We start from the raw sequence: 45,130 nt of genomic DNA, 5'->3' as shown, positions 1-45,130 counted from the left end.
CCGGCCACCCGCCACCCCAAACGCAACGCCCGCGCCGCAAACACCCGACCGCATCGAGTCGCGCCTGGCCCTCGACCAACCATGCCCGCCTCCCCCAGATCTCCCAACTCTCCAGTTGTCGATTCCGGGCGAATCTCTCGCCGGATTCGGATTGCTGGTCCGCCCCACGGAAGGACACCCTGTGCGCCCAACCCGGTTCACCCCCTGGCCGCAACAACGGCTGACGAGTCCGGCAGCGTGGCCCGGGTCCGGACGCCCACGGAGGCCGGGCGGGAAGCCTCGCCCAAGCGTGGGCCCTACGGCCTGCTGTTGACCCTTCGCAACGGAGGCGTGGTCGAGCTGGGAATCACCGCCGAGTCGGCTCCGGGCGACCAGTACGACCAGCCCGAGAACGTGGTCGAGGGCGAACCCGTGACACCACTTCCCACGCCCGAAATCGACGGTGCCAAAGTGCGGACCGGCGACGTCGAGGCATTCATCGCGGCCGTGATCGCGACGTCCTCCGAGGTGGCCCACATCGACCGCTACTCGGAAGCCGAGTTCCCGGGGCCATCCCGTACGGGTTGCAGATCCGCACCCACTCGGGGGCGAAACTCCGCGTGAACTTCGTGACGGCCCACAGCTCCGGCCGACAAGCAGGCGCGGACTACGCAGTTGCGGACGCCATCTGATCCCACCCGGAACAGCGCACCCACCAACCCGACGTTCGAGGCCGAACGACTCCGACAACTGGAGCACGGGATCGGGCGGCGGCGCCGGTACACCGCTACCGCCGCCGTAGACGCACCATGCACGGCCCTCGACCGGTGCGTCGATCCGGGGCCGGAGTCGACCGGCGCCTCGCCCGACGGCCGGCTCCGCATCGTCGGCCGTCGGGCGTCGGGCGTCGGGCGCCGAGTCGAGGGGACGCCCGGGTACCTCGCCTCGGCGACCTCCCCATCGCCCGACCCAAGGCCGAACGCCACATCGCCGAGAAGGCCGTTCACCGACCCCCGGACACCGCCCGAGACTTCTCGATCGCCCGTGATCAGCACCGGCCCGCGAACCGTCCCGTACAGAATAAGTCCGATGCATATCGTCTACAACAAAACTATCTGCTAGCGTCTCTCTCACCGCCGGACGAACACCCGGCGCAGAGCCGGGCCGGGCCGTCCGGCCGCCGGACCATACGAGGAGAGACAGCGCCATGGCACTGCCGGCCACCGCAAAGACGCCGCCGCGCGAACCGCGCACCTATCCGCGCGGCCTCGCCCTCACCCTCCTGTGCGCCGGCATGCTGATGGTGATCCTGGACGGCACGATCGTGACCGTCGCGCTTCCCTCGATCGGCGCGGACCTCGGGTTCTCGTCGGCCGATCTCGCCTGGGTCATGAACATCTACATGATCGCCTTCGGCGGCCTGCTGCTCCTCGCCGGACGGCTCGGCGACCTCTTCGGGCGCAAGCGCATGTTTCTTGCCGGGCTCGCCGTCTTCACCGTCGCGTCGCTGCTGTGCGGTGTGGCCACGAGTCCCGAGATGTTGCTCGCGGCGCGGTTCCTGCAGGGCGCCGGCGGCGCGATGGCGTCCGCCGTCAGCCTCGGGATGATCGTCACGCTCTACCCCGAACCCGCCGAACAGGGCAAGGCCATCGGCGCGTTCAGCTTCATCGGTGCCGCCGGCGCGTCCCTGGGGCTGGTGCTCGGCGGCGTGCTCACCGAGGCGGCGAACTGGCACTGGATCTTCCTGGTCAACCTGCCGATCGGCGTCGTCACGCTGCTCGTGGCGGCGCGCGTGCTGGATGCCGACTCCCCCGCCGCCGGCGCGCGCGGCCGGGCCGACATCGTCGGGGCCGTCCTGGTCACCGGCGGGCTGATGTTGCTGGTGTACGCCGTGGTGAAGGCCGAGTCGTACGGATGGGGCTCGGCCCGGACCTGGGGGCTGCTCGCCGGTTCGTTCGGGCTGCTGGCGCTGTTCACGCTCCGCCAGGCCCGGGTCGCGGCGCCGCTGCTACCGCTGCGCACCTTCCGCTCGCGCAACGTGAGCGGCGCGAACGTCCTCCAGGTGCTCACGATCGCGGCCCTGTTCGGCTTCCAGGTGCTGGTCGTCCTCTACATGCAGCACGTGCTCGGCTTCGGGGCGGCCGAGACCGGCTGGGCGATGTTCCCGACCGCGCTCACCATCGGCGTCGTCTCCCTCGGCCTCTCCGCCCGCGTCATCGGCCGCTTCGGCGCCCGGAACGTGCTGGTCGCCGGGCTGCTCATGCTCACCGCCGGCATGGCCTACCTGGCCCGTGTCCCGGTCGACGGGTCGTACCTGGTCGACCTGCTCCCGGTGTTCGTCCTGATCGGCGGCGGCGGCCTGGTCCTGCCCGCGCTCGCCACGCTGGCGATGTCCGATGCCCGGCCCGAGGACGCGGGCGTCGTCTCCGGCCTGTTCAACACCACCCAGCAGATCGGCGGGGCCCTCGGCGTCGCGCTGCTGAACACGCTGTCCACCTCCCGCGCCGACACCCTCGCGGGGGAGGGAAAGTCCGCCGCCGAGGCCCTGACCGGCGGCTTCCACCTGGCGTTCACGGTGGGGACGGTCCTGCTCGCGGCCTCGGCGGTCATCGCCGTGCTGGTGATCCGCACCCCGCCCACGACCGTCGTCGCCGGCAACGCCGCGACCCCGGAGACCGCGACCGCAACCGCAACCGCAACCGCAACCGCAACCGACGAGGCCACCACAACCCCGGCCGACCGCACCGGGTGACGACCAAGACCACCCACCCCGAACGACACGGACGCCGTCCCCCGCCGAGATGCCTCGGCGGGGGACGGCGGTGCCCCACGACGCGTCGAGCCCGGCCGCCTACTTCGGGCCGCCTACTTCCCGCCTACTTGGGCAGGTTCCTCGCCATCACGATCCGCTGAACCTGATTCGTGCCTTCATAGATCTGCGTGATCTTCGCGTCGCGCATCATGCGCTCCAGCGGGTAGTCACGTGTGTAGCCGTAGCCGCCGAGCAGCTGCACCGCGTCGACGGTGATCTCCATCGCCGCGTCCGACGCGAAGCACTTGGCGGCGGCGCCGTGGAAGGTCAGGTCCGCGTCGCCGCGCTCCGACTTGGCCGCCGCCGCGTAGGTCAGCTGCCGGGCCGCCTCCAGCTTCATCGCCATGTCCGCGAGCATGAACTGGATGCCCTGGAAGTCGGCGATCGGCTTGCCGAACTGCTTCCGCTCCTGCACGTACCCCTTGGCGTAGTCCAGCGCGCCCTGTGCGATGCCCAACGCCTGCGCCGCGATCGTCACGCGCGTGTGGTCGAGCGTCTTCATCGCGGTGGCGAAGCCCGTGCCCTCCTCGCCGATGATCCGGTCGGCCGGGATGCGGACGTTGTCGAGGTAGACCTCGCGCGTCGGCGAGCCCTTGATCCCGAGCTTCTTCTCCGGGGCGCCGAACGACACGCCCTCGTCCGACTTCTCCACCACGAACGCGGAGATGCCCTTGGAGCGCTTCTCCGGGTCGGTCACGGCCATCACCGTGTAGAACTCGGACACGCCCGCGTTGGTGATCCAGCGCTTGACACCGTTGAGCACCCACGAGTCGCCGTCGCGCACCGCGCGGGTCTTCATGGCCACCGCGTCCGAACCGGCCTCCGGCTCGGACAGGCAGTAGGAGAACATTCCGTCGCCGCGCGCCACCGCGCCGAGGTAGCGCCGCTTCAGGTCCTCGGACCCGGACAACATCACCGGCATGCTGCCCAGCTTGTTCACCGCCGGGATCAGCGACGAGGACGCGCACACCCGTGCGACCTCCTCGATCACGATCACGGTGGCGAGCGCGTCGGCCCCCGCGCCGCCGTACTCCTCGGGGACGTGGACCGCATGGAGATCGTTCGCGGTGAGCGCGTCGAGCGCTTCCTGGGGAAAGCGCGACTGCTCGTCGACCTCTGCGGCGAACGGGGCGATCTTCGCCTCGGCGAGTGCGCGGACCGACTCGCGGAGCATGTCGTGCTCCTCGGAGACGCGGAACAGGTCGAAGTCTTTACGTCCGGCCACGGGTGCCTACCTCTCGGGACTGAAGGGCTGCGGGAGGGTACCTGTTTTATTACCGCTCAGTAAACAACATGGACGTCCACAATTATTCAGCCGCACCCCGCCGAACCTCGCATCGGGACGGCCACGGTTCGGCGACGGTGCCCCGGGCCCGGCCGATACGATCCAGATTCGATCCGGATCCCACCCATTCCTCCGACGAAGAAGTCAGGTGACGTACGTGGCACCCCGCATCACGGTCATCGGTACCGGCTACCTGGGCGCCACGCACGCCGCGTGCATGGCCGAACTCGGCTTCGAGGTCCTGGGGATGGACGTGGACCCGGACAAGGTGGCCACCCTCGCGAACGGCCGGATCCCGTTCTGGGAGCCGGAGCTGGAGGAGCTGACGGCCCCGCACGTCGCCTCCGGCCGGTTGCGCTTCACCACCGACGTCGCCGAGCTGGCCGCGTTCGGCGACGTGCACTTCGTCTGCGTGAACACACCGCAGCGCAAGGGCGAGTTCGCCGCCGACGTGTCCTACGTCGACGCCGCCGTGGACGCGCTCGCCCCGCTCCTGGAGCGGCCATGCCTGGTGGTCGGCAAGTCCACCGTCCCGGTCGGCACCGCCGACCGGCTGGCGAGCCGGCTCGCCGAGCTGGCCCCCGTGGGCGCCGCGGCCGAGCTGGCCTGGAACCCCGAGTTCCTGCGCGAGGGCTTCGCGGTCCAGGACACCCTGCACCCCGACCGGCTCGTGATCGGCGTGCGCTCGCAGGCGGCCGAGGACCGGCTGCGCGAGGTGTACGCGACCCTGCTCGCCGAGGGCGTACCGCTCGTGGTGACCGACTTCGCCACCTCGGAGCTGGTCAAGACCGCCGCCAACTCGTTCCTGGCCACCAAGATCTCCTTCATCAACGCGATGGCCGAGGTCTGCGAGGCGGCCGGCGCCGACGTCGAGCAGTTGTCCGAGGCGCTCGCCTTCGACCCCCGGATCAACGGGCGTTTCCTCAAGGCCGGGCTCGGCTTCGGCGGGGGTTGCCTGCCCAAGGACATCCGCGCCTTCATGGCCCGGGCGGGCGAGCTGGGCGCCGACCAGGCGCTCACCTTCCTGCGCGAGGTGGACGCGATCAACATGCGCCGCCGCTTCCGGATGGTCGACCTCGCCCGCGAGCAGTGCGACGGCAGCTTCCTGGGCCGCCGGGTCGCGGTGTTCGGCGCGGCCTTCAAACCGAACTCCGACGACATCCGCGACTCGCCGGCGCTCAACGTCGCCGCCCAGGTGCAGCTCCAGGGCGGCGAGGTGACCGTGTACGACCCCAAGGCGATGGACAACGCCCGCAAGATGTATCCGGGCCTGACCTTCGCGGAGACCGCCTTCGACGCGGCCCGCGGCGCGCACGTGGTGCTGCATCTGACCGAGTGGGCGGAGTTCCGCGAGATGGATCCGGCCGAACTGGGCGAGATCGTCGCACAACGGCGCGTACTCGACGGACGCAATGCCCTCGACCCGGTGCGCTGGCGCGGCGCAGGATGGACGTACCGGGCTCTCGGTCGCCCCTGAGTAGCCGGCCCGCCCCGGGGGCACACTCACCGGGCCGACGGCGCCGCGCCGTCCGTCTGTCGGGGGGCACCGCGAGCAGCGAGACAAGACTGCGAGGTCATCAGCATGCCTTACGGCGACGAGGCAACGATCCGACGGACCCTCGACACGCACACCTGGGCGGTGGTGGGGCTCAGCACCAACTCCCACCGCGCCGCATACGGAGTAGCCGCGTTCCTCCGTCAGTGGGGAAAGCGCGTCGTGCCCGTGCACCCCAAGGCGGAGACCGTGCACGGCGAGCCGGGCTACGCCACGCTCGCCGAGATCCCGTTCCCGGTCGACGTGGTCGACGTGTTCGTGAACTCGGACCAGGCCGGCGAGATCGCCGACCAGGCCGTCAAGATCGGGGCGAAGGCCGTCTGGTTCCAGTTGGACGTGATCGACGAGCGGGCCTACCAGCGGGTCCGCGACGCGGGACTGGACATGGTGATGGACCGCTGCTCGGCGGTGGAGCTCCAGCGCATCACCATGACGAGCACGGGCCCGAGCCCGACCTGAGCCGCACGACACCGGGGCCCGAGCACCCGCTCGGGCCCCGGTGGGCGGCCACGACCCGGCCGGGACCGACTTCGGCCGGCTACGACCCGATCCGCTCGCGCAGCTTGCGACCCTTCTCGGTCGCCTGCGCCTTGAGCTCCGCCTGGAACTCGCCCATCCGGGCCAGCAGCGCCGGATCGTGCGCGGCCAGGATCCGCACCGCCAGCAGCCCCGCGTTGCGGGCTCCGCCGATCGAGACGGTCGCCACCGGCACGCCGGCGGGCATCTGCACGATGGACAGCAGCGAGTCCATGCCGTCCAGGTACTTCAGTGGCACCGGTACGCCGATCACCGGCAGCGGGGTGACCGAGGCGAGCATCCCGGGCAGGTGTGCGGCGCCGCCGGCGCCGGCGATGACCACCTTCAGGCCGCGCCCGGCGGCCTCGGTGCCGTACGCGATCATCTCCTGCGGCATCCGGTGCGCGGAGACCACGTCGGCCTCGTAGCCGATCCCGAACTCGTCCATGACCTGCGCGGCGAGTTCCATCACCGGCCAGTCCGAGTCGGACCCCATGACGATGCCGACGACGGGCTGCGTGCTCATTCGGTGATGTCCCCTCGGAGGTAGTCGGCGGCGTGCCGGGCGCGCTCGCGCACGTCGGCCAGGTCGTCGCCGCACACGGTGACGTGTCCGACCTTGCGGCCGGGCTTCACGTCCTTGCCGTACATGTGCACCTTGACCCCGGGATCGCGGGCCATCACATGCAGGTACGGGCGGTACATGTCGGGGTAGTCGCCGCCGAGCACGTTGACCATCACCGTCCACGGCGCCCGGGCACGCGGGTCGCCCAGGGGCAGGTCGAGCACCGCGCGCAGGTGGTTCTCGAACTGCGAGGTGACCGCGCCGTCGATGCTCCAGTGCCCGCTGTTGTGCGGACGCATGGCCAGCTCGTTGACCAGGATCCGGCCGTCGGCGGTCTCGAACAGCTCGACCGCCAGGTGCCCGGTCACGTCCAGCTCGCCCGCGATGGACAGGGCGATCCGCTGGGCCTCGACCGCCCGCTCCTCGCTCAGGTCGGGCGCGGGCGCGATCACCTCGCGGCAGACCCCGTCCACCTGGATCGACTCGACCACGGGGTAGGCCACCGCCTGGCCGTGCGGCGAGCGCACCACGCAGGCCGCCAGCTCGCGGGTGAAGTCCACCTTCTCCTCGGCCAGCACCGGCACCCCGGCCGCGAACGGCACGGCCGCCTCGTCCTCGTCCCGGACGATCCACACGCCCTTGCCGTCGTAGCCGCCGCGCGTGGTCTTGAGCACCACCGGCCAGCCGCCCACCTCGGCCGCGAACGCCGCGACCTCGGCCGGGTCGGCCACGATCCGGTTGCGCGGGCACGGCACGCCGATCTCGGCCAGCGCGGCCCGCATCACACCCTTGTCCTGGGCGTGCACGAGCGCGCGCGAACTGGGCCGCACGACGACGCCGTCGGCCTCCAGGGCCCGCAGGAGCGCGGTGGGCACCTGCTCGTGGTCGAAGGTGACCACGGCGCAGTCCTGCGCGAAGCGGCGCAGGTCGGCGAGATCGTCCTCGTTGCCGAGCACGACGTCGCCGACCACCTGGGCCGCGGATTCGGACGGGGATGCGGCGAGTACGCGAAAGCGGGCGCCGAGCGGGATTGCGGCCTGGTGCGTCATGCGGGCGAGCTGGCCGCCGCCGACCATGCCGACGACTGGGAACGTCACGGGGGAAGGGTACCGACCCGCCGCCGACCCTCGCGGCGCCGGGCGGCGCGGAGCCGGTCGCGGCGACACAAAGCCGGGTCGCGGGCGCTCCCCCGGTGTTTCGCCGGCGCTTCGGACCGCTCCCGGGGGACCTGTGCCACACGGGACACGGGATGTTCCGGTAAAGAGTGTGCAACGGGAGGGAGACCGTGCGCCGATGTCGAACCGTCACGACGGCTACCCTCGTCGGGTGAGTCGTCAAGTCGGTAGCACCCGTGGTGCCAGAGGAGCGTCCGTGCCTGCGCCCGTCGACGCCCCGTCCGAGGGGACCGTCGGGCCGCCGGCGAGCCGGTTTGCCCGGGTGCGCTCCGAGGTCACCCGATTCCTCGTGGCGGGCGGCCTGGCCTACGCTGTGGACGTCCTCGTGTTCAACCTGTGCCTGTCCCTGGGGATGGGCGGGGTCGGCGCGAAGATCACGTCCTCGATCCCGGCGACGATCGTCGCGTACGTCGGTAACCGATACTGGACCTATCGGCATCGGGACCGCACCGGTGTCGGACGCGAGTACACGCTCTTCTTCGTGTTCAGCGCGATCGCGGCGGGCATCCAGGCGTCGAGCGTGTTCGTGTCGCACACCCTGATGGGCTACGAGAGCAAGCTCGCCGACAACATCTCGGCGAACATCGTCGGTATGGCTCTCGGCACGCTGTTTCGCTTCTGGGCATTCCGCACGTGGGTGTTCAAGCACAAACGGCCGGACCCCGTACCGGTCGCCGAAGGTGGCATGTCGTGAAGGCGCTCCGGAATTGGTACGACCGGGTCGGACACCTGCTGCACGAAACGCTGAAGTTCGGCGCCGTGGGCGGGTTCGGCGTGGTCGTGAACGTGATCGTGTTCAACCTGTGTCGTGACCACCTGGGCCTGGCCTCGGTGCGCTCGTCGGTGATCTCGACGGCGGTCGCGATCGTGGTGAACTATCTCGGCAACCGCTACTGGGCCTTCCGGCACCGCACTTCCGACGACAGTCGGCGCGAGTTCGTGCTGTTCATGGTGTTCAGCGGGGTCGGCATGGCGATCGAGGCCGGCACCGTGGCGATCTCGCACTACTGGCTCGGCCACACCTCGCTGCTCGCGGACAACATCGCGAAGTACGCGGTCGGCCTGCCGCTCGGCACCCTGTTCCGGTTCTGGTCGTATCGCACGTGGGTGTTCACCGGCACCCGCGAGATCGACCGCAAGCCGGTCCGGGTGGTCGCGCCGCCGGGCGACGAGGACGCGGACGATCGGCCGGCGGGACCCGCCGGCACCCGACTGGACACCGAGGCCGCGCGGCTGGTCGAGGACGAGAGCGAGACCTCCCGGGCCTGAACCGGCCCGCACCTCCCCCGCGCCTTCCCCTCGCCTTTCCCTCGCGCACGCCGCACCCCCGCACCGCGCCCGACCACGACGCGACGAACCGTCAGCCGTGCGGTTCCTCCGGGTGGGCCGCCAGGAACACCGCGAACACCGGCGGTCGCTGCTGGAGCAGTTCCAACCGCCCCCCGTCGGCCTCGGCCAGGTCCCGGGCCACCGCGAGCCCCAGGCCGGTCGAGTTGTGGCCGCTGACCGCCCGCTCGAACACCCGCGCACCCAGCTCGTCGGGCACTCCCGTGCCCTCGTCCTCCACCTCGACCACCACCGAGGTTCCGGTGATCCGGGTCCGGATGTTCACCCCGCCCGCGCCGTGCATCAGCGTGTTCTCCACCAGCGTGGCCAACACCTGGGACAACGCGCCCGGCGTGGCCACCGCGGTCAGCCCGCGCTCGCCCTCGACCCGGATGCTGCGGCGGGCCTCGCGGAAGTTGGGCCGCCACTCGTCGATCTGCTGCTGGATCACGTCGTCCACCCGGACGGTGACCGCGGAGATGTTGCGCGGATCGCGCCCGCCGCTGCCGCGCCGACTGCTGGTCAGCAGCCGCTGCACCACGTCGGTCAGCCGCTCGACCTGGGAGAGCGCGATCGCCGCCTCCTCCTTGACGATCTCCGGGTCCTCGGTGGCGATGATCTCCTCGAGGCGCATGGACAGCGCGGTCAGCGGGGTGCGCAGCTGGTGCGAGGCGTCGGCGGCCAGCCGGCGCTCGGCCGTGAGCATCCGGGCGATCCGCTCGGCGCTCTGGTCCAGCACCTCGGCGACCCGGTCCAGCTCGGGCACGCCGTAGCGGCGGTGCCGGGGTCTGGGGTCGCCCGAGCCCAGGCGCTCGGCGGTCTCGGCCAGGTCGGTCAGCGGGCGGGCCAGTCGGCGGGCCTGCCAGACCGCGAGGGCGGCGGCGGCCGCGACCGCGAGCAGCGCCACGCCCAGGATCAGCAGCAGCGATTCGCGGATCTTGGTGGTCACCCGCTCGCGCGGCTCGCCGACGGTGACCGAGTCGCCCATCTCGCCGGGCATGGTCTTCTCGAAGATCCGGCCGCTCGGCTTGTCGCCGATCACCAGCGGAGGCTCGTTCGGCAACCGCACGATCGCGTAGCGATGCGGCTCGACCTGGCGGCGCAGCAGCGCGGCGTCGGTGTGTTCGCCGGAGGCCATCCGCAGTTCGACGACCTCCAGGATGCGGGCGGCCTCGGCCTTGAGGCTGTCGCCCGCGGTGTTCTCGATCGCGTGTGTCTCGACGAACGCCAGCGGCACGCCGAGTACGGCCACGACGACCAGGACCACGCCGAGCGTGGTGTTGATGAGCCTGCGACGCAAGGTGGATCCCGTCAGCTTTTCGAGGTCGGCTCGCGCGAGGTCGGCCCGGCTCCGGCTCAGCTCTTCTCGAAGCGGAAGCCCACGCCGCGCACGGTGGTGATGTAGCGGGGGTTGCCCGCGTCGTCGCCGAGCTTCTTGCGCAACCAGGAGATGTGCATGTCGAGCGTCTTGGTGGAGCTCCACCAGGTGGTGTCCCAGACCTCGCGCATCAGCTGGTCGCGGGTGACCACTCGACCCGCGTCGCGCACGAGCACGCGCAGCAGGTCGAACTCCTTGGCGGTGAGTTGCAGCTCCTCCTCGCCGATCCAGGCGCGGTGCGAGTCGACGTCGATCCGCACGCCGTGCACACCCTGGCCGACGTCGGCCGCGCCGCGCCGCAGCAGCGCGCGCACGCGCGCGAGCAGTTCGGCGAGCCGGAAGGGCTTGGTGACGTAGTCGTCGGCACCGGCGTCGAGGCCGACCACTGTGTCCACTTCGTCGGCGCGCGCGGTCAGGACGAGCACCGGGAAGCCGTGCCCCTCGGCACGCAGCCGTCGGCACACCTCCAGGCCGTCCATGCCGGGCAGACCGAGGTCGAGGACGAGCAGGTCCACCCCGCTCTGCGCGGCGCATTCGAGAGCGCTTGGGCCGTCCTCGCGCACCTCGACCTCGTAGCCCTCTCGGCGCAACGCACGCGCGAGTGGTTCGGAGATGGATGCGTCGTCCTCGGCGAGCAGTACGCGGGTCATGACCTTGATGTTACTGACGCGGGGGCGCCACGTTGACGAGCTCCGTACGACCGGACCGGGAGAGCCCGTGATCGGCGGGCGTTTTTCGCCGCCCGGAGGACGGCGGACCGGTGCGCGGAGGGCGGTGGTCACCTCACCATTCGTCGTCCTTGTGGCGACGCCAGGAGAACACCATCGTGGACGCGGCCATCAGCAGGATCAGCCCGCCGGCGACGATCCAGATGATCGTTCCGCCGGAGATCTCGCCGTCGTCGACGCCCCGGCTCTGGACCACCCTCGTGTCGGGACTGCGCGCCGCGCTCGCGGTCGGGTCCTGCGTACCCCCCGGCGGGGTCTGGGCCGACGCCTGGCCCGACGCCGGGGGTGATCCGGCCGTCGGGTCGCCCGGAGTGCCGAAGGAGCCGCCCGGGGCCGCTCCGCCGAGGTCGACCCGCAGTGTCATGGCGGGCGGCGCGGGCGCGGTCGGGAAGCACGTGGTGACCTGGTCGCCGAAGATCGCGGTGGTGGTGACCATCTTGCCGGGGGCGATCCGGATGTCGCCCTTGGCGTCGAGCGGCACGGTGATCTCGCCCTCGTACGGCGGCACCACGATCAGCGCGGGCGTACCGGGGATGTCCACGCGCATCTTCGGGCCCTGGAGCGTGAGTTCGCCGCTCGCGCCGCCGGAGAGGATGAGCTGGATCGACGGGGTCAGCGGGGTGCCGGGGAACGGCAGCGGGCTGGTGGCGGGGCTGCCGCCGAGGGTGACCTTGATCCGCGCCTTCTCGCCCGGGCGGATCGGATCGGTCGGGCCGTCGAGGGAGATCTGCTGCGGACCGTCCACGGCGGGCTGGTCCAGCGGGATGACGCAGTGCACCGGCACGGTCAGCGGTTCCGCCGCGGCGGGCGCGGCGAGCGCGAGCACCGGGCCGAACGCGCAGCCCAGGGCGAGGGCGGCGCTCGCCACGCGTGAAGCCGAGAGAGCCATGGGAGTCGCGTTCCTTCTCGTGGGCGACGAACGGGAGTCGGGGCGGGGCGGGGGGAGTCGGGGCGGTATACAGCCGAAGGGTCCCCCGGCCGGGTGAGGACCGGCAAGGGGACCCTTCGCATGCGTTTTCGGTGCGGGCCGGATTCGGCCGTGCCGCCCGGAACCGACCTGACGTCAGACCTGGTTGCGGATCCGGCGACGGTAGGGCACGAACAACATCAGCGCGATCGCGGCGAGTACGGCCGTGCCGGCCGCCATCGCGAACGCGGTCATGCCACCGCCGGAGGCGCCGGTGTGCGCGAGGTCGCCGGTGCTGCCGCCGGTGCTGCCACTGTTGCTGCCGCCGTTGCTGCCGACGTTGCCCGTGGGGGACTGGGTCAGCGTGGGCGGCGGGGTGCCGGCGTCGCCCTTGGCCTTGAGGGTGGCGGAGACGGCGGTTTTGACGACGGTGCACGAGGTGACCGAAGTGGCCTTGATGGCGCCGAGGGACGCCTTGGAGGTAATCGTCAGGGCACCGGGCGAGAACGTGTAGTCGCCACCACCCCACACGTCGAACTTGCCGGTGAGCGGGCCATCCAGCTTCAACGGGTCGCCCCCGTTGACCTTGAGGGCCTTCTCCGGACCGACCAGTTCCAGCGGCACCTTGGTCGATCCCTGCGCGATGTCGATGACGAACTTGGGGGTGAACGCGAGGTCGATGTCCTTGCCCGGCAGGGTCCCGGGCGCCTTGCCCACCAGGTCGTCCTTGAACTTGGCCGAGATGTCGAGCTTGGCGCCCTTGCTCGCCGTGCTGGGCACGAGGATGGTGACGCCGTACGTCGCCGTCGAGTCCGGGATCTCGACGCCGGGGAAGTCCTGGACCACGGTCTTGCACGCGTAGTCGACGTTCACCTCGGTGCCGTTGGGCGGACCGGGCGGCTCCTGCGACGTGGACGCGGACGGGGACGCGGAGGTGCTCGGCGAGGCCGAGGTACTCGGAGCGCTCCCGTTCACGTTGAGGGACAGGAACTTCGGCGACGTCTTCGGCTCGCACTCGACCTTGACACCGGCGTTGAGCGTCATGTGGGTGAGGGTGAGGTCCAGGCTGCCGTTCGTGGCGTTCGCCGGGACCGCGACCTTGGCGTTGAACGGCGGCAGGGTGATCGGCTGACCCTTGACCAGCGCCGGGAGATCGCCCTTGTCGCCGGTGATCTTCACCGGCGAGGTGGAGGCGCCCGCCGCACTCGCGTCCATGTCGACGGAGAACTTCACCGTACCGGCGGGCAGGTCCACCGGCGCCGGAACCGTCTCGCCCACGTCCACCTTGATCGTCGCGTCCTGTCCGGCGGACACCTTGTCGGGCGCCTCCAACTTGAACGTCAGATCGAGCGTCGCCGGGTCCATGCCCAACTGCGGCGGGAAGGTGCAGGTCATGTTGACCGTGGACGTCGAGCTCGTCCCGGCGGCCTGCGCGCTCGGCGCGAACACGAACATGCCCCCGCCGCCGGCGACCAGCATGCCGCCGATCGCCGTCATGGCGAGTCTTGTCTTGGCCTTGCTCATCAGGTTGTGCTCCCTTCGTCGGGGCGGGACCCACCCCGTCGTTTCGGTCAGCTGAGCGTGAGCGTCAAAGTCGCCGAATAGCTCTCGGCCGACGTGTTGCGGTCGGGCAGACGCAGGGTCAGATCCGCGCCGACATCGAATTCACCCCCTGTGACACCCGGTGAGGACGAGGTGGAGCAGAGGGTCGCGGTACGGCTCGACTGGGTCCGGTTTCCGGGCTTCGCCGAGCTGGGATACGGGCCGCGCCCCGGGTGTGGCGTGCAGTACGGCTCCCAGACGAGGTTGTGCGCCTCGATCCGGGAACCGTCCTCCGCGCGGAAGTCGGACATCGCGCCGGTGAGGGTCCACCCGTTGCGCGAACCGCGGAAGTCCTGGACGAGCATCGGGTTGAGCGCACCCTTTGCGGTGCCGGTGCCGCGGTCCACGACGAGCCGGTTCTGCCCGGCGTTCGGCGTGCTGACCGCCAGCGGGCCCGGGTTGACGTTGCCGTCCACCCGGTCGGGGGTCCGCGGTTGCTCGATCCTGGTGTCCCAGTCGAGGTCTCCGGTACCGGTGCCGCCGTTGCCGGCGGTCCCGCCGCTGCTCGTACCGCCGCCGGACGGGCCGGCGCCGGACGGGTCCGTCCCGGTCGAACCGGCGCTCGGCGGCGCGGAGTTCGTGTCCGCGCCCGCCGTCGGCACGGGGCGGAACGTGCCGCCGCCGCCCGGTCCGGCCTGGTCGCTGACATCGGTACGCGACGCCCCGAACTCGCCGCCGGGGCCGTAGTGGAACACCAGCACCGTGCCCACCACGACCGTGATCGCGATGAGGGCGCCGACGCCCTTGCCGGGCCGCGGGGTCATCGATCCCCTCCCCCGGAGTCGCCGGCGCGGGGGTGATCGTCGCCGCCGGGCTCGGAATCCGCGTACAGCGGACCGCCGATGGCCATCGTCTCGACCATCGAGCGCATCGGGCGCTTGCTCAGGTCGACCGGCTCGACGTCGGTCCCGGCCGGGCGTCGGTTCGCCGTGCGGGAATCCGACGCGCCGTCATCGGCCACGCCCTCGGCCGACTTGCGGTTCTTGTCGGCCCCGGTCACGCGCAACGAGGATTCGGGCAGGCCCACTTCGCGCTCGCGCTCGCCGGTGCGGCGGGCCCGCTGCTCGCCGATCAGTTCGACGACGCGCACGAACAGCCGCCAGGCCGCCACCGGGACCACGACCACCAGGAGCGCGCCGAAGATGTACACGCCCCACGGGCGGCCGACCTCCAGGGCCTGTTCGTCCACGATCTGGTTGTCGTAGGTCACCCGCCAGCTGAACGTGCCGTGTTGCCGGGGGTTCAGTTCCACCGGGAGCGAGATGGTGGTGCGCTGTCCGGGCGCGATGGTGACGTGCGACTCGTAGTCCTCCCAGGTCGGGGCGTACACGCCTTCGTAGAAGCCGATCCGGAAGGTCGGGTTGATGATCGCGGTCTGGCCCATGTTGCCGACCTCGATCCGGAACCGGCGCTGCACCGGTGAGCCGAACCAGGTGAAGATCGAATCCTCGCCGACCATGGCGCTGTCGATGAAGACCAGCCGGCCGGGCGTCTTGACCGTCACCGGCAGCGGCGCGTACGGCGCGCCGTCGATCTCCAGCGGCACGCTCGCGTCCTTCGGCGGGCCGTTCATGATCACCGCGATCCGGACCACACACGGACACGGGGACGGCGGGACGGCGGCGGTCAGCGTGATCGAGATGTTGCCGCCGGGGTCGGCCGTTCCGCTCGCGGCACCGGCGGCGGCGCAGTTGACGGTGCCGCGCAGGCCGTTCTCGCCGCAGATGCTTGCCTGGACCAGGGATCCGGGGGTCCAGTCGCCACCGACGACCGACACCTTGTCCCCGGCCGCGACCTTGCCCGGGTCGATCGACGCGCTCGGTCCCGCTCCCGGCGGCGGGGGGTCGGCGGCACGCGCGGGCGCCGTGCCGCCCAGGGCTATGCAGCCCAGGAGCAACACGGCGATCAGCGCGAGCGCGGCCCCGCGGGGGCGGGCGACTCGAACCACGTGACGGACCCGGTTGGCCAGGATCAACGGCCGACCCCCGCGGAGTCGGCGGAGCCCTCGGCGACCGGCGCGTCCGCGCGGTCCCCGACGGGCACGGACTCGGCGGCGACCCGCTCGCCGGCCTTCGTCGCGGCGGCGGACCCGGACACCCTCGCCGCATCGGCTTCGGTCGGCTGCGCGGCGGCTGCCGAGCCGGACGTGACCGACGGCTTCGCGGCCTCGGTCCCGGTCTCGGGCGTCGTCTCGGAACCGGCCGATTGCCGGGCGGCCGGCTCCGCGCCGGTCGCAACCTCGCTCTCCTGGGCCGCTGTTGTGTCGGCATCGGGTTCGGCCACGTCGCCCGCGTCCTGGGCGGACCGTGTCGCGACGGGAGCCGCAGCCTTGTCCGCGACCGCCTCGTCCGTGGCCGCCTCGGCCGCGACCGGCGCGTCATCGGAGGAATCGGCCGCAATCGCCTCGGCATCGGCCGGCGTGCCCGCGGCCGCCTTCGCGTCCACCGCCGGGAGCGAACCCGCCTCGGCCGACCCCGACTCGGCCGAGGCGGCCGTGCCCTCGCCCGACCCGTCCTCGTCCCGCTTGTCCGCCTCCGCCTGCGCTGCCTCGACCGCGCTCGCCCCGGTCACACCGGCGCCGGCCTCGTTCGCCTCCTCCTCGCCCACAGCGGCCTCCGCCGCATCCGAAGCCCCCGCCTTCGCGAGTTCGACCGGCTCCGCCGTCTCGGCCGAGGCCCCGGCCGCACCCGGTGCGGCGGACGCCGCGGGCGCGGCCGGAATCGGCGGCAGCACCGTCGTGTCGTCGTTCGGCCCCTTCGGTCCGTTCGGCTCGGCCGGGTCCCCGCCCTTGCCCTTGCGTCCGTTGCGCCACAGGCCCCAGCCGAGACCGGCGAGGATCAGGATCGCGGCCAGCGTGAGCAGGCTCGGCCACGGCGCGGCGGTGTACGAAGTGCTCGCCGAGTCGTCGAGCTTCTGGTCCGGAGCCACCGCGCCGACCTTGACCGTGACGTGGTCCAGGCGCGGCGCGTCCTTCCACTCGACGACCTTCTCCACCGTCGAGCCGGGCAGGATCTCGATGCCCTCCTCGGTCTTGCTCATCAGCTTGCGGCCGAACAACCCCTCGACCTTCAGGTCGAATTTGGGCCGCAGGATCACATTGCCCCGGTTGACGATCCGGTAGGTGATCGTCGCCTTGCTCGACCCGAAGAACTCGTGGAAGCCGGAGTCGCGCTCGACCTCGACCTTCTGCACGTCCATCGCGGGCAGCGCGTCGCCCTGTACGCGCAGGTACACCCGGGCGCCGATCTGGCGCTGGATGTTGACCTTGATCTGCCCCTGCTGCTGAGTGCCCTCGATCGCGGTGTTCAGCGCGACCACGGCGCCGGGGTGGTCACCGGGCGTGGCGTTCGGCGGGATGACGATGTTGAACGGGACCTGGCGCTTCTCCCCCGGTTGCAGGGTCAGCGTCTGGTTCTCCGGCGCCACCTGGATCCAGGTGCCGACGTCCTTCTGCTTGTCGGTGACCGTGCGCAGCGCGAAGCCGCCGTCGCGCGCGGTGTTGTACGCGTCCGCGCCGAACAGCTTCAGGGTCAGCGGCGCCTGGCTCGTGTTGTGCAGCGTCACCACGTCGGGGACGGTGGTGCCGGCCGCGCCTTCGAGGAAGAAGTAGCGACGGGCGTTCTGGCTGGTGCCGTCCGGCACGTACGGGTCGACCGACCATTCGCCGTTGCCCGCGGCGGACGCGGGCGCCGGGGCGACCAGTGTCAGCGACGCGAACAGCGTGGCCAGCACCGCGAACAGGGTGGCCAGGGATCGGGTGCGTCCGCCTTGCCGGCGGATCGGTGGGGCCGGGGTGCCCGTCATCGGTGTCTCCAGCTGGTCTGGGTGCTGCGGATCGAAAGGGCCGGCTTCGGGAGCGGATCCGAAGGGCCCGCGCTGTGTGCCTGGGTGTCGCGTGCGCGGATCGTCCGAGTGCGGTGTGGGCGGGACGGGCCGGCTGCCCGCCCCACCCTCCGCTCTGCGTCGATCCGCAGCGGCCCGCCGCCGGCGGCCCGTGGGTCACGGATGGTGTCCGTGACCCACGGGCCCCCGGTTTCCGGGCCGTTCTGGGTCTCCCGCCGATGGTGTCCGGCGGGAGATGTCGGTCAGGAGATGGAGAGAGTGAGCGTCGCGCTGTAGTTGCCGGGCGCCTGGTAGGCCGGAACCGCCAGGCTCAGACCCGCGTCGGCCGCGAAGGTACCGCCGGTGACGGCCGCGTTGGGCGCGGAGGCCAGGGTGGCGCCGGTCGTGCCGATCGGACCCGCGCTGCCGGCCACCGCCTGGCTGGGCGAGCCCTCGCCGGGAGTGATCTTCGGCGTCCAGGAGAACTTGTCCGCCGGGATGGTGCCGCCCGAGCCGTTGGTGAAGTCGGTGACCGCGCCGGTCAGCGTCCAACCCGTGGCGCCACCGCGGTAGTCCTTGACCGTCACCGTGTTCAGCGCGCCGGTCATGTTCTGCTGGGTGCCGTTCAGGGTCACGTCGGACAGCTTGATGCCGCCGTTCTCCTGAGAGATCGTCAGACCGCCACCGGCGATCGAGCCGGTGAGGTCCTGCTTCAGCGTGCCGACCGGAGGATTGCCCCCGTCGACCGTGAACGGCGCGGCGGCGGACAGCGTGCCGGTGGTGTCCTCCGACGCCGCGATCAGCGTGGTGTCGGCCTTGGTGACCGTGACCTCGGCGGTGAACTTCCCGTCGGCGCCCGCCGTCGCCGTCACCATGCCGGGCACGTCCGGCTGGTGGGCGGCGTTGGTCGGCACCACGTTCACGGCGGCGTTCGGCGTGTAGCCCTCACCGTTGACGGTGACCTTGGTGCCGACGGGCCCGTGGGTCGGGTTCAGGGTGAGCTTGCGCGGGTTGCTCGGGACGTCCGCCTTGACCGTGACGTTCGAGGTCTTGGACTTGTCGCCCACGGTGACCTTGAGCTGGTACGAGCCGTCCGCGACCGTCGCGCCGATGGTCGCGGTACCGGCCAGCGCGCCGTCCGTGACGGTGAGCGCGCCGGTGACCTTGCCGGGGTCGCACGCGTTGCCACTCGCGTCGCACAGGGTGACCGAGGGCGTACCCGCGGGCCAGTTCGCGCCGGCGACGGTGAGGGAGCCGCCGGGCTTGACCTGTCCGGGGGTGGTGGTCAGGGTCGGGTCGGCCGGGGCGTCGGCGACCTTGTACGAGGCGACGACACCGTTGTTCCCGGTCACCGCGCAGGTGGCGGTGGTGATCTTGCCGTTCGGGTTGGTGGGCAGGTAGACGTCCACCGCGAACGTCTTGAGCGTCAGATCGATCCGGGTGCCCGGCGCGGCCTGCGGGATGGCCAGGTCGGCGGTGAACTCGGGCGGGTCGATGCCCTGCGTCGGGCCGATGTTCGCGACGAACTTCGGGGCGGTCAGGGTTACTTCGCCGCCGGTGCTCAGGGTGAAGGTGTACTGGCCGACGAATCCGATGTTTTCGAAGACGGTGTCCGTCCGCAGCGGGTTCTGGCCCGCGTCGATCTTCGCCTGGACCGTCCCCGGCGCCGAACCGGTGTCCGGCGTGAGCGTGACGTCGAACGTCTGCTTGCCGGACTTGTTCCAGTGCAGGATCGGCTCGGTGCAGGTCAGGTCCGGGTTGACCGACGCGGCCGACGCCGCCGGCGCACCCGCGACCAGTCCCGCGGTACCCGCGATCATCGCGACGCCGAACGACGCGGTGACCTTCCTGCTGGGTTTGAACATGTGGTGCTGCTCCCTTCTGGGGGTTGCCACCGCCACCGGGGGGCGGGGGCGGTCGAACACCACACCGGAGCGGGTGCCGAGGAGCACTGCACTGCCACGAGCCCGGCGCTCCGGTGCCGTACCTGGGCGGTCGCCTCGCTCGAGATCGGTGGCACACGGCCGAGGCGGCCGTCCCGCTGTCCGTCGATTCCCTGCGGGACGCGGACCCCGCACGGTGAATTGAAACGTGTTACAGATTCCGGCGAGCCATTCACCCGCGATCGCCTCGCGGAGTCAATAGCGTCGGCAAGCGCCGCGGTCGGCCTCCCGAGCCGGGAGGCCGACCGTCCGCTTGCGGGTCAGGCGTTGCGCGAGGAACGCACCCGACGGGTCGCGAGCAGCACGCCGCCCACGCCGAGCAGACCGACGGTCCCGCCGAGCAGGCCCATCGAGAGCGCGTCGTCCATCGGACCGGTCTTGGCCAGCGAGTCGTTGCCGGCGGTGGTGCCCGAGGTGCTGGTTCCCGTGGAACTGGTGGAACTCGACGAGGTCGAGCCGGAGCTGGTCGAACCCGAGCTGGTCGAGCCGGAGCTGGTCGAACCCGAGCTGGTGCTGCCCCCGGTGGTGCTCGCGGCCGGAAGAGTGACCGAGAAGGCGGGCTGGGGACTGGCGTCGGTAACCGTGCACGGAACGTTCAGCGTCAGCTTCGGATCGGCGACGTCGATCTTCAGCGCGAAGGTCTTCGGCAGCAGGTCCACCTTGCCGGCGGCCTTCGCGGGCAACGCGACGTTGGCCGCGAACGAGGGCACGTCGATCCCGGCGTTGGCCGTGAGCGGCAGGTCCAACGTCGCGCCCACGGCGGTGAGCACGGCGGATCCGCCCTCGTACTTGGCGGTGAAGGTCACCGTCGGGGTGATCTTGACCGTGGTGCCGAGCGGCGAGGACGCCGGGCTGACTCCCGGGTCGATGTTCAGTTTGATCGAGCTGCCCGCGGTGCCCTCGGCCGGACCGGTGACGGTGAACGCCTGCGGGCCGGTGACCGAGTCCTTGCCGCCCATGGCGGCCTTGACCGTCGGGTCGCTGAAGTCGCACTTGAGCGTCGTGTTGGACGTCGCCGCGCCGGCCTGCGGCGCAAACGACATCATGGCGCCCGCCATGACGGCGAGCGCCGCCAAGCCACCCGCTGTTCGCTTAATGGGCCTGCCCATACGGTGGTTCTCCCTTCGGGGGGATCTCTTGCTCGTCGAGAAGTCCTGATCGAAACGGCCGGAGCGACCCGCGATCGGCAGGGCCGTTTCGGCGGGTCGGCTCACACCGGCCCGGCACGCGCCCCGGCTCATCGGGTACACGCGGTCGCCACACCCGACTTCCCCCTTTCGAGGCGCGGACCGGGCGGGAAAACCGGACCGCGCAAGCACCGGCGGGGACACGCCTTGCGTTCCCTGGGCGGGGCTTTCTCGGCGCATCCGGGAGACATCGAGACTGTTCCAGTACTTGATGTCACGTCAGATCTTCGGGTGACGGTACGACAAGTGGCATGAGCGAACAACAGCGAAAAGCAGAAAATCTGCATCCGCCGGACACGGTTCCATATCGCGCGACCTGCGAAATCACTGTGTCGACAAGACGGTTGACAGGACCCCACATTCTCGACACGTGTCGCGTACACGCGCCTCGCCAAACCCTTACGAACCCGCCGACTTCCCGCCGTTCGCCGAGCCGGCCCCCACCTCGCTCGCGACGCCCCGGTCCGCCACCGCACAGGTCCGCGCATCGGCACGTTCCGAACGCGACACAGCCCGCCCGGATCCCTTGACACCACGTCAGGCATGCCGAATCAATGGGCATTTGGCCCATATATGGAACACGTTTCAAGCCGGCCCGAGCATCGACGACCACGTTCGGTCGCACCCGGGGCCGGCCCGGAAAGGAGCGTCCCGCACATGGTTCCACCCCGCAGGAGGCTGTTCGCGATACCGGCGGCGGTCGTCCTCGTCGCCGGCGCGGCGGGCCTCACGGCGGTCGCACCCGCGGCACAGGCGGCACCCGTGGAGCACGAGGTGAGCTGCCGACCGCCCCTCGCCGGCGGCCCCACCTTCACCTGGAAGCCGAAGGTCGAGCTCTCCGTGTCGCCGCCGAAGCAGAACACCTACAAGGTGGGCGAGGAGGTCACCGTCACCTGGCACTGGGCCGCGCCGCCGCGCAACCCGTGGACGTGGACCGGGGTCCTCCCCGACGTCGAGACGCCCAAGGCCACCGTCAGGCTCTCCAACGCCCAGGTCGGCGACATCGAACTCACCGGCCCCGCCCGGCACCCGGGCGCCGGCGCCGCGCAACCCCTGCCGGTCGCGGACCTGACCGGGAAGTTCACCCTCGCGACCGAGGGGCGGATCGACCTGGCCCCCGGGGCGTACGTACTCCAGCAGTTCCTGATCCAGGACTCGCCCTGCACCCCGGTACACCCCGACCGGCTGCCCGTCTCGACGAGCATCCAGGTCGGCACGCCCCCGACCTCGGGCCCCGGCACCGGCGGCCCGGGCGGCGCCGGCGGATCGGCCGGCTCCGGCGGCACACCGTCCGCCCCGCCCACGAGCGGCGCGCCCACCGGCCCCACCGCCGGTGCGATCGGCGACCCGACCCTCGGCGGCACCGGCGCCGTCCCCGGTACGGGCGTCCCGGGCGCGGGCGCCACGCCTCCGCCGGGAGTCCCCCCGCTCCCGCCCGCCGGACAGGTGCCGCAGGCGCCCGCCGACACCGTGGCCGGGCCGCTGTTCATGCGGCAGAACTCGGCGGGCGTGACCATGCCCGAGTTCCGACCCGGCGACGCGACACAGGAGTTGGAGGGTCGGCTCAACCCGGTCACCATCCAGGACCGGCGCGGCAGCACACTCGGCTGGACGCTGACCGCGCAGAGCAGCGACTTCGTCGGCCAGGGCGGTGAGGTCGTACCGGCCCGACGGCTCACCTGGATCCCGGCCTGCACCACCGTCGAGGGCCCGCCCGCCGCCGTCGGCACCGGTGTGCCCGGCACGGTCGGCGGCGACGCCGAGGTGCTGTGTCGGCAGAACCCGAGCACCGGCGCCGTCACCGGCGGCGCGTTCGAGGCCAACGCCCTGCTGAGCCTGTCCCTTCCGGGCGGCACCCGCTCCGAGGCCTACACGGGAAATCTGACGCTCAGTCTGAGCTGAGTCACCCTCGGACACAAGGACGCCCTCCTCGCTCGAACGAGGAGGGCGTCCTTCCGGTTTTCCGGCCGTATCCCTTGACTTTGCACACCGGGTGGAGCGGAATGATCAAGCACCATTTCTGCAACACGTTCCACCGACCGGCGGGGCCGCACTTCGCGACGGCACCCGTCCGGACGCGCATGCGCCGTCGAGGCCCGCGCGGGAGTGTGCGTCCCGCCCCCCGCGCCCGGTCCTGCGACGTGGTGTTTCGGCTGCCCCGCCCACCCCGGCGCCGGCAGAGCGGTATCCGAGAAAAGGAACGCACCCTATGTTCAAGGCAAACAGGCAACTCGCCGCCTCGCTCGGCGTGGTGACGATCGCCGGCACCGTCGGCATGGTGGCCCTCGCGCCCGGCGCGAACGCCGCCGACGTGGACTACACGTCGCACTGCGTCAACCAGATCGTGCCGAACCTGGTGATCCCGGACGGCGACCTCAAGATCGACCTGTCGGTGGCGCCCGCCAAGGCGCGCTACGACGTCGGCGAGGAGGTCACCGTCACCTGGACCTGGAAGTCGTACCCGAAGGCGCCGCCGGAGATCCCCGTGGTCGGCAAGGTGGACAAGGACTCCACCCTGCCCAAGGGCAGCGTCACCCTGGGCGGCGCGGCGACCGGAGCGGTCGCGGTCGAGGGGCAGCGGATCAACCCGGAGACCCTGCCGGGCCAGGAGCTGGTGCTCACCAACATGACCGGCAAGGTCAAGCTGACCCAGGCCGGCGACGTGACGCTGACCCCGGGCCTGTACTCGACCTTCACCAAGGCGTTCGGCCTGGACGCCGAGACCAAGTGCAACCCGGTGAACACGGTCGCCCCCTCGGCCACGCTCAAGGTCGGCGCGGCCGACAAGCCGGTGCTCAACGCACCCTCGACCGCGGTCGAGCCGGGCAGCGAAGTGGCCCTGACCGGAAGCAAGTTCGCCCCCGGCGCGGTGACCGCGACGCTGGACGGCGGGGCCGCCGGGATCGTGTCCTCCACCCTCACGGTGGACGCGTCCGGCAACCTGACCGGCAACGTCAAGCTCGCCGACAACGTCGCCAACGGCGCGCACACCCTCGCGGTGGCCGACTCCGAGGGCAACAGCGGCCAGGCCCAGCTGCTGGTCCGCAAGAAGGTCGACCCGACCCAGCCGGGCGACCTGACCCAGAAGCTGGACGGCACGATCACCGCCGGCTCCCTGGCGATCACCCAGCAGGCGGGCGGCATCCGCATGTCCGACGTCGCGGTGAGCGCCCAGGACCAGACCATGACCGGCAAGCTCAACACGGTCACCGTGTCCGACCTGCGCGGCGGCAACGCCGGGTGGACGCTGACCGGTTCGGTCACCGACTTCGAGAACGCGGCCGGCGAGAGCATCCCCGCCGACCACTTCTCCTGGAAGCCGAAGGCCGCCAAGGCCGACGAGAAGTCCAAGGGCACCCCGGTCGCGGGCAGCGCGGGCACCATCGGCTCGGGCGCGACCCTGGCCTCGGTCCCGCAGGGCGCGACCAACACCGGCGGCACCTTCTCCGCCGACGCCGACATCGACCTGAAGGTTCCGGCCTACCAGGGCGCCGGCGACTACAGCGCGACGCTGACCCTGTCGATCTCCTGATCACGGACACGGTTCGCCGGCACGGCTGATCGGCACGGGGCGCCCACCGCAATCCCTCACTGCGCGGTGGGCGTCCCGTCGCCCATTTCCCGTACGCGCCAACGCCTTTCGCCCATCGGACCCGCGGCTGCGACACCGGTCGACGGCGCACACAAATCGTTGTCGTCGGAACGCGTTCCGCTGTTGACTTCGCAAACGCCCACGGGCTCAATGGGAGGCGCCGTTTTCTGGAACAGGTTTCATCGCAGGGAAAGACCGGGTGACAGCGGCGGGGTCGGGTGTCACCCCGCCGACGTCGAAAATCGGCGCACGGCACCGAATCGACCGTCCCGCGCCGCGCGGGTCACCGACGGCGACGGGCCGGTCCCGGTGTGGTGTTCGACTGCTCGCTCCCCCGGCGGGCCAGGCAGGCATCCCGAGGAGGGACAGCACCACATGCTCAGACCAAGAACCAGGGAAAGCACTGGGTCCGGATCCCGCAACAAGCGCGTCGCCGGCGTACTGGGCACCGCCCTCGTGGCCGGTGCCCTGGGCGTGGGCGCGGGGGCGCAGTCCGCGAACGCGGCTCCGGTGACGTACAACGTGCACTGTGTACCGCCGAGCATCGGTGGCGGTCCGTTCGACTTCGACGCCCAGGTCGACCTCACGGTCGATCCGGTCAAGCCGAAGTACAACGTCGGCGACGAGGTCACCGTCACCTGGACGTGGAAGGACGCGGCGAAGAATCCGTCGTCGGTGACCGTGAACGCCGACGCGGTCAAGCCGCGCGGCAAGGTCCTCGTCTCCGGCGCGCAGGGCGGCGAGATCGCCATGGAGGGTCCGCAGAAGAACGCGCAGACCCCCGGCGGCGAGAAGTTGTGGCTGTCGAACATGACGGGCACGCTCAAGATCACCAAGCCGGGCGAGCTGAAGCTCTCCCCCGGCGGCTACACCAGCACCGCGAACATGTTCGGCAGCTGGGACACGCCGTGCACGCCCAACGGCACGCCGGGCGTGGGCGCGACGCTCGCGGTGGACGGCGCGGTCAAGGCGCCGACCGTGACGTTCGGCTGGAACGTGGTCCGGCCGGGCGCGGGCATCGACGTGACCGGGGAGAACTGGCCCGTCGGTCCGGTCGGTGTCGAGTTGTGCGACCTGAACGGCAACGCCTGTGCGACGGAAGGGGCGTCGGGCTCCACCCTCACCGTCGACGCCTCCGGAAAGTTGTCGGGCCAGGTCCGGGTCGCCGCCGGTCTGTCGGACGGCGTGCGACAGGTGCGGATCGCCTCGGGCGCCACGTCGATCCTGGTGCCGGTCTCGGTCGCCAAGGACGCGATGCGGCACTCCGAGCCGGTCAAGTACACCGTGCGCTACACCCCGGCGTGGGGCAACGGCCCGGCGTTCGACTGGTCACCGGAGGTCGCGCTCTCGGTGAGTCCGGCCAAGTCGTGGTACGAGATCGGCGACGAGGTCACCGTCGGCTGGAAGTGGATCGGCCACCCGCGCAACCCGTCCAGCTGGGTCGTCGCGCTGAAGGACACGGTGACGCCCAGCGGCACCGTGAAGCTCTCCGGCGCGCAGACCGGCGAGGTACAGGTCACCGGCGACAAGGGCAACCCGGCCACCCCGGGCGGCGACGTGCTCAAGGTCAACGACATGAAGGGCACCTTCAAGGTCGCCAAGGCGGGTCGGATCGACCTGACGCCCGGCGGATACGGCCTCAAGGTGATCACCATCGCGTCGAGCGGCGCGCCCGTCGGCACGCCGGCCGTCTCGCAGTCGATCATGGTGGGCGCGCCGGCCCAGCCGAGTCTGGTGGTCGCGCAGACCCTGCTCAAGCCGGGCGACCCGGTGCAGTTGTCCGGGGAGAACTGGCCCACCGGCCAGGGCAATCCGCAGGTGCAGCTGTGCCAGGAGGACGGTTCGGGCTGCACCGGCTCCGCGTTCACCGCGGGCACCGGTTCGGTGGCCCAGGGCGGTGCGCTCACCGCCCGGGCGACGCTCGGTACGACTGTGCCGCCGGGCAACTACCTGGTGAAGGTCACCGTCGGGATCGCCACGGTGTCCCAACCGGTCACGGTGACCTCGGCGGTCGTCCTGCCCCGGGCGATCACCGCGACCCCGGATCGTGGCCCCTCGGGCACGAAGGCGCACGTGGCGGGGAAGAACTTCACCCCCGGCGCGGCCGTCGTGCTGGAGACCCTGGACGCGAACCTGGGTCTCACCGGTGACACGACCGAGATCGCCGCGGGCCCCGACGGGACGTTCGCCGTCGATCTGACCGTGACCAAACCCGGGACGACCCAGATCCGGGCGGCGGAGAAGAACGACCGCAACAAGATGGCGCTCGCCCCGTTCACCGTCGAGGGCGGCGGTCCCGGCGAGGAGCCGGGCACGTTGTCGATGACCCAGGCCGGGAACGGCGTCCTGCTCGCGGACGTGCCGTTCGCGAACCGGGACCAGACCATGACGGGCTCGCTGAACGCGGTCACCGTCACCGATGCCCGCAAGGGCACGCTCGGCTGGCAACTCACCGGCTCCGTCTCGGACTTCAAGGCGGACGGCGGCTACTCGCTGCCCGCCTCGGCATTGTCCTGGACACCTCGGTGCGTGGCCGAGCCGAACTCGGCGAGCCAGGTCGTGACCGGCTCGGCGGGTACGGTCAACGGCGGGCTGCTGTGCAGCTCGGCGGCGTCCGCGGATCCGGCGCACAAGACCGGTGGCGTGTTCAGCGCGAACGCGGGCCTGTCGCTCGCGGTCCCGGCGTACCAGGCGGCCGGGACGTACACCGGAACCCTGACGCTGACCGTCTCCTGACGGCACGTCGGCCCCGCGCGGGGCGCTCTCGCACCTTTCGGTGCGAGAGCGCCCCGTTCGCGTATCCGGGCCCGGGACACCCCTCGACCGAGGAAAGTGGAACTTGTTCCACCGCTTCCGAACGACACGTGTCAGTGCAGGTCAGGGCCCTGTCGAAGACCTCCCGTCGGGCCGTCGGGGGCTTTCGCACCTCTTGACTTCGACAGGCGAAGGCGCATCAATGTGACCCGCCCCACTTCTGGAACACGTTCCACTTAGCCACGCGCGTATCCGCCCCCATGCCGCCGACGCGACGCCAACGCCCGCCGCCGGCAAGGAACGCAGGACAGGGAGCCAACCCTCATGAAGCAGCGCACCAAGCGCCTGACCGCCGGACTCGGCGTCGGCACGCTGGCGATCACCGGATTCCTCGCCGCCGCCCCCGCCGCCTTCGCCGGCACCGCGACGCCGACGGTCACGTGCTCGCTGCCGCTCGGCCAGGGCGACAAGACCGGGCCGATGTCGGTGACCGTGGACGGCCCGACCACCGCCAAGCCCGGCGAGACGGTCGACCTGAGGATCACCCTCGGGGCCAGCCCGGCGACCAGCCCCGCCGCGCTCAACGGCATCAAGATGACCCCGTCGATCGACTTCGCCCTGTCCGGCGGCGCGACCGGCTCGGTCACCCTCGCCGGCGCCGAGACCACGATCGACATCCCGGCGAACACACCGATCCAGAGCCCGCCGTTCTCGGTCCGGCTCCAGATCCCGGCCACCGCGACCGGCACCGTCGACCTGACGCCGACCAAGACCACCACCGCCACGGTGACGCCGTACGGCAACTTCAGCACGCCGTGCGCGGTCACCGGCGGCTCCGGCGTGGTGCAGAGCATCGCCGTGCGGAGCACGCCCGAGACGGCCACCCTGAGCGCGTCCCCGGGCACCGTGGAAGCCGGCAAGGAGACCACGCTCTCCGGTACCAACTGGACCGGGGGCGGCACCGCCACGCCGTCCCTGTGCGCCGCGGACGGCACCGCGTGCAACCCGGCGGGCATCTCCGCCAACAGCCTGCGGATCGGCGCCGACGGTGTGCTCTCGGGCGGTGTGACCGTCGCCCCCGGCACCGCGGACGGCACGTACAGCGTCCAGGTCACCGACGGCGCCCGCACCGCCTCCACGCCGCTGACCGTGAAGAAGGTCGAGGTCCCGGTCCCGCAGCGCAAGGTGACGCTCAGCAAGAGCACGGTGCGGCCGTGGACGTTCGTGAAGGTGTCCGGGGAGAACTTCACCCCGAACACGCTGATCGCGCTGGCCGGCGTGGAGGGCGCGAACCCGACCTTCAACTTCGGCCTGGCCTGGACCGACCGCAACGGCAGGTTCAGCTCGTGGATCCTGGTCACGAGCAAGAAGACCACCGGCATCACGGCGGTCGAGGTCGACACGAGCTTCAAGTTCGACAAGCTCGGCATGGCGGGCATCACGGTGAAGTAGCCCGCGCCGCACAAACATCGGCCCCGGTATCCGCGACGGATACCGGGGCCGATGTTCGTGCGGCGACCGGGCTCAGAAGGTGAAGTCCGCCGAACCGCCGTTCTGGCTGCCGACGCAGTAAATGTCGTTGCCCGCCACCGGATTGTGCACCTTGATCGACCAGTTCGCGGCACTCGGCGTGCCGGTGGTGGTCTTCAGCCGCAGGGCGGTGCCGGCGGGGATCCGCACGGGAGCGGAAAGCGGGCCCATGACCATCGGTGGGACCGGGCCCCAGGCCGGGTGGGTCGTGCCCGCGAAATCGAACACCGTCCCGACGCCCGATCCGCCGCCGCTGGTCTGCACCGTGCGGAAGACCATCGTGGCCGAGTTGGGCGCAATGTTCGCGGGGTTGGTGATCGTCAGGCCCAGTTTGAGCTTCTGCGGCAGGGAGGGGCTGGGCGCGCTCGACGTCAGCGTCCCGGAGACGAGCGAGGGACCGGCGAAGATCATGCCGCTGGAGTCGGCGCAGCTGATGCCGACCGCCCTCGACTCCGGCGGAATCGCGTACGCGGACGTGGACAGCGCGGTCACCGCGGCCCATGCGCCCACGGTGCAGGCGACAGCCGTCGTGGCGAGCCTGGAACGGGTCATGTGGGGTCCTTCCCCGAGTCGATCGATCATCGAAGCGGTCGGCGAAGCGCCGATACATGGGGAACGCCCGTCGCGGCGACCCGAAGGTCGCCACGACGGGCGCGAGGTGCGTTCGGAGCCGAGGGCTCCGGCTCCCTGGTCGAGAGCCGGTCGGATCAGAACGTGAAGGTCCCGGTCTGGCTGCCGGTGCAACGGATGTCGGCCGGGGGCAGACCCGAGAACGACGCCTGGATGCGCACCGAGTAGTTCGTGGCGGTCGGGGTTCCGGAGGTGGCGACCATGTTCGTCGTGGTGCCCGAGGCGATCCTGGAGCCGGCGGCGACCGGACCGAGGGTGATCGGGCTGCCCGGGTTGGGCGGGTTCGGGCCGTTCATCGGCGGGTTGACCACCCCGGAGAAGGTGATCCCGCCGGTGAACAGGATGGTGGTGGTGAGCGTGTTGGGCGCGATGGCGACGGGCGCCGTCATCGACGACGTCAGCTTCATCTTCTGCGCGTTGGGCGCACCCGGGTCGCTGGAGGCGAGGGTGCCGGTGCCACCGGAGACCCAGACGGTGCTGCTGAGAATGTCCACACACGTCATGCCGGAGACGGCGCGGTTTTCCGGCGGCAGAGCCGAGGCGGTACCCGAGAGAGCCATCGTGGCCGCGAAGGCACCCGCCGTGCAGGCGATGCCGACCGAGGCGATCTTGGAACGAGACATGAAGGTAGTGCTCCTTTCACGGCTTTCCGAACGAAGACACGCCCACCCGACCACCCGCGGCGGGCAGGGCGCTGGTACCGCCGGCCGGTATCTCGACATCGACACGAGCGATGCCTCCGTTACCGCAGAAGGATCCGTATTGCTTCGAGTTCGGTTCCCCGGCAAGGGAGAGTGAAGCGGGATACCGAAAAGAAGTCAATGCCTATTGTCCACCTTTACATTGCCAAGTGATCATCGACTACCTTCCAACCATATTGACCAAGACCTGCCATCCATTGCCAGTGATCATCAATTACATAATCTTGATCATGGTGACACGCGTCACTATACAGGCTCGATTACTTACTGTGATTCCACTCGTTTAAATGCCCAATGAAAACGAAAAGGACCGCCGCGCGGCAGAGCCTCGGTCGTCGGATCCACCGCTTTCCGATCATGTGCTCCGCGGCTTCCGGGCGGCTTCCGACGAGGCCATCGCCGGGACGGGTCGCCGGCCGGCCGCCGACGCCGCTCTCCCGGCGGCGGGCGCCCGGGAGGGTGCGGCCATTGTCTCCGGCCGCTCCGACCCGCACACGGGCCCGAGGAGTGCGGTCCACATCGACCGGGTACTCACGGCCGCGCCCGACCCGACGTACGCCCGGGAACACGAAACGCGACCCGCACATCACATGCGAATCGCGGTTTATCAAATTTCCGTCGGTGACACGTGACACCCGATTCAAACGGTCACACTATTTCCGGCCCCGCCCCTGTCGCGCCGAAAGGGGCGGGCCGCCGGAAACGAAAAAGCGCCTGCCCGGGCGGCGCATACGCCACCCGGGCAGGCATTGCGGCAGCGGACCGTCACACCCGCGTCCTCGACCCGGCCGGGCACCCACCCGGAGCACCCGACCGGGTAGGCGACTAGAAGCTGAAGTCGCCCGAGGCCGCGTCCTGCTTGCCGGCGCAGTAGATGTCGACCGACGAACCGGAAATGGTGGTGTTGATCTTCATCGACCAGTTGGTGGCGCTGGGCGCCGCGGCCGAGGTGTCCTGCAGTCGCACGGTGGTGCCCGCGGCCAGGCGCGCCGTGGCCGGAATCGCCCCGAGGGTGATCGGGTTTCCGATGTTCATCGGCGGGTTGACCGTACCGACGAAGTCGCGGATGGTGCCCGCGCCGGCGCCGGTCTGGACCGTACGGATGACGGTGGCCAGCGAGTTCGCCGGGATGGCGATCGGCGCCACCATCGGCGAAGCGAGCTTCATCTTCTGCGGGTTGGTGCCACCCGGGTCGCTCGACGTCAGGGTGCCGGCGCCGGCGGTGACCCAGGTCTTACCAGTGCTGTCCTGGCAGGTCAGCGTCACCCCCCGGGAATCGGGAACCGCGTGCGCCGTGCCGGACAGGGCCACCGCCGCGGCGAACGCGACGGATACGCAGGCGATGCCGGTGGTGGCGAGCTTGGAACGGGACATGATGGAGCTCCTTGTCGACGATTTCCTGAGACCTGGTGGTGGCGCACGTTCTCCCTGGCCTGCACCGCAGGCGGAAACGGTGGAGCTGCCGGCGGGCATCCCGACGTCGACCGCCACAGGGGACGGCCGAGGTGATCGGGATCCGGGTCGGGGCGCTTCGCCCCACGCTTCGGGGCCCCTCCGGCACAGCCATGAGTGAAACTGCGTAAGCGGAAGAAGTCAATACGGTTTTGTAGACGAATCAATGGGGCAAGAACCAGCATTCGAAGAGCCCGACCTATTGACACGGTCAACTTTGAAAAGGGTTTCGTTCGGTGGTTTATCAAAGTTGATCATGGTGACACGTGACACCAAGATGATCACCATTTACGCATTGCTTCCTGGGGCTTTGTTCGCTAGATCTTCGACACCAGCACCACGTCGGAGTTCGCCTTCCCCGTCCCATTCCACGCTTCTCGGTCATCGCTTCCGACATCCGTACCCGACGGATGAACGTGGCGTCGATCAGCGAATCGGCAGCCATCGGGCATCGCCGGGGCGAGCCGGACCTCCGCACCACGCGTCACTCGGCACTTCCCCACCCGGCTAGGAGAACCGTGTCCCGAATACGAAGAATCGCCTCTCGCAGACTGGCCGCCATCGCGGCGGCCGCCACCGTCGCCGGCACCGGCGCGCTCGTCGCGATCGCCCCCTCGGCCCAGGCCGACACCGTCGACTACGCGACGCACTGCACCAACCCGTACTCGAACCCGCCGGACGGCAACGTCAAGATCGACCTGGTCGTCACCCCCGCCAAGAGCACCTACCAGGTGGGCGACGTGGTCTCGGTCGAGTGGCAGTGGAAGCTCTACCCGAAGGCGCCGACGTCGATCCCGGTCGTCGGGAAGGTGCCGAAGGACTCGACCTACCCGGTCGGCACGGTGAAGTTGACGGGCGCGCAGACCGGCAACTTCGCCATCCAGGGACCGCAGATCAACCCGGAGGCGCTGCCCGGCCAGGACCTGATCCTGAGCAACCCGGTCGGCAGCTTCACCCTGACCCAGGCCGGGCAGGTCGGGCTGACCCCGGACATCTACTCGACCTTCACCACGGCACTCGGGCAAAAGGTCGAGACCAAGTGCTCGCCGGTCAACCCCATCGCGGTCTCGCGCACCCTCACCGTGGACGGCCCCTCGACGGGCGCGCCCACCCTGAGCGCGAACCCCGGTGAATTCAACGCCGGTTCGCAGGTCGCGCTGTCCGGCGCCAACTGGGCCGCGGGCACTCCCTCGGTCGAGCTGTGCGACGCGAACGGCGCCGCGTGCAACGCCAACAGCATCGCGGCGAACAGCCTCGTGGTGGCCAACGGCGCGCTGTCCGGCAACGTCAACACGGTCGCGACCGTGCCGACCGGCAACTACAAGCTGAAGGTCAAGGTCGGCGCCGGCGAGGCGCTCACCCCGGTCAAGATCAACGCGGTCGCCCGGACGATCTCGCTGAGCCCGAACCGCGGACCCGTGGGCACCGGCGTCACCATCACCGGCAAGAACTTCAACCCGAACATCTACATCCTGGCCTACGGCCGGGACGCGGCCGGAAACCTGCTCGACGACACGCTGGTCTACGGCCAGTCGGCCGCAGACGGTTCCATCGTGATTCCGGACTTCGTCGCCAGCATGGCCTCGATCACCTCGATCGTCCTGATGGAGGGCACCGACGAAACCACCATGGTGGGCGCTCCGTTCACCATCGGCGCGGCCCTGCCGGCCACCCTGTCGGCGTCGCCGGCGTCCACCCACGCGGGTGGCACGGTGGCGGTGTCCGGCAACAACTGGACCCCGAACGGCTCGGCCACCGCGTCGCTGTGCGCGGCCGACGGTTCGGCGTGCAGCACCGCCCGGATCAGCTCCGGTCCGCTCACCATCGCCGCCGACGGCGCGCTGGCCGGAAACGTGACGATCGCGGGCAACGTGGGCGAGGGCACCTACAAGCTCAAGCTCAGCGACGGCGGTGGCAACTCGGCGCTGACCGCGATCACCGTGCAGCGCCGCTGGCTGGAACTGAACAAGACCTCGGGCAGCCCGTGCACGTTCGTCCTGGTCACCGGGCACGGCTACGGCTCGCTCGCGTGGGTCAACGTCAACGGTCTCGCGGGTGACTCCAAGACCAGCGACTGGGCCGGCGCGTGGGCCAACGCCAACGGCGACTTCAGCATCTGGATCCTGATCACCAAGTCGAACACGACCGGGATCATCGCCTCGGAGACCTTCCACTCCGACCGACTGGCCACGACCCCGTTCAAGGTGACCTGACCCGATCGGGAAGCACACGGCTCGACGCACAGCACGCGGAGGCCGCCGTCCACCCGGACGGCGGCCTCCGCCGCGTTTCCGGAACCGGAATACGCCATTCCCATCGTGCCGCCACCGGAAGTCGATCTTGTTGACACGTGCCAACAGGATTCCCGCGGAACAGTTATTGACTTTGTCAGCGATTACCGGATGAATACGGTGTCGGACCATCTATTGCCGACCACCGCCACGCACCCCGCACATTCCGGACGAGGGTTCGGCCGACCTCGCCCTCGCCGGCGACAAACGCCGCAGGTCATTCTCCCCGGATGTCGAAGTTCTGCTCCACAGTGACGGTAGGCATATTCCATCCCGGCGAGGAGAATAGTGTCCCGAATGCGAAGAATCGCTCCACGCAGAAGCACCGCGCTGATCGGCACGCTGGCGATGGCCGGTACCGCCGGTCTGATCGCGCTCGCACCGTCCGCCTCGGCGGCCTCGGTCGACTACCGCGCGCACTGCACCAACCCGTTCCTGGCCGACATCGCCGACGGTGACCTCAAGATGGACATCCAGGTCACCCCCGCGAAGGCGACCTACACGGTCGGCGACCAGGTCACCGTGACGTGGAAATGGCTCAAGTACGGCGTGGTGCCGATCAACACGCCCTTCGGCATCCACGTCGGTGAGAACAAGGCGCTGCCCAAGGGTGAGGTCCTGCTCACCGGCGCGCAGACCGCCTCCCTGCCGGTGGAGGGTCCGCGCATCAACCCCGACGCCGCGCCCGGCGAGGAGTTGAAGCTGTCGGACATGACGGCGAGCATCACGCTCACCAAGCCCGGCGCGCTCAACCTCGCCCCCGGCAACTACACGTCGTTCGTGGACGCGGGCCTGGGCAGCGACGTCGCCACCGCGTGCACCCCGGTGACGCCCGTCGCCCCCGGCACCACGATCAACGTCGAGGGCTCCGGCTCCGAGAACCCGACCGTCACCGCGACGCCCGGCGAGGTCAGCGCGGGTGGCCAGATCACCGTCGCCGGTGACAACTGGCCCGCCGGCACGCTGACGCCGGAACTGTGCGCCGCCGACGGCTCGGCCTGCGACGCCGGCAAGATCAGCGCGAACACCCTCGCCGTCGGCGCCGGCAACAAGCTCTCCGGCACCGTCACGGTCAAGCAGAACGTGGCCGCCGGCGACTACAAGGTGAAGGTCAAGAGCAGCGGCGTCGAGGCGCTGAGCGGCGTGGTCAAGGTCAAGGCGGTCGAGCGCAAGATCTCGCTCAGCGTCGACCACGGCCCGGTCGGCACCACCGTCGTGATCACCGGCTCCGGCTGGACCCCGGGCAACTACGTCCTGGCGTACGGCATGGCCGGCGACGTCCAGGACGACGACGTCAGCGCGTACACCGAGGCCGCCGCGGACGGGACCATCAACATCACCGACCTCGTGGTGAGCAAGGACAACATCACCGCGATCAAGGTGAACGAGGGCTCGGACGACACCGCGGTGACCAAGCCGTTCCGCGTCACCGTTCCCGGCCGCGACCTGAGCCAGACCGTGACCGGCAACGTCGTCGCCGGCGGTCTGACCATCTCGCAGGAAGCCGGCGCCATCAAGCTGTCGGACATCACGCTCAACGGCCAGGCGCAGAACATGACCGGCGCGCTGAACACCGTGACCGTGAAGGACTTCCGCGGCGGCAACACCGGGTGGACCCTCACCGGCTCGGTGTCCGACTTCGCCAATGGCAGCGGCGGCAAGATCGGCGCCGACAAGTTCACCTGGACCCCGAAGGTGACCACCGGCACCGGCTCGCCGAGCACCGCGGTGCCCGGTAGCGCCGGCCCGATCGGCACCGGCGCCACCCTGGCCTCGGCCCCGGCCGCGGCGAGCACGGGCGGCACCTTCTCCGCCGACGCGGACCTGTCCCTCGCCGTCCCGGCGTACCAGGCCATCGGCACCTACACCAGCACCCTGACCCTCTCGATCAGCTGACCCACGCACACGAACACCCGGACGGCCCCCGCGACTTCGGTCGCGGGGGCCGTCCGCATGTCACCCGAGCCCCACCCACACCGAAGCCCACTCCGCCGCGCACCCGTCGGCACTCGAATGGACATGCGTTTCGAGCCGCGATCCGCAATCATTGACTCCGCCAAACATCCCGTCGGGACCCACGTCGTCGGATCGCTCGTCCGACGGCCCTCCGCGTGATGTGGCCACCGATTCCACACCCCGGCAAGGAGTTTCGTGCACCGAACCAGGCACATCACTCGTCGCGCCCTGATGAGTCTCGCTGCGGCGCTCGCCGTCGCGACCACCGCCCTCGTGGTCGCCGCCGCTCCGGCCGGCGCCACCGCGGTGGCGTTCCCGGAACGCTGCGTCCTCGATGGTCCCACCCGGCCCATATGGGGCTCCGACGAGCCTCGGGTCGACCTGACGGTCCGGCCGGAGAAGTCGGTCTACCGCGCCGGCGAACTCGTCACCGTGACATGGCACTGGCAGAGTCGGCCGTCGATCCCGGTCCCGCCCGGCGGCGGACGCCCGCTGGGTGTCCGCGCCGAGATTCTGGTCGACGGCCCCGATCCGACCACCTTCACCGTCTCCGGGTCGCCGCGCCCGCAACCGGGATCGCCCGGAGCAAGCATCGATGTCGACGACCTCACCGGCACGTTCCGGCTTCCGGCGAGCGGCCCGATCACGCTCACCCCGGGCGCGTACACGATGTTCGAGAAGCTCTCGCCCTTCCCGGTGATGACCTGCTCCCCCATCACCCGGCCCGCCGTCTCCCGCACCGTGGACATCGGTCCCGGCCCCACCTTGGAGGTCACCCCGACCCGGATCGTCACCGGGCAGCGTGTCGAATTCACCGGCGAGGGCTGGCCCGACGGCAACGCCCGCGTCGAGGTGTGCGCGACACCGACCGACGTCTGCCTCCCGGAATGGGTGGGCTCCGCCACCGGCAGTGCCCGAGACGGACACCTGACCGGATCCGCGACCGTCAACGCGAACACGTCGGGATCCATCCCCGTGCTCGACCGGGTGTATCTGCGCGTCATGGTGGGCACGTTCGGCGCGAGCCGGGAGCTGACCAGGGCGTCAGCGAACCAATCCGGCAGCGCGCGGATCACCGGGGCGGTCCTCCCCGGCGGCCTGACCCTTCGTCAGGAGGCGGGCACGGCAAGGCTGTCCGACATCACCCTCGACGGCACCGCGCAGACGATGAACGGTGCCTTGAACCCCGTCACCGTAACCGACGTGCGCGCCGGTACGCTCGGCTGGTCGCTGACCGCCGACGTCTCGGACTTCACCTCGCCCGACGGTGGTCGAATTCCGGCCGAACGATTCACCTGGACGCCCTCGGTCCGCACCGAGCCGGGTTCCCCGGGCACCGCCGCTCCGGGCTCCCCCGGCCGGATCGCCGGGGGAGCGACGCTCGCCTCGGCGCCCGCGGGAGCCCGCGGCGGCGGCACGTTCACCGCCGGCGCCGCGATCGCCCTCGCGGTCCCCGCGTACCAGAAGCCGGGCGCCTACAACGCCACGCTGACCCTGTCGATCGGCTGACCCACACGCGCCCCGATACGACGGCGGCCCGCACACCGGTGTCCGGTGCGCGGGCCGCCGTCGTATCGCCGGAGCCGCTATTGCGCGGCCAGGCGCTTCAGCGCGCGGTCGACGCGGGCCAGGACCCGGTCGCGGCCGAGGACCTGGAGGGATTCGAACAGCGGGAGGCCGATGGTGCGGCCGGTGACGGCGACGCGGACCGGGGCCTGCGACTTGGAGAGCTTGAGGCCGTGGGCGGCGCCGGCGGCCTCGACCGCGGCCTTGAGCGCGTCGACGTTCCACTCGGCCCGGGAGAGTTCGTCGCGGGCGCTCGTGAGCACGTCGGCCGCGCCCGGCTTCATCGCCTTGGCCCAGGCCGCCTCGTCGTCGGCCGGCTCGGCCAGGAACAGGAAGTCGACGTACATCGGCACCTCGTCCAGCACCGTGATCCGGGTCTGCACCAGCGGCGCCACCTCGGCGAACACGGCCGGGTCGTACGCCTCCTTCGCCCACGGCGCCTTGGGCCCGAGCAGCCACGGCTCGCAGGCGCGCACGAAGGCGTCCGCGTCCAGCGCGCGGATGTAGTCCGCGTTGAACGAGGACAACTTCTTCACGTCGAAGAAGGCCGACGACTTGTTCACGTCGCGCAGGTCGAACAGCTGCTCCAGCTCGGCGTACGGCCGGATCTCGATGTCGTCCTTGGGGCCCCACCCGAGCAGGAACAGGTAGTTCACCAGCGCGTCGGGCAGGTAGCCCTCGTCCAGGTAGGACTCGAGCGCCACCTTGTCCCGGCGCTTGGACAACTTCTGCCGCTTCTCGTTCACGATCACCGGCAGGTGCGCCCACTGCGGCGGGGTCGCGCCCAGCGCCTCCCACAGGAGTTGCTGCTTGGCCGCGTTGGACAGGTGCTCCTCGCCGCGGATCACCATGGTGATCTTCTGGTCGACGTCGTCGACCACGTTCGCCAGCAGGAACACCGCCGAGCCGTTGCCCCGGGCGATCACGAAGTCCTCGAGCGACGCGTTCGGGAACTCGGTGTCGCCGCGCACCAGGTCGGCCACCACCGTGACGCCCTCGTCCGGGGTACGGAAGCGCAGCGCGCGCCCGTCGCCCGCCGCCAGCCCGCGGTCGCGGCAGAAGCCGTCGTAGCCCAGGTGCTTGGAGCCGGTCCGGGCCTCCAGGTCCTCGCGGGTGCAGTCGCAGTAGTACGCGCGGCCCGCCTCGAACAGGCGGACCGCCGACTCGCGGTGCAGCGTCGCGTTCCGCGACTGGAAGTAGGGGCCCTCGAAGGCCGGGTCGGCCGAGTCGATCCCGATCGCCGCGAGCGCGCTCAGGATGCCGTCGGTCCACTCCGGCCGGTTGCGCGCCTCGTCGGTGTCCTCGATCCGCAACACGAACACGCCGCCGGCCTTGTGCGCCACGGCCCAGTTGTACAGCGCGGAACGAGCGCCACCGACGTGGAACATGCCGGTGGGAGAGGGAGCGAAGCGAACACGAACCGAAGAGGCAGACATGTGGTCCAGGGTATCGGCCGCCCGGGCCGGCCTCGGCCCGGTACGCCCCCGGCCCGTCGGCTCAGCGCATCGCCTCGGGAACGGGCATGTCCACCCAGACCGTCTTGCCCTGCTCCCGGTGCACGACCACACCCCAGTCCAGCGTCAACCGGCGGATGATGTGCAGTCCGTGACCCCCCGGTCGCGTGCCGGAGTGCGGCGACCTCGGCTGCGGCGGCTGCTCGCTGCGGTCGTCCACCTCGATCCGCAGCAGGTCGCTGGTCCGCACCACCCGCAACTCCACCGGGCCGCCCGCGTGCAGGCACGCGTTGGTGACCAGCTCGACCGCGACGAGCAGCACGTCGTCGGAGGTCAGCAGCACCTGCTCGTCGTCGGAGCCGGTCCATCCGTACGCGTGGAGCGTGTTGCGGATGAACGTCCGCGACCGCGCCACCGCCCCCGCCGCACCCTCGAACGGCAGTCTCCGCACCTGACGAAGCGGTGGGGTGGAGAAACAGGCCTCCCCGTCGCCGGGCGCCTGCGATCGCATGGCGCACATCTATTGGCTCACCTCGCTCACGCCGCTACGCGGTGATAGTTGCCCGCATCCCGCTGGAGGACACCAGAAGTCACGGGCTACTCTCCGACCGCCTCTGCCAGGGTCTCGTGGAAAGTGAACCCCTGTACCGCACCGGTGATCTCGAATACCCGCGCAACGGCAGGTTGAACGCCCACGAGGTGGACCGCTCCGCCCGCGGCCTGCGCGCGCAGTCGGGCGGCGAGGAACGCGTTCAACCCGGTCGAATCACAGAAGTCGAGCTCGGAGCAGTCGATCACCAGACGCACACTGCCCCGTTCGACACACTCGAACAGACGGTCCCGCACCGCGGCGGCGCTGTCCACATCGATCTCACCGGCGATTGTGACGATCGAAGAGGTGCCCTGGGTGTGCACGGACACCGTCAAGCCACCCTGCATGCCAGCCTCCTGCTGCCCTTTGCCCGCCGAAGTACTCCGGCCCGGGCACACGATAGACGACCGCCCCGCCCCGGTGGGGGTCGGACACCGATCCACGGTCGCCACGACCCGGCGCGGTGCCGATCCGGGGGCACGATCCGGGCCGCGGGCACGCGCCGAGGGGCGGGTCCGGCTGCCCGGAACCGCCCCTCGCCGTCGTACCGATCCGGCGTCAGCCCTGCGGCGGCTCGAACTTCAGCGTGCGCCGCATCCCGGCGGCGCGGCCCTTGGCCGAGATGACCAGGGCCATCTTGCGCGAGGCCTCGTCGATCATCTCGTCGCCGAGCATCGCGGCGCCCTTCATCCCGCCCTCGGCGGAGGTGCACCAGTCGTACGCGTCGAGGATCATCTCGGCGTGGTCGTAGTCGGCCTGGGTGGGCTGGTACAGCTCGTTCGCGGCGTCGATCTGGCCGGGGTGCAGCACCCACTTGCCGTCGAAGCCCAGCGCGGCCGAGCGGCCGGCCACCCGACGGAAGCCCTCGACGTCCTTGATCTGGAGGTAGGGGCCGTCGATCGCCTGGAGGTCGTTGGCCCGCGCGGCCATCAGGATGCGCATCAGGATGTAGTGGTACGCGTCGCCCGTGTCGTAGCCCGGCGGCTGCTCGCCGACCACCAGGGACTTCATGTTGATCGACGCCATGAAGTCGGCCGGGCCGAAGATGATCGTCTCCACCCGGGGCGACGCGGCGGCGATCTCGTCGACGTTGACCAGGCCGCGGGCGTTCTCGATCTGCGCCTCGATGCCGATCCGGCCGACCTCTAGGCCGACCGTCTTCTCGATCTGGGTGAGCAGCAGGTCCAACGCCTTGACCTGGCCCGCGTCCTGCACCTTGGGCAGCATGATCGCGTCGAGGTTGGCTCCCGCGCCCTCGACCACGGTGACCACGTCGCGGTAGGTCCAGTGGGTGGTCCAGTCGTTGACCCGCACGACGCGGATCCGGTCCCCCCAGTCGCCGTTGTTCAGCGCGTCGACGATGGTGTGCCGCGCGCCCTCCTTCGCGAGCGGGGCGCAGGCGTCCTCCAGGTCGAGGAACACCTGGTCGACCGGGAGCCCCTGCGCCTTCTCGATGAAGCGCGGGTTGCTGCCGGGTACGGCCATACAGGAACGGCGGGAACGCAAGCTACGCGATGTGGCGGCCATGTCTCTGGTCCTCCCAGTGCTGCGGATCGTGCGGTCAGGTTACCGACGGGTCACCCGAAAGGGACTATGAGGTGGCGCACGTTCGGGGCCCGCGCGTTGTGGGACGCTGTGGCGCATGACGGACACCGACGGCACGCCCGAAGGCGCCCCGCTCGAAGCGGCGACACCGCTCGAGGAGGCGGCGCTGCTCGAAGAAGCCGCGAAGAAGTCCGGCCTCCTGTGGCTCACCGTCTCCCCCGCCCCGGCCCGCCCCGTCTGGCACGTGTGGCTCGACGGCGCATCGTGGCTGGTGACCGCCCGCGAGCCCGGCGCGGTGGAGCAGTTCGTGCCCGGCCTGGCCGCCGCCGCGACCGTGCTGGTGGACGTGCGCAGCAAGGACAAGGGCGGCCGACTGCCGGGCTGGACCGCGCGGGTCGCCGTGGTCGCGCCCGGCGACCCGACCTACGAGCCGGCCGTACTCGCCCTGCACGCCGCCCGGTTGAACGCGCCCGACGGCGAGGAGCAGCCCGCCCGCTGGGCCCGGGAGTGCGATCTGGTCCGGCTCACCCCCACCGGGCCCGCCCGCGCGCTGCCCCACGACGCCGGCCGCGCGGTGCCGATCGGCTCACCCGCGGTGACCCGGGGCGCGTCCCCGCTCAACTGGTCGATCGGCCGACTGCGCCGGCGCGACTGAGCCCGCGCCGACACCTCGGGCGCGCCTCAGGAGAACAGCACCGGGTCGTTCCTCAGGCCCGGCGGCACCGGCGGCTTGGACGTGCGCCCGATGTCGGGTCGGCGGGTGCTGCCGGACGAGCCCGTGGCGGGCGCTCCGGTCGACGGACGCCCGGTCGAGCCGCCGGTGCCGGCGGAGGAGCCGTTGCTGCCGCTCGTCGACCGCCCCGGCGTGGTCAGGTCCTTGTCCACCACGTCCTTGGGCTCCGGCGCGTGCACGTCGACCCGCTCGCCGTAGGCGAGGAAGTCGAACGCGCCGGCCCGGCGCGCGTCGGCGGCGGACTCCATGCGCAGCAGGTACGGGGCGCCCTCGGTGGCCACCCAGATGATGCCGCCCGCGCCCGGCGTGCGGTTCTCCAGGGCGATCGCCCGGTGTCCGTTGACCTGCTTGACCGCGCCCTTCTCCAGCTTGCCCGGCTTGCCCATCAGCTTGTTGGTCAGCCGCTCGACGTAGGTGTTCTCGACGATGCCGCCGTACTTCTTGTCGCCGGAGGGCACCTGGACGAACTTGTCGTGGTTGGCCACCTCCGTGGTGGCGCCGTCGACCTTGGACCAGAACTTCGCGTCGCCCCGGAACCAGACCTGGTTCTGCACCCGGGTGATGTACGCGGTCGTGTTGTCCTCGACGATCCGGCCCTCGCTGCCGGTGCTGGTGAAGCGCATGTCCACGCTGAACGGCTTGGCCGGCTTGCCCGCCGTGCCCGGGACGGCCGACTCCCCCCTCACGTGTACCGACTTGGCGGCGGCCGTCGCGGCCTGGGCCCGCTGCAGGATCGCCGCCGGGTCGAGCCCGTCCACCTGGTTGCCCAGCGGAGCGCCCGCCGTCGGCTCGTCCACCGGCGCCTGCCACGAGCGGTGCGCGGGCCGTCCCGGACTGCACCCGGCGACCAGCACCGTGACCGATACCGCCGCCGTCGCCACCACGAAGCCGCGTCGCACGTGATCCATCGCCTGGTTCCCTCGTCGTTCGATGTCTCGTAGGTTTCGCCGACCGCCTCGACGCCCCTCCGCGTCGTCGTGCTTCCGCGTCGTGCTCCCGGAAACGGTATCCCGGAGCCCGCGCGGCCGGGCTCAGTCGGTGCCCGGCACCGGCCCGCCGGGCTTGTCCGTGGGCCTGCCGGTCGGCTTGCCCGACGGGTCCTTGCCGTCGGTCAGCGTGCCGTAGTCCAGCACCTCGTCGGCATGGGGCAGCACCAACGGGAAGTCCTGGTCGTATTCGAACAGTTCGAGCGCGCCGCCGCTCGGCGAAGGAATGTACTTGAGCGGGTACGGCGTCCCGTTCAGCGCCACCCGCAACTCGCCGCCGCGCCCGCGATCGGCCACCACCTTGAGCGTTTCGACGCCCCGCACCTTTTCCCGGCCGTCCTTCTTGAGTTTGCCGTTGAGCCGGATCAGATCGGTGATCATGTCCTGCATCCGGGTGAAGCCGGACAGTCGCGCGTAACTGGGGTCGGAGGCGGGCACCTTGACGAACTTGTCCCGCAACGCCTGCGCCGACTGCTCGACGTCCGCCCCGCCGCGCCCGTCCCGGCCCTGGTACAGCCGGGCGTCGCCGCGGACGTACAGGTCCTGGCCGATCCGCAGCAGTTCGATGGTGCTGTCGGCGGTGACCACGGTGCCCACCCCGCCGTCGCGCTTGAGTCGCAGGTCGATCCTGAACTGCTGGGTCTGGATCTTCCACACCCCCTGCACGTGCACCGCCCCGGCCCCGGCCGCCGCCGCCTTGGCCTTGCCGGTGATGGCGTCCGCGGACTCCGAACCGAGCCCGGTGTCCGCCTTCGAACACGCCGTGCCGGCGAGCACGCAGGCGGTCAGGAGGGCGATCGTGGTCTTCGACTGAGGCAAGCGCACGGGCGGCACTGTACTGAGCCGGGCGCGAGGTGTCGTGATCATGCCCACCTTCACCGGTAGCCTGACCGACTGGGATGCCCCCGGCACGACCGGGCACACACATCGGCGGCGCGGCACATCGGCGGCGGACATCGGCAACGGAGGGACCACGGCATGGGTGCGTCATCCGGGCGGGTGTTCATCTCGCACCTCGCCGGCGTGGCCGTGTTCGATCCCAACGGCGACCACGTCGGCCGGCTGCGCGACGTCGTCGTCATGCTGCGTACCGCCCAACTGCCCCCGCGTGTGCTCGGCCTGGTCGTCGAGGTGGCCACCCGACGCCGGATCTTCGTCCCGATGACCCGGGTGACCAGCGTGGAGACCGGCGAGGTGATCACCACCGGGCTGGTCAACATGCGCCGTTTCGAGCAACGACCGAGCGAGACGCTGGTGCTCGCCGAGATGCTGGACCGTCGGGTGGCGCTGGCCGAGAACGACGAGTCGGTCACCGTCCTCGACGTGGCGATGGCGCTCGGACGCGGGCGCGACTGGCTGATCTCCAAACTCTTCGTACAAAAGGGCGGCACCTCGGCGCTGCGCCGCAGACGCGGCGAGACGATCACCGTCGACTGGAACGCGGTGGTCGGCTTCGAGCGCCCCGAGGACCAGCAGGGCGCGGCCAACCTGCTCGCCACGTTCGAGCAGTTGCGCCCCGCCGACCTGGCCAACGTGCTGCACAACCTGTCCGCCAAACGTCGGGCCGAGGTGGCCGCGGCGCTGGACGACGACCGGCTCGCCGACGTGCTGGAGGAGTTGCCCGAGGACGACCAGGTGGAGATCCTGGGCCAGCTCCAGGAGGAGCGCGCGGCCGACGTGCTGGAGGCGATGGACCCCGACGACGCCGCCGACCTGATCTCCGAGTTGCCCGAGGACACCGCGGAGCGCCTGCTCGGTCTGATGGAGCCGGAGGAGGCCGAGGACGTGCGCCGGCTGCTGACCTACGTCGAGGACACCGCCGGCGGCATGATGACCACCGAGCCGATCGTGCTGGAGCCGGGCGCCACCATCGCCGAGGCGCTGGCGCAGGTGCGCAACGCCGACCTGTCGCCGGCGCTGGCCAGTCAGGTCTACGTGTGCCGGCCGCCGACCGAGACGCCGACCGGCAAGTATCTGGGCACGGTGCACTTCCAGCGGCTGCTGCGCGACCCGCCGTTCACCCTGGTCGGCGCGGTCCTGGACACCGACCTGATGCCGCTGCGGCCGGACACCCCGCTCGCCGAGGTGACCAGCTTCCTGGCCGCCTACAACATGGTCGCCGCGCCCGTGGTGGACGAGGACGACCACCTGCTCGGCGCGGTCACCGTCGACGACGTGCTCGACCACCTGCTGCCCGAGGACTGGCGCGAGGGCTCGATACACGGAGACGGGAGTGTCCGCCGTGGCACGTGAGAGCACGAGCACCGACAAGCGGCGTCGTCCGCGCCTGGATCAACCGCGCGCTCCGGGGCGCCGCCCGCTGCTGCCCGCGTACGACCCGGAGGCGTTCGGCCGGTTCTCCGAGCGGATCGCCCGCTTCCTGGGCACCGGCCGGTTCCTGGTCTACATGACCGCCACGGTGATCGTGTGGATCGGCTGGAACATCTTCGTGCCGCCGGCGCTGCGCTTCGACGAGTATCCGTTCATCTTCCTGACCCTGGCGCTGTCCCTCCAGGCGTCGTACGCGGCGCCGCTGATCCTGCTCGCGCAAAATCGCCAGGACGACCG

37 protein-coding genes (1 of these 37 running past the window's edge) are annotated in these 45,130 nt (G+C 70.7%); 16 read left to right on the top strand and 21 right to left on the bottom strand.

Annotated elements, in window-relative coordinates:
- The first annotated feature begins 309 nt into the window (after nucleotides 1-309).
- Complete coding sequence (locus tag EMA17_RS45750) at nucleotides 310-603, top strand: hypothetical protein (protein ID WP_126643141.1); 294 nt, start codon at nucleotides 310-312, stop codon at nucleotides 601-603.
- Between the two features lie 583 nt (nucleotides 604-1,186).
- Nucleotides 1,187-2,731, top strand: a complete 1,545-nt coding sequence (locus EMA17_RS45745; protein ID WP_126643140.1) for a DHA2 family efflux MFS transporter permease subunit — start codon at nucleotides 1,187-1,189, stop codon at nucleotides 2,729-2,731.
- Nucleotides 2,732-2,855: 124 nt separating this feature from the next.
- On the opposite strand, the gene EMA17_RS45740 is transcribed toward EMA17_RS45745, so the two are convergent.
- Complete coding sequence (locus EMA17_RS45740; RefSeq protein ID WP_126643139.1) at nucleotides 2,856-4,016, bottom strand: acyl-CoA dehydrogenase; 1,161 nt, start codon at nucleotides 4,014-4,016, stop codon at nucleotides 2,856-2,858.
- A gap of 217 nt (nucleotides 4,017-4,233) precedes the next feature.
- On the opposite strand from EMA17_RS45740, the gene EMA17_RS45735 reads away from it, so the two are divergent.
- Both EMA17_RS45735 and EMA17_RS45730 read left to right on the top strand, forming a co-directional pair.
- Nucleotides 4,234-5,553, top strand: coding sequence for a UDP-glucose dehydrogenase family protein (locus tag EMA17_RS45735; protein WP_126643138.1), 1,320 nt, complete (start codon nucleotides 4,234-4,236; stop codon nucleotides 5,551-5,553).
- 105 nt (nucleotides 5,554-5,658) lie between these two features.
- Nucleotides 5,659-6,090, top strand: a complete 432-nt coding sequence (locus EMA17_RS45730; protein ID WP_126643137.1) for a CoA-binding protein — start codon at nucleotides 5,659-5,661, stop codon at nucleotides 6,088-6,090.
- 79 nt (nucleotides 6,091-6,169) lie between these two features.
- Here EMA17_RS45730 and purE read toward each other — a convergent pair whose 3' ends face one another.
- Both purE and EMA17_RS45720 read right to left on the bottom strand, forming a co-directional pair.
- Nucleotides 6,170-6,673, bottom strand: coding sequence for a 5-(carboxyamino)imidazole ribonucleotide mutase (gene purE, locus EMA17_RS45725; RefSeq protein WP_126643136.1), 504 nt, complete (start codon nucleotides 6,671-6,673; stop codon nucleotides 6,170-6,172).
- Nucleotides 6,670-7,809: a 5-(carboxyamino)imidazole ribonucleotide synthase gene (locus EMA17_RS45720; RefSeq protein ID WP_126643135.1), complete on the bottom strand. Its 1,140-nt coding sequence runs from the start codon at nucleotides 7,807-7,809 to the stop codon at nucleotides 6,670-6,672. The genes purE and EMA17_RS45720 overlap by 4 nt, the downstream gene beginning before the upstream one ends.
- A gap of 274 nt (nucleotides 7,810-8,083) precedes the next feature.
- Between EMA17_RS45720 and EMA17_RS45715 the strand changes: the two genes are divergently transcribed.
- Nucleotides 8,084-8,581, top strand: a complete 498-nt coding sequence (locus EMA17_RS45715) for a GtrA family protein (RefSeq protein WP_218043260.1) — start codon at nucleotides 8,084-8,086, stop codon at nucleotides 8,579-8,581.
- Complete coding sequence (locus EMA17_RS45710) at nucleotides 8,578-9,156, top strand: GtrA family protein (RefSeq protein WP_126643133.1); 579 nt, start codon at nucleotides 8,578-8,580, stop codon at nucleotides 9,154-9,156. Before EMA17_RS45715 ends, EMA17_RS45710 begins: the two co-directional genes overlap by 4 nt.
- A 91-nt stretch (nucleotides 9,157-9,247) precedes the next feature.
- On the opposite strand, the gene EMA17_RS45705 is transcribed toward EMA17_RS45710, so the two are convergent.
- The 9 genes from EMA17_RS45705 to EMA17_RS45665 form a co-directional block, all read right to left on the bottom strand.
- A complete protein-coding gene (locus EMA17_RS45705) occupies nucleotides 9,248-10,513 on the bottom strand; it encodes a sensor histidine kinase (RefSeq protein ID WP_126643132.1) in 1,266 nt (421 codons plus the stop codon).
- 56 nt (nucleotides 10,514-10,569) lie between these two features.
- Nucleotides 10,570-11,241 (bottom strand): response regulator transcription factor, encoded by a 672-nt coding sequence (locus EMA17_RS45700; RefSeq protein ID WP_020556678.1) that lies wholly within the window; start codon nucleotides 11,239-11,241, stop codon nucleotides 10,570-10,572.
- Between the two features lie 133 nt (nucleotides 11,242-11,374).
- Nucleotides 11,375-12,208 (bottom strand): hypothetical protein, encoded by an 834-nt coding sequence (locus tag EMA17_RS45695; RefSeq protein WP_126643131.1) that lies wholly within the window; start codon nucleotides 12,206-12,208, stop codon nucleotides 11,375-11,377.
- A gap of 174 nt (nucleotides 12,209-12,382) precedes the next feature.
- Nucleotides 12,383-13,750, bottom strand: a complete 1,368-nt coding sequence (locus tag EMA17_RS45690; protein WP_126643130.1) for a hypothetical protein — start codon at nucleotides 13,748-13,750, stop codon at nucleotides 12,383-12,385.
- Nucleotides 13,751-13,797: 47 nt separating this feature from the next.
- On the bottom strand, nucleotides 13,798-14,592 hold the full coding sequence (locus EMA17_RS45685; RefSeq protein ID WP_126643129.1) for a hypothetical protein: 795 nt from the start codon (nucleotides 14,590-14,592) through the stop codon (nucleotides 13,798-13,800).
- Complete coding sequence (locus tag EMA17_RS45680) at nucleotides 14,589-15,776, bottom strand: hypothetical protein (protein ID WP_126643128.1); 1,188 nt, start codon at nucleotides 15,774-15,776, stop codon at nucleotides 14,589-14,591. Before EMA17_RS45680 ends, EMA17_RS45685 begins: the two co-directional genes overlap by 4 nt.
- 23 nt (nucleotides 15,777-15,799) lie before the next feature.
- Complete coding sequence (locus EMA17_RS45675) at nucleotides 15,800-17,632, bottom strand: WxL protein peptidoglycan domain-containing protein (RefSeq protein WP_126643127.1); 1,833 nt, start codon at nucleotides 17,630-17,632, stop codon at nucleotides 15,800-15,802.
- A 281-nt stretch (nucleotides 17,633-17,913) separates the two neighbouring features.
- Nucleotides 17,914-19,515 carry a hypothetical protein gene (locus EMA17_RS45670; protein WP_126643126.1) on the bottom strand — a complete coding sequence of 534 codons (1,602 nt, stop codon included), beginning with the start codon at nucleotides 19,513-19,515 and terminating at the stop codon, nucleotides 17,914-17,916.
- A 338-nt stretch (nucleotides 19,516-19,853) separates the two neighbouring features.
- Nucleotides 19,854-20,702, bottom strand: coding sequence for a hypothetical protein (locus EMA17_RS45665; protein ID WP_126643125.1), 849 nt, complete (start codon nucleotides 20,700-20,702; stop codon nucleotides 19,854-19,856).
- Nucleotides 20,703-21,437: 735 nt separating this feature from the next.
- On the opposite strand from EMA17_RS45665, the gene EMA17_RS45660 reads away from it, so the two are divergent.
- The 4 genes from EMA17_RS45660 to EMA17_RS45645 all read left to right on the top strand — a co-directional run bounded on the left by EMA17_RS45660 (nucleotide 21,438) and on the right by EMA17_RS45645 (nucleotide 28,578).
- Complete coding sequence (locus tag EMA17_RS45660; protein WP_126643124.1) at nucleotides 21,438-22,682, top strand: WxL domain-containing protein; 1,245 nt, start codon at nucleotides 21,438-21,440, stop codon at nucleotides 22,680-22,682.
- A 307-nt stretch (nucleotides 22,683-22,989) separates the two neighbouring features.
- Nucleotides 22,990-24,312, top strand: coding sequence for a WxL domain-containing protein (locus tag EMA17_RS45655; protein ID WP_126643123.1), 1,323 nt, complete (start codon nucleotides 22,990-22,992; stop codon nucleotides 24,310-24,312).
- 435 nt (nucleotides 24,313-24,747) lie between these two features.
- The gene (locus tag EMA17_RS45650; protein WP_126643122.1) at nucleotides 24,748-27,108 is read left to right on the top strand and encodes a WxL domain-containing protein; all 2,361 of its coding nucleotides are present in this window, start codon (nucleotides 24,748-24,750) and stop codon (nucleotides 27,106-27,108) included.
- 342 nt (nucleotides 27,109-27,450) lie between these two features.
- Nucleotides 27,451-28,578: a hypothetical protein gene (locus EMA17_RS45645; RefSeq protein ID WP_126643121.1), complete on the top strand. Its 1,128-nt coding sequence runs from the start codon at nucleotides 27,451-27,453 to the stop codon at nucleotides 28,576-28,578.
- 72 nt (nucleotides 28,579-28,650) lie between these two features.
- On the opposite strand, the gene EMA17_RS45640 is transcribed toward EMA17_RS45645, so the two are convergent.
- From EMA17_RS45640 to EMA17_RS45630, 3 genes are all read right to left on the bottom strand, one after another.
- On the bottom strand, nucleotides 28,651-29,208 hold the full coding sequence (locus EMA17_RS45640) for a hypothetical protein (protein ID WP_126643120.1): 558 nt from the start codon (nucleotides 29,206-29,208) through the stop codon (nucleotides 28,651-28,653).
- A gap of 155 nt (nucleotides 29,209-29,363) precedes the next feature.
- Nucleotides 29,364-29,909 carry a hypothetical protein gene (locus EMA17_RS45635; RefSeq protein WP_126643119.1) on the bottom strand — a complete coding sequence of 182 codons (546 nt, stop codon included), beginning with the start codon at nucleotides 29,907-29,909 and terminating at the stop codon, nucleotides 29,364-29,366.
- Nucleotides 29,910-30,812: 903 nt separating this feature from the next.
- Nucleotides 30,813-31,361, bottom strand: coding sequence for a hypothetical protein (locus EMA17_RS45630; RefSeq protein WP_126643118.1), 549 nt, complete (start codon nucleotides 31,359-31,361; stop codon nucleotides 30,813-30,815).
- A 596-nt stretch (nucleotides 31,362-31,957) separates the two neighbouring features.
- On the opposite strand from EMA17_RS45630, the gene EMA17_RS45625 reads away from it, so the two are divergent.
- The 3 genes from EMA17_RS45625 to EMA17_RS45615 all read left to right on the top strand — a co-directional run bounded on the left by EMA17_RS45625 (nucleotide 31,958) and on the right by EMA17_RS45615 (nucleotide 37,195).
- Entirely contained in the window at nucleotides 31,958-33,652 is a 1,695-nt protein-coding gene (locus EMA17_RS45625) for a hypothetical protein (protein ID WP_126643117.1), read from the top strand.
- Between the two features lie 375 nt (nucleotides 33,653-34,027).
- Nucleotides 34,028-35,626: a WxL domain-containing protein gene (locus EMA17_RS45620; RefSeq protein WP_126643116.1), complete on the top strand. Its 1,599-nt coding sequence runs from the start codon at nucleotides 34,028-34,030 to the stop codon at nucleotides 35,624-35,626.
- 255 nt (nucleotides 35,627-35,881) lie between these two features.
- The gene (locus EMA17_RS45615; protein ID WP_126643115.1) at nucleotides 35,882-37,195 is read left to right on the top strand and encodes a WxL domain-containing protein; all 1,314 of its coding nucleotides are present in this window, start codon (nucleotides 35,882-35,884) and stop codon (nucleotides 37,193-37,195) included.
- Nucleotides 37,196-37,272: 77 nt separating this feature from the next.
- Here the strand turns inward: EMA17_RS45615 and gltX are convergent, their stop codons facing one another.
- The 4 genes from gltX to EMA17_RS45595 form a co-directional block, all read right to left on the bottom strand.
- Nucleotides 37,273-38,640: a glutamate--tRNA ligase gene (gene gltX / locus EMA17_RS45610; RefSeq protein WP_246127320.1), complete on the bottom strand. Its 1,368-nt coding sequence runs from the start codon at nucleotides 38,638-38,640 to the stop codon at nucleotides 37,273-37,275.
- Between the two features lie 109 nt (nucleotides 38,641-38,749).
- The gene (locus tag EMA17_RS45605; protein ID WP_246127316.1) at nucleotides 38,750-39,217 is read right to left on the bottom strand and encodes an ATP-binding protein; all 468 of its coding nucleotides are present in this window, start codon (nucleotides 39,215-39,217) and stop codon (nucleotides 38,750-38,752) included.
- Between the two features lie 86 nt (nucleotides 39,218-39,303).
- Nucleotides 39,304-39,645 carry an STAS domain-containing protein gene (locus tag EMA17_RS45600; protein ID WP_126643112.1) on the bottom strand — a complete coding sequence of 114 codons (342 nt, stop codon included), beginning with the start codon at nucleotides 39,643-39,645 and terminating at the stop codon, nucleotides 39,304-39,306.
- Nucleotides 39,646-39,856: 211 nt separating this feature from the next.
- Nucleotides 39,857-40,825, bottom strand: a complete 969-nt coding sequence (locus EMA17_RS45595; RefSeq protein ID WP_126643111.1) for an HpcH/HpaI aldolase/citrate lyase family protein — start codon at nucleotides 40,823-40,825, stop codon at nucleotides 39,857-39,859.
- A 115-nt stretch (nucleotides 40,826-40,940) separates the two neighbouring features.
- Here EMA17_RS45595 and EMA17_RS45590 point away from each other — a divergent pair, with 115 nt between their 5' ends.
- Nucleotides 40,941-41,498: a hypothetical protein gene (locus EMA17_RS45590; protein WP_246127315.1), complete on the top strand. Its 558-nt coding sequence runs from the start codon at nucleotides 40,941-40,943 to the stop codon at nucleotides 41,496-41,498.
- A gap of 26 nt (nucleotides 41,499-41,524) precedes the next feature.
- Here EMA17_RS45590 and EMA17_RS45585 read toward each other — a convergent pair whose 3' ends face one another.
- Entirely contained in the window at nucleotides 41,525-42,484 is a 960-nt protein-coding gene (locus EMA17_RS45585; RefSeq protein WP_126643110.1) for a hypothetical protein, read from the bottom strand.
- A gap of 123 nt (nucleotides 42,485-42,607) precedes the next feature.
- Nucleotides 42,608-43,387 (bottom strand): hypothetical protein, encoded by a 780-nt coding sequence (locus tag EMA17_RS45580; protein WP_126643109.1) that lies wholly within the window; start codon nucleotides 43,385-43,387, stop codon nucleotides 42,608-42,610.
- A 153-nt stretch (nucleotides 43,388-43,540) separates the two neighbouring features.
- Here EMA17_RS45580 and EMA17_RS45575 point away from each other — a divergent pair, with 153 nt between their 5' ends.
- The gene (locus EMA17_RS45575; RefSeq protein WP_126643108.1) at nucleotides 43,541-44,815 is read left to right on the top strand and encodes a magnesium transporter MgtE N-terminal domain-containing protein; all 1,275 of its coding nucleotides are present in this window, start codon (nucleotides 43,541-43,543) and stop codon (nucleotides 44,813-44,815) included.
- A protein-coding gene (locus EMA17_RS45570; protein ID WP_126643107.1) for a DUF1003 domain-containing protein crosses the window boundary here: on the top strand, nucleotides 44,805-45,130 show its 5' portion. It continues 253 nt past the right edge of the window; the window shows 326 of its 579 coding nt (coding positions 1-326); it begins with the start codon at nucleotides 44,805-44,807; its stop codon lies beyond the right edge, outside the window. Before EMA17_RS45575 ends, EMA17_RS45570 begins: the two co-directional genes overlap by 11 nt.

Origin of the sequence: Embleya hyalina, from assembly GCF_003967355.1 — a bacterium.
GTDB lineage: Bacteria > Actinomycetota > Actinomycetes > Streptomycetales > Streptomycetaceae > Embleya > Embleya hyalina.
Note: the sequence above shows the minus strand (reverse complement) of the source record. Positions and strands in the feature narration are given on the sequence as shown.

Excerpts from the sequence above, each read along its gene's own strand:
- EMA17_RS45745 (WP_126643140.1), top strand. The coding sequence starts at position 1,187 with ATGGCACTGCCGGCCACCGCAAAGACGCCGCCGCGCGAACCGCGCACC.
- EMA17_RS45730 (WP_126643137.1), top strand. The coding sequence starts at position 5,659 with ATGCCTTACGGCGACGAGGCAACGATCCGACGGACCCTCGACACGCAC.
- purE (WP_126643136.1), bottom strand. The coding sequence starts at position 6,673 with ATGAGCACGCAGCCCGTCGTCGGCATCGTCATGGGGTCCGACTCGGAC.
- EMA17_RS45700 (WP_020556678.1), bottom strand. The coding sequence starts at position 11,241 with ATGACCCGCGTACTGCTCGCCGAGGACGACGCATCCATCTCCGAACCA.
- EMA17_RS45695 (WP_126643131.1), bottom strand. The coding sequence starts at position 12,208 with ATGGCTCTCTCGGCTTCACGCGTGGCGAGCGCCGCCCTCGCCCTGGGC.
- EMA17_RS45690 (WP_126643130.1), bottom strand. The coding sequence starts at position 13,750 with ATGAGCAAGGCCAAGACAAGACTCGCCATGACGGCGATCGGCGGCATG.
- EMA17_RS45685 (WP_126643129.1), bottom strand. The coding sequence starts at position 14,592 with ATGACCCCGCGGCCCGGCAAGGGCGTCGGCGCCCTCATCGCGATCACG.
- EMA17_RS45675 (WP_126643127.1), bottom strand. The coding sequence starts at position 17,632 with ATGACGGGCACCCCGGCCCCACCGATCCGCCGGCAAGGCGGACGCACC.
- EMA17_RS45670 (WP_126643126.1), bottom strand. The coding sequence starts at position 19,515 with ATGTTCAAACCCAGCAGGAAGGTCACCGCGTCGTTCGGCGTCGCGATG.
- EMA17_RS45665 (WP_126643125.1), bottom strand. The coding sequence starts at position 20,702 with ATGGGCAGGCCCATTAAGCGAACAGCGGGTGGCTTGGCGGCGCTCGCC.
- EMA17_RS45660 (WP_126643124.1), top strand. The coding sequence starts at position 21,438 with ATGGTTCCACCCCGCAGGAGGCTGTTCGCGATACCGGCGGCGGTCGTC.
- EMA17_RS45655 (WP_126643123.1), top strand. The coding sequence starts at position 22,990 with ATGTTCAAGGCAAACAGGCAACTCGCCGCCTCGCTCGGCGTGGTGACG.
- EMA17_RS45650 (WP_126643122.1), top strand. The coding sequence starts at position 24,748 with ATGCTCAGACCAAGAACCAGGGAAAGCACTGGGTCCGGATCCCGCAAC.
- EMA17_RS45645 (WP_126643121.1), top strand. The coding sequence starts at position 27,451 with ATGAAGCAGCGCACCAAGCGCCTGACCGCCGGACTCGGCGTCGGCACG.
- EMA17_RS45640 (WP_126643120.1), bottom strand. The coding sequence starts at position 29,208 with ATGACCCGTTCCAGGCTCGCCACGACGGCTGTCGCCTGCACCGTGGGC.
- EMA17_RS45635 (WP_126643119.1), bottom strand. The coding sequence starts at position 29,909 with ATGTCTCGTTCCAAGATCGCCTCGGTCGGCATCGCCTGCACGGCGGGT.
- EMA17_RS45630 (WP_126643118.1), bottom strand. The coding sequence starts at position 31,361 with ATGTCCCGTTCCAAGCTCGCCACCACCGGCATCGCCTGCGTATCCGTC.
- EMA17_RS45620 (WP_126643116.1), top strand. The coding sequence starts at position 34,028 with ATGCGAAGAATCGCTCCACGCAGAAGCACCGCGCTGATCGGCACGCTG.
- gltX (WP_246127320.1), bottom strand. The coding sequence starts at position 38,640 with ATGTTCCACGTCGGTGGCGCTCGTTCCGCGCTGTACAACTGGGCCGTG.
- EMA17_RS45605 (WP_246127316.1), bottom strand. The coding sequence starts at position 39,217 with ATGCGATCGCAGGCGCCCGGCGACGGGGAGGCCTGTTTCTCCACCCCA.
- EMA17_RS45600 (WP_126643112.1), bottom strand. The coding sequence starts at position 39,645 with ATGCAGGGTGGCTTGACGGTGTCCGTGCACACCCAGGGCACCTCTTCG.
- EMA17_RS45595 (WP_126643111.1), bottom strand. The coding sequence starts at position 40,825 with ATGGCCGCCACATCGCGTAGCTTGCGTTCCCGCCGTTCCTGTATGGCC.
- EMA17_RS45590 (WP_246127315.1), top strand. The coding sequence starts at position 40,941 with ATGACGGACACCGACGGCACGCCCGAAGGCGCCCCGCTCGAAGCGGCG.
- EMA17_RS45585 (WP_126643110.1), bottom strand. The coding sequence starts at position 42,484 with ATGGATCACGTGCGACGCGGCTTCGTGGTGGCGACGGCGGCGGTATCG.
- EMA17_RS45575 (WP_126643108.1), top strand. The coding sequence starts at position 43,541 with ATGGGTGCGTCATCCGGGCGGGTGTTCATCTCGCACCTCGCCGGCGTG.